The sequence below is a fragment of the Planococcus sp. SSTMD024 genome (genome assembly GCF_041320495.1).
Classification (GTDB): domain Bacteria; phylum Bacillota; class Bacilli; order Bacillales_A; family Planococcaceae; genus Planococcus.
The window spans coordinates 1-56,424 of record NZ_JBGGNS010000004.1; the positions used below are offsets into that span (position 1 = coordinate 1).

Here is a 56,424-nt window from a genome sequence, read left to right on the forward strand (position 1 = left end):
CGCGCGCCAAGGCGCTCGTGACGTCTTTCGTTGACGTTTTGCTGTTCAGTTTTCAAGGTTCATGTTTGCTGTCGTTCCTGACGACTTTTATTATATTAAAGCATGTTTAAATATATGTCAACGCATTTACTAAACTTTTTTCAAAAGAACTTTCACCTTTATTTAAATCACTCCACAAGAGGGCCCAAACCCTATAGGTAAAGCGTTTCTGACGATTCACGAAAACGCGGTGCTAAACAAAAAATCCCGCTCCCTGCCCTAAAGGCAGAAAGCGGAACTTTTCTGAAAAATCATTTCTTGCTTTCAGCAGCCTGTGCTTTTCTGGCAGCCCGGCGCGCTTCAAGTTTCAACCGGTCTTCCTCAGACTTCTCGTTATACTTCGGCAAGACGAGAAGTTGGTAAGCGTTCACTGCAAGCAATGGGAACAACAACAAAGTCACCCAGCTGTCTACATTGCCCGCTCTTACCATTAAAGCCGGCAGCCATTCCAGTGTCGTGACGACAACCATGAAGAACAACGCTGAAATGAATGCTGATTTCGCGGTCCATTTCGCCTTGAAATAAGCTGTTGTGAGTGATACCGCCAACAGGATGAACAGGAGTGTTCCATAAAGGAATCCTTGCCCGCCCGTCTCGACGTTTGGCAGGAAACGGAACACAATCAAATCGAAGATGACGATGGCGATGATCAAGAGCTGTACCCAATTCCACAGCCGCAGCGAGCGGAACATATTATGGCCGAACTGGTGAATCGTCAAATAGGCAAAGAAGCCCATCTGCGCAATCAAGCTCATTGTGAGTCCAACGACGATCATCCATACAAAGCCAGCGATGAATTCTCCCCATTGCCCGTTTTGCGCAGCTTCGGCGAAGACATCGTTCCAGCGGATGAAAATGCCGAGCAAGCCAGTAATCCCTCCGCCTATTAGTAATGCAGTTAATGCAAATTTAACCCAATTTCGTATAGTCACGTATATTGCCTCCGTTAATTTGAAGTTCCTTTCGATTGTATCAACAAACCCCTCAATCTGCAGGAGGAGTTGTGAACAAACCTTGAAAGTCTTTTTCGCCTATATAAAAATCCGGAAACCGAAAGCCGGTTTCCGGATTATGTGTCTTACTGCTTGTTCTCTTTATTCGCAAATTGCTGGAGGACTTGGTTGGCAATTTCTCCATAAATCTTTCCGGTTGGGTGATCTTCTGCATAAACAGACGGTGCGAAATCTTCTTCGTTCCAATCTGGCTGGCCAAGTGGGATCTGGCCGAGCAGCGGCACTTGCAATTCTTCTGCAAGTTTTGGGCCGCCGCCTTTTCCGAAGACGTATTCTTTTTTGCCGGATGCTTGGCTTTCGAACCAAGACATGTTCTCGATGACACCGAGTACTTCGTGATCGGTCTGCAACGCCATCGCTCCTGCGCGGGCTGCAACGAATGCGGCTGTTGGATGCGGTGTTGTGACGACGATTTCCTTAGAGGCAGGTAGCATTTGGTGAATATCGAGTGCGACGTCGCCTGTACCTGGCGGCAAGTCCAATAGCAGATAGTCAAGATCGCCCCACTCCACGTCGCGGAAGAATTGATCCAAGACTTTCCCGAGCATCGGGCCACGCCAGACAACAGGCATATTGTCTTCGACGAAGAAGCCCATGGAAATGACTTTGACGCCGAAACGCTCGACAGGGATGATCGTATCGCCGCGAACAACCGGTGCTTTATCGATGCCCATCATGTCCGGCACACTGAAGCCGTAGATATCTGCATCGACGAGGCCGACTTTTTTGCCTGCACGCGCAAGCGCGATCGCCAAGTTAACGGAGACGGTCGATTTCCCGACGCCGCCTTTACCGCTGGCGATGGAAATGAATTCAACTTTGTTCAATGGCGACAATAAATCCTGCGCTTCAGACTCATTCGCGGTTCCGCGGAACTGTGCCAATGCTTCCGGCGGCAATTCCTCAAACCGGATGCCGACAGAATCAGCGCCGACTCCTTTGATGGCGTCCACGACTTTCATCTGAAGCTGCATTTGTTCCGGTGTGTTCGTTTTGGCAATCGCCAGTTTGACGCTGACGTATTTTTTCTCTTCTTTGATTTTTACCGACACGATGCCGTTGGTTTCCGAAAGGGTTCTATGTAAAAACGGATCTTCTAGAGCTCCGACTGCTTCTCGCACTTGTGTTTCACTTAACATTCCACTACACTCCTTATCACTTTTGCTACAGTCCAGTATAACATAGTGAAAGCGTTTTTAAATCCATTCCGGCTTTTCGCTGGACTGCCTCTTTCGGAGGGCTACTCTCTCGTCCCGAAGTCGAGCATATCCTGGCTGTCGAACTTGAAGCCCGGCCCGTAAGCAACTTCCCAGTGATAGCCGTCAGGGTCCTCGAAATAACCCGAATAGCCGCCCCAAAAGACATCAACTGGTTGTTTCACGATCACCGCTCCCGCTTTTTTGGCCAATTGCATGACTTGGTCCACTTCGTTGCGGGATTTGGCGTTATAGGCCAAGGTGATTCCTGAGAAGCCGGTTTTTACGGGCGGATTTTTTGCGTCGATGTCTTTTGCCAACTCCTCTAAAGGGTATAACTCCAATTTCGTGCCTGAAGTATTGAAGAAAATGATGCCCGGATTATCGCTTGTTTCATCCGTTTGGAAGCCCAGGTGATCCCGGTAGAACTTTACCGACCTTTCCATGTCCCGAACGCCCAGGCAGATCAAATTGATGCGGTTCATGCTATCCACTCCTTTTCACTTTGCTATAAAGTTCGCCAACACACAAAAAAGCACCTTCCGGAAAACCGGAAAGTGCTTTTGAAAGGTAAAATTAACGTTTTGAGAACTGAGGTGCGCGACGTGCCGCTTTAAGACCGTATTTTTTACGTTCTTTCATACGTGGGTCACGTGTTAGGAATCCAGCAGATTTAAGTGCTCCGCGGAATTCTGGGTCTACTGTAAGTAGAGCGCGTGCGATTCCGTGACGGATTGCGCCGGCTTGTCCAGTGAACCCGCCGCCTTTTACGTTAACCAATACATCGTAGCTACCAAGAGTTTCAGTAGTTACTAGTGGTTGTTTGATGATTTGCTCAAGCGTTTCGTATGGAACGTAGTCAGATACGTCACGGTTGTTGATTGTGATTGTACCATCTCCTGGTACCAAACGTACGCGAGCTGTTGAGTTTTTACGGCGACCTGTACCGATATATTGAACTTGTGCCAAAGGTGTATCCTCCTCTTATTTACTGATTATTATCCGCGAAGCGTGTAAGCTTCAGGCTGTTGTGCTTGGTGGTTGTGCTCTGGTCCAGCGTATACATGCAATTTCTTGAATGTTTGGCGGCCCAAAGAGTTCTTTGGAAGCATGCCTTTGATCGCTAGTTCAAGCATTTTTGTAGGGTATTTCGTGCGCATTTCAAGTGCTGTGCGCTGCTTAAGTCCGCCTGTGTATTGCGTGTGGCGGTAGTAGATTTTGTCGGTAAGTTTTTTACCAGTCAAGTGGATTTTGTCAGCATTGATGATGATGACGTGATCGCCAGTGTCGACGTTCGGTGTGAATGTTGGTTTGTATTTCCCGCGCAAGATTGAAGCGACTTCAGAAGCCAAACGTCCAAGAGTTTGCCCTTCTGCATCGACAACCAACCATTTACGCTCTACTTCGTGACCTTTAGCCATGAATGTTGTACGCATGTATATTGTCCTCCTAATGAATCGTCTCATTTTTTTAGAATTCAGTTCCAAGTGTTCCATGTTGGTTCCGTTGTTCCGTGTTTTCCTTATCCCTTAACACAAATAACCTTCCGGGGCATATCGTGGGGGTAATGAAAATACCATACATCATCATATAACGGATTGCGCTTTAAGTCAAGGATATTTAGAAAAACACCTGGAAAAGTTGCTTCACCCTCAGTAATGCACTTTTTCCAAGTACAAACCGTGTGCCGCCGCGGTTTTGCCGGCAGCGTCGCGATCACAGGCAGCGATGATTTCAGCCAATTGTTCCGGTTCTCTTCTATTCAATCCGACTTCCAGCAATGTGCCTGCAATGATGCGCACCATATTATAGAGAAAGCCGGACCCTTCGATGACCATATGCAATTCTTCGCCATGCTCTTCGAAATCAATTCGCCAGATCGTTCTTACTTTATCGACGACATTGGTATTTGCTGCACAGAAACTAGAAAAATCGTGCGTGCCGACAAACGCTTGCGCCGCTTTTTCCATGCGGGCCACATCGATTTGCTGCGGTACATGGACAAGGTGGTTGCGGCTGAACGGATTGATGAGTTTGCCGCGGTTCCACTTATAGCGGTAAACTTTCCCTTTTGCGTGGTAGCGGGCATGAAAATCCGGATCCGCTTGTTCAACATCAAAGACCTGGATGTCCTGGGGCAGGCGGACGTTGAGTGCACGCACCCAGGAATCTGTCGGCATGGAAAACGGGGTATCGAAATGGATCACTTGCCCGGTCGCATGCACACCCGAATCCGTCCTTCCGCTTGCCACCACTTCGACCGGTTCGCCTTTATGCAATTCTTTCAACGCGCGCAACAGCTCCAGTTGGACGGTACGGGTTTTCAGCTGAATTTGGTAGCCAGCGAATCCGCTGCCGTCATAGGCAATCGTCGCTTTCATTCGTTTCATGAGGTCTCTCCTTTTAATGCAGCTTTCATAATCAAGGCTCCAACGTATTACCGCATCTGTTGATCAACTACGGAAATACCAGAGCAGTCCGGCAAATCCAACGAGCAGCAATAGGCTCAGTGTATCGATAAAGCGCCAGTTGAGCTGGCGGTAGCGCGTCCGCCCTTCTCCCCCGCGGTAGCCCCTCACTTCCATGGCCGTCGCTAAATCTTCGGCCCGTTTAAAGGCACTGACAAACAACGGGATGAGTAGCGGCACGACCGCTTTAATGCGTTCTTTGATAGGGCCTGAGCCGATATCCGAGCCGCGTGCCATTTGCGCTTTCAAGATCTTTCCGGTTTCATCCATCAAGGTTGGAATGAACCGAAGTGAAATGGACATCATCAACGCCAGTTCGTGGACCGGCAGTTTGACGCGCTTGAACGGCCCAAGCAGCACCTCGATGCCATCCGTGATCGAAATTGGTGAAGTCGTCAAGGTCAGTATGCTCGTCATGAAGACCAAAACGAGGAAGCGGATCGAGATGAATATCCCTTGCCGCAGCCCCTCTTCATAGACGTCTACAAAACCGACACTGAAAAGCAATGCCCCGCCTTCAGTAAAGAATAAATGCAGGAAAAACGTAAAAGCCATTAAGATGAAGACAGGTTTTAAGCCGTTAATTAAGAAATACAGCCGAATTTTCGATAAAAACACCGAAAGCAAGGTGAATCCGAGTAAAATCGCATAGGTAATGACGTTATTCGCGATAAAAACGATTGCAATAAACAAAAAGACAAACAGGATCTTGGCTCTTGGGTCCAGCCGGTGGACAATCGAGTCTCCTGGAATAAAGCGCCCAAAAATCATTTTCTCCATCATTTCGGCTCACGCCCTTCCTGGAGCGCCTGCGCAATGGACCGCGCCAGCGCCTCTTCGGTCAGCGCAAGTTCATCGAGCGTCAAGCCGGTTTTCTCTTCAAACTCCCGCTGCATGCGCACGGTGCGCGGCGGTTCCAACCGGTAATCGCCGAGCTGTTCTTCATTGGCGAAGACTGCGCGCACATCGCCTGTCGCGACGCATTTGCCGCTATGCATAATGGCCACTGTATCCGCATAACGCGCCGCATCTTCCATGCTATGCGTCACGAGGACGGTCGTTAAGCCCTTTTCTTTATGCAGGCGGTAAAATAAATCCATGATTTCCCGGCGTCCGCGCGGGTCGAGTCCTGCTGTCGGTTCATCCAGCACCAGTACATCCGGCTCCATCGCCAAGACTCCCGCAATGGCGACGCGGCGCATTTGCCCGCCCGATAAGTCAAATGGCGATTTCTCAAGCACGTTATTCGGAAGCCCGAGCTGTTCGACCAAGGCGATGGCCCGTCTGCGTGCTTCTTCTTCCGGCACGCCGAAATTCAATGGGCCGAACATGATATCTTTCAAGACGGTTTCATCAAATAGCTGCTGTTCGGGGAACTGAAAGACGATGCCGACTTTTTTCCGCACATCGCGCAAGTTCTTTGCTTTTGTCCCCGCTTCAATTTTCCGTTCGCCGATCAATACGCTGCCTTCGGTCGGCTGCAATAAGGCATTTAAATGCTGCAGCACGGTCGATTTCCCCGAACCCGTATGCCCGATGATCGCTGTGTAAGAGCCGGAAGGTATGTGCAGCGTGACATCTGTCAGCGCCCGTTTTTCAAAAGGGGTATCTTTTGCGTAGCTGTAACCTACTTGCTTGAGTAATATGTCCATAATTCCTCCACCAGCTCATGTTCTGTCATAGATTCACCGGTCATTGGCACGCCTGCTTGTTTCAATAAGCCGGCCATCCGCATCGCAAACGGCAAGTCCAGCCCCATTTCCGTCAGTTCTTCGCCGGAAGAAAACACTTCATCGGGCGTGCCTTCCATTTGTTTGTGCCCGGCATTCATCACCAATACACGGTCAGCGAGCGCTGCCTCTTCCAGGTCATGGGTAATTGACAAGACGGTGAGGCCTGTCGCTTCCCGCAATTCGCGGATCGTCTCGATTACTTCCCGGCGGCCTTGCGGGTCGAGCATCGATGTGGCTTCATCTAAAATCAGGAGGCGCGGCCGCAAAGCCAGTGCCCCGGCAATCGCCACACGCTGCTTTTGCCCCCCGGATAGGTGATGCGGTTCATGGTCGAGGTAATCCGCCATCTTTACTTGCTGCAATGATTCACGGACACGCACGACCATTTCTTCGTGTGGGACGCCGTTGTTCTCGAGCGCGAACGCCACATCATCTTGCACCGTTGCCCCGACGAATTGATTGTCTGGATTCTGGAACACCATTCCCATCTGCGAGCGGATGTCCCACAAGCTTTCTTCAGACATTATCAGCCCCATCGCCTTGACTGTTCCTTGCTGCGGGAACAACAACCCGTTCATCAGTTTGGCGATCGTCGACTTGCCTGATCCGTTATGGCCGACAAGCGCCACCCATTCCCCTTCCCCAATCGAGAACGACAGATCCGAGACAGCCGGCTTGACCGATGCGTCTTCCGGCACGTATGTGAATGTCACTTGTTCAAATGACAAAATGCTTCCCTTCATGTGTTGAAGCCTCCTCTAAACTTTCTCTACTCTTCTCTTATGTGCTGTAAAACGGAACTTTTTAGCCACGCTTAACTTGCACTGCTCATATTCCCTTATATGGAATATCAACACTGAAAATTAATTCATCAATAAATAAAAAAAGCGCGCACCTCATTCAGAGTATGCGCTTTTCTGTCTCTATGGCTCCTGCGGGTGCTTAAGCCGCCGGTTGAATGAGGTGCGTAGAGCTAGACGAGACGCCGCCCGAAGGCTCGCTCATCATAACACTCAGCTTTTCATATTGTCGTATAAATCATGATGCTAAAAGAAGAGGGCTATGAACCCTCTTCAACTGATTAAACCAATTCAATAATTACGATTGGTGCGCCATCTCCGCGACGAGGCCCCATTTTCATGATGCGCGTGTAGCCGCCTTGACGGTCAGCGTAACGTGGTGCAACATCATCAAACAATTTTTGCAAAGCAAAGATTGTGTTTTCGTTGCCTTCTTCGTCAGTCGAAGTCACAAGTTCACGGCGAATGTATGCAGCAGCTTTACGGCGTGCGTGGATATCTCCGCGCTTACCAAGCGTGATCATTTTTTCTACAGTTGAACGGACTTCTTTTGCACGGGCTTCAGTTGTCTGAATGCGCTCGTGAACGATTAGGTCAGTCGTAAGGTCACGCAAAAGCGCTTTACGTTGAGAACTTGTACGTTGAAGTTTTCTCATTGAAGTTTCCCTCCTTTGTTGAATAGTTCAGAAAGAATCGGGCAATCAGTCTTCTTTACGAAGGCCAAGACCTAGATCTTCCAACTTCACTTTCACTTCTTCAAGTGATTTGCGTCCGAGGTTGCGAACTTTCATCATGTCGTCTTCCGACTTGTTGGCCAATTCGTGGACAGTGTTAATGCCGGCACGCTTCAGGCAGTTATAAGAACGAACCGAAAGATCAAGCTCTTCGATAGTCATCTCAAGCACTTTCTCTTTTTGGTCTTCTTCTTTTTCAACCATGATTTCAGCTGTTTGAGCCTCATCCGTCAATCCTACGAAGATGTTCAGATGTTCAGTGAAAATTTTCGCGCCAAGCGCAATTGCCTCTTTGGGACCGATGCTTCCATCTGTCCAGACATCGAGGGTTAATTTATCGAAATGAGCGAGTTGGCCCACACGGGTATTTTCCACTTGGAAATTGACGCGTGAAACTGGCGTGTAAATAGAGTCAATCGGGATAACGCCGATTGGAAGATCTTCACGTTTGTTCTGATCTGCACGGGCATATCCACGGCCGCGGTTTGCATACATGCGCATGCGCAAGTGGCCGTCTTTCGCGATTGTTGCAATATATAGATCCGGATTCAGAATTTCCACGTCACTATCGTGAGTGATATCTGCAGCCGTAACCGTTCCGTCACCTTTTACATCAATTTCAATGACTTTTTCTTCGTCAGAGTAAATTTTCAAAGCGAGCTTCTTGATGTTCAAAATGATAGAGGCTACATCTTCTTCTACACCTTCGACAGTGGAGAATTCATGCAAGACGCCATCAATTTGGATCGAAGTAACAGCTGCGCCAGGTAAAGATGAAAGTAAGATTCGACGTAAGGAGTTACCTAAAGTGGTACCATATCCACGCTCAAGGGGTTCAACAACAAATTTGCCGTATTTGGCATTGCTGTCGATCTCAACCGTTTCAATTTTTGGTTTTTCTATTTCGAGCATTCAGTTTACCCTCCTTCAAAACGTCGGTATTTTCGTTGCATAAGAATTCGATAGTCACAGACTTTCGCTACGATTCAGAACACATTTAGTAAGTCGTGATGTTCAAAAATCCTACTCAGACCAACGATTATACGCGACGGCGTTTTGGCGGGCGGCAGCCGTTGTGAGGAACTGGAGTTACGTCTCTAATTGCAGTAACTTCCAATCCAGCAGCTTGAAGCGCACGGATAGCAGCTTCGCGACCTGAACCAGGACCTTTAACAGTTACTTCCAAAGTTTTCAAACCATGTTCCATGGAAGTTTTTGCAGCAGTTTCAGCAGCCATTTGGGCAGCGAATGGAGTGGATTTACGTGAACCACGGAATCCTAGAGCACCAGCCGAAGACCATGATACTGCGTTACCTTGCATATCAGTGATCGTAACAATTGTGTTATTGAATGTTGAGCGGATGTGAGCAATACCGGATTCGATATTCTTTTTCACACGACGCTTACGAGTTTGTTGTTTACGTGCCATGTTAAGAAACAACCTCCTTTACTGATTATTTTTTCTTGTTAGCTACAGTTTTACGAGGACCTTTACGCGTACGCGCGTTGTTCTTCGTATTTTGACCACGAACCGGAAGACCGCGACGGTGGCGGATACCACGGAAGCTAGCGATTTCCATCAAACGTTTGATGTTCATGGAAACTTCACGGCGAAGGTCACCTTCGATTTTGTACTGATCCAATTGTTCACGGATATTGTTCAACTCGTCTTCTGTAAGATCGCGAACGCGAGTCTCTTCAGAAACACCAGCACCAGAAAGAACTTTCTGAGCAGTTGTTTTCCCAACACCGTAGATATAAGTCAATGAAATTACAACGCGTTTGTCGCGCGGAATGTCAACACCAGAAATACGTGCCATGTGTGCGATGCACCTCCTTCTTTATTAACCTTGTCTTTGTTTATGTTTCGGATTTTCACAGATTACCATTACTTTACCGTTTCTGCGAATAACTTTACATTTTTCGCAGATCGGTTTAACAGATGGTCTCACTTTCATCTAACCCAACCTCCTTAGTAGTCCGGAGTGCAAAAGATTATTTAAAACGGTATGTGATGCGACCGCGTGTTAAATCGTAAGGAGAAAGTTCCACTGTCACTTTATCTCCTGGCAGAATGCGGATGAAATGCATGCGAATCTTGCCTGATACGTGCGCAAGAATCGTATGGCCGTTTTCAAGCTCCACTTTAAACATCGCGTTAGGCAAAGTCTCAACGACTGTTCCTTCGATTTCAATTACATCGTCTTTCGCCATCGACCCAGTCTCCCTTCTGTATACAAATCAGGTACTCATCTTCAAACAGTATTTGCTGATTGAATAATTCTTATCCATTCACAAGGAATGCACGAGTGACATTTGAAAGACCTTCTCCGGGTTCCTCGCTCCACTTATGACAGCGGAGTTTGCGGGATCCGGTTGATCAGTCTGACCCACGTATCCTCGACTGCCCGGACTGCCTTGGATGAGTTCCAAACCCGTTACACAGATGCTTCCACGAAACCCATTATACTACCTCCGGTGCGGAATTGCACGGAGCAACGAGCCTCACCGGTTTCATATAATCAGGCCTTGTTTGCTTTTGCAGCTCACGAAAATTCATATCTCCGGTGCTCCTTAAAGCCACATGGAGGCAACTAACTGCGCCCGGCGCCGGGACTTAGCCTCGGTCGCCCTTTAGAAGAGCATCAATGTCAGCAAATACTTTATCAATGTCCTGCTGTCCATCTATATTGGTCAGCACGTTCTTTTCTTCATAGAAGTCGAGAAGTGGCTGAGTTTGTTGCATGTTAACTTCTAAACGCTTCGTGACGGTTTCAGGCTTGTCGTCTTCGCGTTGGTAGAGCTCTCCGCCATCTTTATCGCACACACCCGCAACAGCAGGTGGATTGAAGACAGTATGGTAAGCAGTTCCACAAACTTTGCAAATCCAACGGCCTGTTAAACGTGCAATCAATTCGTCTTGTTCAACTTGGATGTTTACGACATGCTCGATTCGTTTGCCAAGATCAGCCAGAAGAGATTCCAGCGCCTCAGCTTGAGGGACTGTGCGTGGAAAGCCGTCCAATAGGAAGCCTTTCTCACAATCCGCCTGGCTGAGTCGCTCTCGGACGATACCGATCGTCACTTCGTCAGGCACCAAGGCACCTTGATCCATGAACGACTTTGCTTCCAGGCCCAGTGCCGTGCCGCCTTTGATAGCTGCGCGGAACATATCGCCTGTCGAAATATGAGGGATGTCGTACTTCTTGACAATTTCGTCTGCTTGCGTGCCTTTGCCGGCACCTGGTAGACCCATCAACACAATATTCATACGTTTTGCCCCCTCAGACAAGTGGATAAGGAACGTTTTCACGTTCCTCTCCATTGATTATTTCATAAAGCCTTTGTAATGACGTTTCACAAGCTGCGATTCCAATTGCTTCATCGTCTCCAGGGCTACCCCGACGACAATCAGCAAACTGGTGCCGCCAATCTGTGCAGATTGAGGCAGGTTTGCGACATTGATGAAGAAAATCGGCAGAACCGAAATGACTGACAGGAAGATAGCTCCAACAAAAGTCAAACGGTAAAGCACACTTGTTAAATAATCTTGCGTATTTTTACCCGGACGGATTCCCGGAATGTATGCACCTTGCTTTTTCAAGTTGTCCGCCACGTTTTCAGGATTGACCTGAATGAATGCATAGAAATACGTGAATGCAATGATCAAGGCGACATAAATGATCATGCCGACAGGACGCGTGTAATCAAACGTATTCTGGATTGCCTCCGTAAACGCGTTGGCACCAAAGAAAGAAGCGATAGTTTGCGGCGTAATGATGAACGCCACTGCAAAGATTACCGGGATAACTCCGGCCGCGTTTACTTTCAAAGGTAAATGCGTTTGCTGCCCATTTGAGCTCTGGCCACGGCCAGCGACACGTTTGGCATACTGGATCGGGATTTTACGCAACGCTTGTTGAACGTAAATGACCAATACAGTAATTGCAACAACTGCGAGTGCGAGCAATGCCATGATGGCAATATTGATCGGCAGCTGATCGCCAGCTCCCTGGATCTGCTGCGCATAAAGTTGGTTAATTGCTCCTGGTACTGCAGCGACAATCCCTGCGAAGATGATAATCGAAATACCGTTCCCCACGCCTTTTGCCGTGATCTGCTCACCAAGCCACAATAGAAATGCTGTTCCTGCTGTCAGTACGATGGCGATTACCACATATGTCGCAATCGAGTCGTCTTGGATCAATGTACCTCCGTACATTTGGTTGAATCCATAAGACATGCCGATCGCCTGGATAAAGGCAAGAACGATTGTAAAGTAACGAGTGAATTGAGCAAGTTTCCGTCTTCCGACTTCGCCTTGTTTCGCCCACTCAGCAAATTTCGGCACAACATCCATTTGCAGAAGCTGCACGATGATCGATGCTGTGATGTAAGGCATGATTCCCATCGCCAAAATCGAGAAGTTGGCCAGGGCGCCTCCGCCGAAAGTATTCAAGAAACCGATCAGACCCATCTGATCCGTAGCTTGGAGTACTGACGCATCAACGTTCGGCACCGGAACGAATGTCCCGATACGGAAGATGATGAGCATTGCTAAAGTAAAGAAAATTTTATTTCGAATATCAGATACGCGCATAAGATTAGAGATTGTCTGAAACATTAAAGCACCTCGGTTTGACCGCCGGCAGCTTCAATAGCTTCTTTAGCTGATGCAGAGAATTTGTGGGCTTGTACAGACAATTTCTTGTCCAAGCTTCCGTTACCAAGGATCTTGATACCAGAACGCTCCTTGCTCACAACACCTGTTTCGATCAACAATGCAGGTGTAATTTCTGTGCCTTCTTCGAAACGGTTCAACACGTCAAGGTTTACAACAGAGTAGTCTTTACGGTTGATGTTCGTGAATCCACGCTTCGGCAAACGACGGAACAATGGGTTTTGACCACCCTCGAATCCTGGACGGACACCGCCGCCTGAACGGGCTTTTTGACCTTTGTGACCTTTACCGGCAGTTTTACCAGTACCTGAACCGATTCCGCGTCCGATACGCTTGCGTGAGCTGCGTGAACCTTCTGCTGGTTTTAATTCGTGAAGTTTCATGTGGTTGGCACCTCCTTCTATAGAAATCAGGGATTAAACTTCTTTAATAGTTACTAAGTGAGCGACTTTATCAAGCATTCCGCGAACTGCCGCGTTGTCTTGGTGCTCAACTGTTTGATGCATTTTGCGCAGGCCTAGTGACTGGACTGTTTTGCGTTGTGTCGGCTTTGAACCGATCACGGATTTAGTGAGGGTAATTTCTAGTTTAGTAGCCATGTAATTTCCCTCCCTTATTGGAATAACTCTTCTGTAGTTTTGCCGCGAAGTTTTGCAACTTCATCAGCGCTCTTCAGTTGAGTCAAACCGTTGATAGTAGCACGGACCATGTTGATCGGTGTGTTAGAACCAAGAGATTTAGACAAGATGTCTTGTACTCCTGCAAGCTCTAATACCGCACGAACAGGACCACCAGCAATAACACCAGTACCTGGTGAAGCAGGTTTGATAAGAATCGAGCCGGCACCGAAGCGCCCGGTCACTAGATGTGGAGTAGTACCTTTAACCATAGGTACTTCGATTAAGTTCTTCTTCGCATCTTCAATAGCTTTACGGATTGCTTCTGGAACTTCTTGTGCTTTCCCAGTACCAAAACCGACTTTACCATTTTTGTCGCCTACAACAACCAATGCGGAGAAACGGAAACGACGTCCACCTTTTACAACTTTCGCTACGCGGTTAATCGTAACTACGCGTTCTTCAAGTTCAAGTTTGTTTGGATCAATACGACGCATTATATGTGTCCCTCCTTCTTTTAGAATTCTAAGCCGTTTTCACGTGCGGATTCAGCCAAAGCTTTCACACGGCCATGATATAGATAACCACCGCGGTCAAAAACAACTGATTTCAAGCCGTTTTCCACTGCGCGTTTTGCAATCGTTTCGCCGACTTGAGCAGCCGCTTCGACGTTGCCTTTTGTTTCAAGAGAAAAATCTTTATCTGCAGATGATGCGCTAGCAAGCGTTACGCCGTTTACATCGTCGATCAATTGAGCGTAGATGTATTTGTTTGAACGGAAAACGTTCAAGCGCGGACGTTCAGCTGTTCCCGTGATTTTAGAACGTACGCGAGCGTGACGTTTTTTACGGGATGCGTTTTTATCGAGTTTCGTAATCACTGAGGTCACTCCTTTCAGCCTGCCTAAGCAGCATTATTTACCTGTTTTACCTTCTTTGCGGCGAACTTTTTCGTCTTCGTAACGGATCCCTTTGCCTTTATACGGCTCTGGCGGGCGAGTAGCACGGATGTTTGAAGCAAGTGCTCCGACCATCTCTTTGTTGATTCCTTTAACGACGACTTTCGTGTTGCCTTGTACTTCGATTTCGATTCCTTCTTCCGGAGTGAATTCCACCGGATGAGAGTATCCAACGTTCAAGACCAATTTCTTGCCTTGGAGCTGGGCACGGTAACCTACACCGACTAGTTCAAGTGAGCGGGAGAAGCCTTCAGATACTCCAGTAACCATGTTCGCGAGCAATGCACGGGTTGTGCCGTGGATTGTGCGGTGGTCTTTGGAATCTGATGGGCGTGACAATGTCAAAACATTGTCTTCCTGCGTGATTGTGATATCTGAGTTAAACGAGCGAGTAAGCTCGCCTTTAGGCCCTTTTACAGTTACGTTGTTGTCGTTTCCGACAGTAACGGTAACGTTAGCAGGAACCTCGATTGGTTTTTTACCTACACGTGACATTCTGTTGCACCTCCATTCGTTTGTTGCTTCTTACCAAACGTAAGCTATGATTTCGCCGCCGATTTTTTTCGCGCGGGCTTCTTTATCAGTTACCAAACCTTGTGATGTCGATACTAGAGCGATTCCAAGACCGTTTAGTACACGAGGCACCTCGTCAGTTTTAGCGTATACACGTAGTCCTGGTTTTGAAATGCGTTTCAAGCCAGTGATGACGCGTTCGTTGTTGGCACCGTATTTAAGGAAAATGCGGATCATGCCTTGTTTATCATCTTCAACATATTCTACGTCACGTACGAAACCTTCGCGCTTCAGGATTTCAGCGATGTCTTTTTTCACGTTGGAAGCCGGAAGCTCCAATTTCTCGTGACGAACCATGTTTGCATTACGAATGCGTGTCAGCATATCTGCAATCGGATCTGTCATTGTCATTACATTTACCTCCTTCCCAATTTAGGGGATTACCAGCTGGCTTTTTTGACGCCAGGAATTTGTCCCACATATGCAAGTTCACGGAAACAAATACGGCAAAGTTTGAATTTGCGCAGTACTGAATGCGGACGTCCGCATCGTTCACAGCGAGTGTACTCTTGTACTTTATACTTTGGCGTGCGTTTTTGTTTAGCAATCATTGATTTTTTAGCCACGTTTACGCCTCCCTCATCTTTACTTTTGGAACGGCATACCGAATTGTGTCAATAACTCACGAGCTTCTTCATCAGAGTTCGCAGTTGTCACAATTACGATATCCATACCGCGTACTTTAGAAACTTTATCATAATCGATTTCAGGGAAGATCAATTGTTCTTTCACACCAAGTGTGTAGTTGCCGCGTCCGTCGAAAGATTTTTTCGATACGCCGCGGAAGTCACGTACACGTGGTAGTGAGATCGCAATCAATTTGTCCAGGAAGTCATACATACGCTCACCGCGTAGTGTAACTTTACATCCGATTGGCATGCCTTCACGAAGACGGAAGCCAGCGATAGATTTCTTAGCTTTTGTGATGACTGGCTTTTGACCAGTGATCGTCTGCAATTCTTCAACAGCAGAATCAAGTGATTTTGTGTTCTGTACAGCTTCACCGACACCCATGTTGATAACGATCTTGTCAACTTTTGGTGCCTGCATTACTGATGAATATTCAAACTTGCTCACTAGAGCAGGTGTGATTTCGTTCACATATTTTTCTTGTAGGCGGTTCATGTTTGTACCTCCCCTCATTCAGGAATTTTATTTATCTAATTTTTCACCGGATTTTTTTGCAACACGAACTTTTTTGCCGTCTTCCATTTTGTATCCTACGCGAGTCGGCTCGCCGGATTTAGGGTCAACTACCATCACGTTGGAAACGTGGATCGCAGCTTCTTGGCTGACAATTCCGCCTTGCGGGCTTGCCTGGTTCGGTTTTGTATGCTTTTTGACGATGTTAACACCTTCAACGAGCACACGGTCTTTCTTAGGTAGAGCAGTCAAAACAACTCCTGTTTTGCCTTTGTCTTTCCCAGAGATGACCTTAACTGTATCGCCTTTTTTTACATGCATTCTGTCGCACCTCCTTGGTATCGCACGTTGGATGTTTTATAGAACTTCAGGAGCAAGTGAAACGATCTTCATGAAGTTGTTGTCACGAAGTTCACGTGCAACTGGTCCGAAGATACGTGTTCCGCGTGGACCTTTATCGTCGCGGATAATCACACATGCATTTTCATCAAATTTGATGTAAGTACCGTCTTTACGGCGAGCTCCGCTTTTCGTGCGAACGATGACAGCCTTAACGACTTCACCTTTCTTAACAACGCCACCTGGTGTTGCTTTTTTCACGGTACAAACGATTACGTCACCGATGTTTGCTGTCTTGCGACCAGAACCACCAAGCACTTTAATCGTAAGTACTTCACGAGCACCCGAGTTGTCTGCAACTTTTAAACGACTTTCCTGTTGGATCACTTAGGTAACCTCCCTCCGGAACTTTTAGGATTCCGAACTTATTTAAATTAGATGATGACAGCTTTTTCGACGACTTCCACTAAACGGAAACGTTTTGTAGCTGATAGTGGACGAGTTTCCATGATGCGAACGATGTCGCCCATTTTCGCTTCGTTGTTCTCATCATGAGTCTTGAATTTCTTAGAGTATTTTACACGTTTGCCATAAAGCGCGTGCTTTTTTTGAGTTTCAACCATTACTGTGATGGTTTTATCCATTTTGTCAGACACGACGCGGCCTGTGTATACTTTGCGTTGGTTACGCTCAGACATACTTGCAACCTCCTCTCGAATTATCAGTTGTTGCCACTGAGTTCTCTTTCATGAATCACAGTTTTCATACGGGCAATCGCTTTACGTACTTCGCGGATGCGAGCCGTGTTTTCTAATTGACCAGTAGCCAATTGGAAGCGAAGGTTGAAAAGCTCTTCTTTCAGTGATTTCACTTTTTGTTCGATTTCAGCAGTGGTTAGGTCACGGATTTCATTAGCTTTCATTCGATTCACCACCAATTTCTTCGCGTTTTACGAATTTCGTTTTCACTGGCAGTTTGTGAGAGGCAAGACGCAATGCTTCGCGTGCAACTTCTTCAGATACTCCAGCGATTTCGAACATAATTTTACCGGTTTTTACAACCGCTACCCAGCCTTCAGGTGAACCTTTACCGGAACCCATCCGTACTTCAAGAGGCTTTTTCGTGTATGGCTTGTGAGGGAAAATCTTGATCCAGACTTTACCGCCACGTTTCATGTAACGTGTCATAGCGATACGGGCAGATTCGATTTGGCGGTTAGTGATCCATGAAGACTCAAGAGCCTGCAGGCCATATTCGCCGAATGCGACTTCTTTGCCGCCTTTCGCTTCTCCGCGCATCTTGCCACGGTGTTCACGACGATATTTTACGCGTTTTGGCAATAACATATTATTTGCCTCCTTCCTCAGAATTCTTCTTGGTTGGAAGGACTTCACCGCGGTAGATCCATACTTTTACGCCAAGCTTACCATAAGTAGTGTCTGCTTCAGCGTGCGCATAGTCGATGTCTGCGCGCAATGTATGGAGCGGAACAGTTCCTTCGCTATAGGACTCAGCACGGGCAATGTCAGCTCCGCCTAGACGTCCAGATACTTGAGTTTTGATCCCTTTAGCGCCTGCACGCATAGTACGTTGGATCGTTTGTTTTTGAGCACGGCGGAAAGATGCACGGTTTTCTAGCTGGCGTGCGATTCCTTCAGCGACCAATTTCGCATCAAGATCAGCTCTTTTGATTTCTACGATGTTGATGTGGACACGCTTGCCAGTCATCGAGTTCAGTTGCGTACGAAGTACTTCTACTTCAGAGCCACCTTTACCGATTACCATACCTGGCTTAGCAGTGTGGATTGTTACGTTTACACGGTTTGCAGCGCGCTCGATTTCGATTTTCGAAACTGAAGCTTCTTTCAAACGTGTTTCGATGTATTCACGGATTTTCAAATCTTCGTGAAGGAGTGTCGCGTAGTCTTTTTCAGCGTACCATTTCGACTCCCAATCACGGATGATTCCGATTCGCATTCCAATTGGATGAATTTTTTGTCCCACGAATTATCCCTCCTTCTTCTCAGATACCACTAGTGTGATGTGGCTTGTGCGTTTGTTGATCGCGCTTGCGCGTCCCATTGCACGTGGACGGAAACGCTTCAAAGTCGGCCCTTCGTCAACGAATACTTCGCTGATGACAAGGTTCTCGATGTTCATTTCGTAATTGTGTTCAGCGTTAGCAGCTGCAGATTTCAACAACTTCTCAACAACAATGGATGCTGCTTTAGGAGTGTGGTTCAAAATTGCGACCGCTTCACCGATTTGCTTGCCTCGGATTAAATCTACTACTAAACGGACTTTACGAGGAGCAATACGTACTGTTCTAGCAACAGCTTTTGCTTGCATGGGGAAATCCTCCTCTCAATTAACGTCTTGTTTTCTTATCGTCTGCACCATGGCTTGCGTATTTGCGCGTTGGGGCAAATTCACCAAGTTTATGGCCTACCATATCTTCAGTCACGTATACAGGGATGTGTTTGTGGCCATCGTATACTGCAATTGTTAGTCCGATGAATGTCGGGAAAATTGTAGAACGGCGAGACCAAGTTTTGATCACTTGTTTTTTCTCAGATTCCTTTTGCGCTTCGACTTTCTTCATAAGATGATCGTCTACAAAAGGTCCTTTTTTCAAGCTGCGACCCATTTGGGATCCTCCCTTCGTGATTGCACCACGGTTCGTATCGAGAACCGCAGCGAAATCAAATTATTTTTTGCGGCGACGTACGATGAATTTATCGGATTTGTTCGTTTTCTTACGTGTTTTGTATCCAAGAGTTGGTTTGCCCCATGGAGACATTGGAGATTTACGTCCGATTGGCGAACGTCCTTCACCACCACCGTGTGGGTGATCGTTCGGGTTCATGACAGATCCGCGGACAGTTGGGCGATTGCCTTTCCAGCGGTTACGTCCTGCTTTACCGATGTTGATCAATTCGTGCTGCTCGTTTCCGACAGCGCCGATAGTTGCGCGGCAAGTTGCAAGGATCATGCGAACTTCGCCTGATTGCAAGCGAACTGTTACGTATTTTCCTTCTTTACCAAGCACCTGTGCTGAAGCTCCTGCAGAACGTACCAATTGGCCGCCTCCGCCTGGTTTCAACTCGATGTTGTGGATAGTAGAACCCATTGGGATGTTGAGCAACGGCAAAGCATTACCTGCTTTGATGTCTGCTTCAGCCCCTGACATGATTTGCGTGCCAACCTGAACACCTTTAGGTGCAAGGATGTAACGTTTTTCTCCGTCAGCGTAATGGATAAGTGCGATGTTTGCAGAACGGTTCGGATCGTATTCGATCGTAGCAACGCGACCTGGAATGCCATCTTTGTTACGTTTGAAATCGATCACGCGGTATTGGCGCTTATGTCCGCCCCCGTGGTGGCGTACAGTGATTTTACCTTGGTTATTACGGCCGCCTTTACGCTTCGTCGGTTGCAAAAGCGACTTTTCAGGCTTGTTCGTTGTGATTTCAGCGAAATCCGAACTAGTCATGTTACGACGACCGTTAGTGGTAGGTTTATATTTTCTAATCCCCACGTTGTTTCCCTCCTTCTTTGATTAGTTCTTGTTCAGAACTTATGCAATTACATTTCGAATAGTTCGATGTCTTTTGAATCAGCAGTCAATTTCACGATCGCTTTACGGCGTTTGTTCGTGTAGCCTGCGTGTTTGCCCATGCGTTTGAATTTGCCTTTGTAGTTCATGATGTTGACTTTCTCAACTTGAACGCCGAAGACTTCCTGAACTGCATGTTTAACTTGAGTTTTGTTAGCGCGAACGTCCACTTCGAAAGTGTACTTCTTCTCCGCCATTACCTCAGAAGAACGCTCGGTAATGACTGGACGCTTTAGAATGTCACGTGCTTCCATTAACCAAGCACCTCCTCGATTTTTTCTACGGCTCCTTTAGTCATGACAACTTTGTCATGGCCAAGCAAGTCCAATACGTTGATTCCGTTTGCCGGAACAACTGTCATGCCTTTGATGTTGCGTGCAGATAGTGCCACGTTCTCATCAAGGTCAGCTGTTACGAACAACGCTTTCTTGCCCACAGACAAATCATTCACGAGTTTCGTGAATTCTTTTGTTTTTGGTGCTTCGAAAGCCAACCCTTCAAGTACCATCAGGTTCTCGTTTGCTACTGCCGAAGACAATGCAGAACGAAGAGCCAAGCGACGGACTTTTTTCGGAAGTTTGTAGCTATAGCTGCGTGGTGTCGGGCCGAATACGACACCGCCTCCACGCCATTGTGGTGAGCGGATCGAACCTTGGCGGGCACGTCCAGTTCCTTTTTGCTTCCATGGCTTTCTTCCGCCACCAGCTACTTCAGAACGGTTTTTAACTTTATGGTTACCTTGACGCAATGAAGCACGTTGTGCAACGACTGCATCAAAAAGTACAGATTCATTTGGTTCAATGCCGAAGACAAGATCGTTCAATTCGATATCGCCAACTTGTGAACCGGTTTGGTTTAGTAAAGCTACTTTAGGCATTCTTGTTTCCTCCTTTCTTCAAATGTGATTAGTTAGCTTTGATAGCCGACTTAACACGGATTAGTGATTTGCGTGCGCCAGGAACATTCCCTTTAATAAGAAGCAAGTTGCGCTCAGCATCCACTTTCACGATGTGAAGGTTTTGGATAGTGACCGTGTTGCCGCCCATTTGACCAGGCAATTTCTTCTGTTTGAATACGCGGTTCGGAGCAACAGGCCCCATTGAACCAGGACGACGGTGGTAGCGTGAACCGTGAGTCATCGGTCCGCGTGATTGTCCGTGGCGTTTGATAACACCTTGGAAACCTTTACCTTTCGTAGTTCCTGTTACATCTACTACATCGCCTTCTGCGAATACATCTACTTTGACTTCCTGACCAATCTCGTAATCAGCTAAGTTTACATTGCGAAGTTCGCGAATGAAGCGCTTAGGAGCAGTGTTTGCTTTTGCTACGTGGCCTTTCTCTGGTTTGTTCGAAAGCTTTTCGCGTTTGTCATCAAAACCAAGTTGTACCGATTCGTAGCCATCCACTTCAACTGTTTTTTTCTGAAGCACTACGTTTGGAGCAGCTTCGATTACAGTTACAGGGATCAAATCACCGTTCTCAGCAAAAACTTGCGTCATACCGATTTTTCTACCTAAGATTCCTTTGGTCATGTCGTCACACCTCCTGCAAAATTTTATGTTTTTTATTTTCGTTTACCAATTATAGTTTGATTTCAATATCAACGCCGGATGGTAGATCCAGTTTCATTAGCGCGTCAACAGTCTGTGGTGTCGGGTTAACGATATCGATCAGACGTTTGTGTGTGCGCATTTCGAATTGTTCGCGAGCATCTTTATATTTGTGGACAGCTCGCAAGATTGTGTAAACAGACTTTTCTGTCGGCAACGGTATCGGACCTGATACGCTAGCACCTGAACGTTTAGCAGTTTCAACAATCTTTTCAGCAGACTGATCCAGGATTCTGTGATCATATGCTTTCAAACGGATACGAATTTTTTGTTTTGCCATTATTTTCCCTCCCTTTTCGCCTATTTTTGGGATAGACTTCTCCACGAAAATTTTCCTCACACTCGCCATGGCAAAGCGGCCGGGTGTGTCGGTAACCTCTCGCTTCTTCGCAGTCAAAGACCAACATTCACCATTATACAAAATAAAAAAGAATTCCGCAAGACTTTGCACGAAATTCTTTTTCATTCGCTTTTACTAGTATAGCAGGATTCTTTTCAGTTTCAACCGATACGATAATAGTCGAAATCTTTCGGACTCATCCTAAAAACATGACGGCAATCCAGCCGAACAGGACGAGCGGGATATTGTAATGGATGAATGTCGGGACCACTGTATCCCAGATGTGATTGTGCTGTCCGTCGACATTAAGTCCCGCGGTCGGCCCAAGCGTCGAATCCGAAGCTGGCGACCCGGCATCGCCAAGTGCGCCCGCTGTCCCGATCAAAGCGATGATGGCCATCGTCGAGAATCCGAACTCGATACTGAGCGGAACGAAGATCGCGGCGATGATCGGGATCGTCGAGAACGACGAACCGATGCCCATCGTGACGAACAAGCCGACGATCAGCATGGCGAGTGCCGCCAGGCCTTTGTTGTCGCCGAAGATGGCCGCCGCATTCTCGACCAATGTGTCGATGGCACCGGTCGCTTGGATGACCGAAGCGAATCCGTTCGCTGAAATCATGACAAAACCGATGAAGGCCATCATGCGCATGCCTGCCGTCAGCACGTCGTCCGCTTCTTTCCATTTCATTGCCCCGAAGACGTAGAGGATGAGGATGCCGGCGAGTGCGCCGATGATCATCGAATCGCTTTGGATCTGCGCATAGAGCGCGGCGATCAACGCAATCACGGTCACGATGATGTCTTTGACAGAAGCGGTCCGTTTTGGAGTTTCTTCTATAGTACTGGCTGCTCTTACTTCGCGGTAGTCACGCGGCTTGCGGTAAGAAATGAAAACTGCGACGACTAAACCGAGGAACAAGCCGGCGACCGGCAGCGCCATCGCTTTCGGGATATCCGCCATATCGATCGGCATGCCCGCGAGTTCCATCTGCGTGGCGAGAATCTCGTGGAAGATCAACCCAAAGCCATACGGCAATAAGATATACGGCGCCGTCAGGCCGAATGTCAGGACGGAGGCGATAAGCCGGCGGTCGATGCGCAATTCATTCAGGATGTGCAGAATCGGCGGCACCAAGAGCGGGATAAAGGCGATGTGGATCGGGATCAAGTTTTGCGAGAAGATGGCCATCGCGAACAGCGCAAAGATGATAAGCGCCTTCGCCAAATTCTCGCGCGTCGCCTCCCCTTCTTTATTGACCAGTTTCAATACACCGGCAACGAGCAATTCCGGTATGCCGGTGCGCGAAATGGCGACGGCGAATCCGCCGAGCATGGCGTAGCTTAGTGCGATGGTTGCCCCCGCACCGAGACCGTCTGTATAGGAAGTCAAAGTTTCAGTGAAGCTGAGCCCCCCGCTTAGCCCACCGGCGAGTGCGCCGATCAATAAGGCAAAGACGACGTTGACACGAAGCAAGCTCAATATGAGCATCACTAAAACAGCGATAATAACTGCATTCATTGTTCATTTCTCCTTTAGTTTGCTAAAGCGTTAAAGCACTTTACTAAAGTAACAAATCTGCCCAATGATGTCAACACAGCGAAACGGCGATTTTATTCCACTAAAAAAACCACTCCCTGCCTCGTTATCCGAACAAGGGCAAAGAGCGGCGGTGCTTTATTGGGTTTGCTGCGTTTTTTCTTCGTATGCCTGGATGTAGGAATCGTATTGAATCGTCAAGGCGATTTCATCCCAGCCGTTCAACAGCATTTCTTTCCAGTACGGGTCGATATCGAATGAATAGCTGGCGCCGTCTTCCGCTGTCACCGTTTGGTGTTTCAGGTCGACGTCAAGGCGGTATGGTTCCTGTTTGCCTTTTTCCAACAAGGCCGTCACTTCCGCTTCATTGAGGCGGATCGGCAAGATGCCGTTTTTCACGCAGTTATTATAGAAGATATCCGCATAGCTTGGTGCAATGACGACACGGAAGCCATAGTCCAGAATGGCCCACGGCGCATGTTCACGGGAGGAACCACAGCCGAAGTTTTCCTGTGCCACAAGAATCTCGGAATCTCGGAAGCGCGGGTCGTTCAAGACAAAGTCTTGATTCGGTGTACCGTCAGCGTTAAAACGCCAATGATAGAACAAATACTTGCCGAACCCCGTGCGCTCGATGCGTTTGAGGAATTCCTTTGAAATGATTTGGTCGGTATCGACGTTTTTGCGGTCGAGCGGCGTCAAGACGCTCGAAATTTCATTGATGGGTTTCACATTCAGTTCCTCCTTCCGTTATGCCGAGGGCACAGGTTCTTTCATATAGTTGCGGACATCCGTCAAATGCCCCTCAATTGCAGCCGCTGCCGCCATTACGGGTGAGACCAAATGCGTCATGGAGCCTGCGCCTTGGCGCCCTTCAAAGTTGCGGTTGGAAGTAGATGCGCAACGTTCTCCTGCCGGTACGGCATCTTCGTTCATTGCGAGGCACATGCTGCAGCCTGTTTCGCGCCATTCAAAGCCTGCCTGCAAGAACACTTGGTCGAGCCCTTCCGCTTCAGCTGCACGCTTGACGGTTTCAGATCCCGGCACCACAATCGCCGTGACCGCCGGATGCACCGTTCTGCCTTTGACGATTTCGCTCGCTGCCCGCAAATCGCTGAGGCGCGCATTCGTGCATGAGCCGATAAAGACGTGCTGAATGGCGATGGAAGAGAGCGGGGCGCCTTCTTCTAACTGCATATAAGCAAGCGCTTGGCGCAAAGCGTCTCGGTCTTCCTGCTTGTCGTAATGCGCCGCTGTCGGCACGCGTTCGGCGATGCCTGAGCCCATCGACGGGTTGGTGCCCCATGTGACGAACGGGGAAATATCGTCCGCATGGATCGTGTGCGATATGTCGTAGCTTGCGCCTTCGTCTGTCGCCAGAGACAACCAACGTTCGGCTTCACGCTCAAACGCTTCGCCTTCTGGCACGTTTCTTCTACCGCGCAAATATTCGACTGTTGTTTCGTCTGGGCTGACAAGACCGGCGCGTGCCCCCGCTTCGATGGACATATTGCAGATCGTCATGCGTTCTTCCATCGACAAATTGCGGATCGCTTCTCCGGTGTATTCAATGATATGCCCGGTTCCCATATCGACACCGTATTTTGAGATGATCGCAAGGATCACGTCTTTTGCGGAAACGCCGAAACCCAGTTCGCCGTCGATGCGGATTTCCATCGTTTTCGGCTTGGACTGCCAAAGCGTTTGCGTCGACAAGACATGTTCCACTTCACTCGTCCCGATGCCAAACGCCAAAGCGCCGAACGCTCCGTGCGTGGACGTATGGCTATCGCCGCAGACGATCGTCTTGCCTGGCTGCGTGAGGCCGAGTTCCGGCCCGATGACGTGGACGATGCCTTGGTCGGGATGGTTGATCCCAGCGAGCGGAACGCCGAACTCGTCGCAGTTTTCCTGAAGCGTCTTGATCTGCTTGCGGGAAATCGGATCTTTGATCACGGAGCGGTTGCGCGTCGGCACGTTATGGTCCATAGTCGCAAAGCATAGGTCCGGGCGCCTTACTTTCCGGCCGTTCAAGCGCAAGCCTTCAAATGCCTGCGGAGAAGTGACTTCATGCAAGAGGTGAAGGTCGATATACAACAGGTCGGGTTTTCCCGGCTCTTCGAATACAATATGCTGCTCCCAGATTTTTTCAATAATCGTTTTTGCCATAGCAGAGTGCCCCTTCCATTTACACGTAGGAAAACATGATGTGTTCCGACACGAATTCCCGTTCCAATTCTTCGATCACTTTTTCCACGAATCGTTCTGTCGAGATGACTTTATTGCCGCAAGCCGACAAATCGCCTGTGCAATAGCCATCTTCCAAGACGCTCATGACCGCATCTTCAATTGCCGATGCTTCTGAATCCATGCCGAACGATTGGCGCAGCATCATCGCTGCCGACAACATCGCTGCCGATGGATTCGCTTTGTTTTGCCCTGCGATGTCCGGTGCCGAACCGTGTACCGGTTCGTACAAGCCGAAACCGTCTGAACGGATACTCGCGGACGGCAGCATGCCAAGCGAGCCGGTGATCACCGATGCTTCATCGCTCAAGATGTCGCCAAACATGTTCTCCGTTACCACGACGTCAAACGCCCGTGGGTTGGTAATCAATTTCATGGCCGCCGAATCGACCAGCATATGTTCGACTTCCACGTCCGGATAACCCGCCTTGCGTTCTTCGACGACTTTTCTCCATAGCTTGCTCGACTCCAAGACGTTCGCTTTATCGACTGAAGCCAATTTGCCGCGCCGCGAACGGGCCATTTCAAATGCCTGGTCGACGATGCGCTCGATTTCCGCCCGCGTGTAGACAAGTGTATCGACCGCGGAAGTTTCGTTATGGCGTTTCGGTTCTCCGAAATACAAGCCGCCGGTCAGTTCACGGACGATGACCATGTCCACTTCTCGCGCGATTTCTTCTTTTAGAGGAGAAGATCCGAGAAGTGCCGGTACCGCCTTGACCGGGCGGACGTTGGCAAATAAGCCGAAGTGTTTGCGGATATTCAACAGCCCTTTTTCCGGGCGCTGATCTGCCGGGTTGTTGTCCCATTTCGGGCCGCCCACCGCACCGAGGAGGATGGCATCGCTCGCTTCACACGCATCAACGGTTTCTTTTGGCAGCGGGTTGCCGAACTCATCGACTGCCGCTCCCCCGATGGCCGCGAATTTCCAATGGAATGTGTGCCCATAGCGCATCGCAATGGATTTCAGCACCTTTACTGCCGCCTCTGTTACTTCTGGTCCGATGCCGTCTCCTGGCAATACTGCGATTGTCTTTTCCATAGTAATTCCTCCTCTGTGGGTTTGCTTTTTTATACTGCTTGGATCTTTGTTTTATTTCCCTGTTTCACGAGCTGGCGGTTCACTGCGTTGAAATAAGCTTTCGCCGTCGCTTCCAAAACGTCTTGCGCGACGTCGCGGCCTGTCACGGTCTCTCCGTCATAGCTCATATTGATGACGGCTTCACCGAGTGCATCGCGGCCTTTGCCGATCGATGTCACGCGGTAGTCGAGTATATGCACTTTGCCTTCGACGATGCGTTCAAGCGTATTGAATATCGCTTCGACTGAACCGGAGCCGGTTGCCGCTTCGTGGATCATAGTGCCGTCCGGGCCGATTGCCGAGGCTGTCGCTGTCGGGATATTCGCTGTGCCGTATTGGACTTGCACGCTTTCAAGTTCGTAGACCGGTGTTTCGCTGTCATTGATTTGCTGGTCCGTCAGCAAGACAAACAAATCGTCTTCCGTAATCTGCTTTTTGCGGTCGGCGAGTTTCTTGAACTCGATGAATGCTTCGTTCAATTTAGCATCAGGCAACTCGAAGCCCATCTTCACTGCGCGGTCGCGGAATGCGTGCCTGCCGGAATGTTTGCCAAGCACCAACTCAGTTGCCGCATCGCCGATCAGTTCCGGCGTGATGATTTCATAGGTCAGCGGGTTTTTCAGCATGCCGTCCTGGTGGATGCCTGATTCATGCGCAAAGGCGTTCTTCCCGACGACTGCTTTATTCGGCTGGATGATGCTGCCCGTCAATTGGCTGACCAATTGGCTCGAGCGCTTGATTTCGTTCAAGTTAATGCCGGTTTCGATTTCATAGAATTGCTTGCGGATGTGGAGCGCTACCGCAATCTCTTCCAACGCCACGTTTCCTGCGCGTTCACCGATGCCGTTGATCGTGCCTTCGACTTGTGTCGCGCCGTTTTCAATCGCGGCGAGCGTATTCGCTGTCGCCATGCCAAGGTCGTTGTGGCAATGCGCGGACAGCTTGACGTTCTCGATGCCCGGTACGTTTTCCGTCATGTAACGGAACATCGCCCCGTATTCTTCCGGTGTCGCATAACCGACCGTATCCGGCAAATTGACGGTCGTGGCGCCCGCTTCGATGACTTTCTTGATGATGTGCGCCAAGAATTCCGGATCGGATCTTGAAGCATCTTCCGCCGACCACTGGACGAGCGGGAAGAATTTTTTCGCATAACGGACAGATTCGACAGCGATATCGACGACCTGTTCCGGTGTTTTCATCAATTTATGTTCCATATGGATGGGCGATGTCGCCAGGAAGATGTGGATATGTGGTTGTTCCGCACCCTTCAAGGCATCCCATGTCCGGTCGATATCCGCTTTCATGGAGCGGGACAGTCCCGTTACGATAGAGTTCTTCACCGTACCGGCTATCCGCTGCACTGCGTCGAAGTCTCCTGGCGATGAAGCCGGGAACCCCGATTCGATAATCGTCACGCCTAGACGTTCGAGCTGGCGGGCGATTTCGATTTTCTCAGCTGTATTCAAGTTGATCCCGGCCGACTGTTCTCCGTCCCGTAGTGTCGTATCGAAAATATCAATTTGAGACATTAGCAGCCACCTCTTTTGGTTTTTTGTTTTCATTGACAAATGGCATCATGGCACGCAATTCACGCCCGACTTGTTCGATTTGGTGTTCCGCTTCGGCGTTTTCGATCGCCGTGAATTCCGGGCGGTTCAATTGGTTCTCAAGCAACCAGCCTTTGGCGAATTTGCCGGTTTGGATATCCGTCAAGACGTCTTTCATGCGGGCTTTTGTATCGGCATCGACAATGCGCGGGCCGGATACGAAGTCTCCCCACTGCGCCGTATCGGAGATCGAGTAGCGCATGCCGGACATGCCGCCTTCATACATTAGGTCAACAATCAATTTCAGTTCGTGCAAGCATTCGAAGTATGCCAGTTCCGGCTGATAGCCCGCTTCCACCAATGTCTCGAATCCGGCTTTGACGAGCGACGTCACCCCGCCGCATAGTACCGCTTGTTCACCGAATAAGTCCGTTTCCGTTTCTTCTTTAAATGTCGTCTCGAGGATTCCGGCACGTGCAGCGCCGACGCCTTTTGCATAAGCCAAAGCGGTATCTTTCGCATTACCGGATACATCTTGATGTACCGCGAATAATGCCGGTACGCCTGCTCCTGCTTCGAACGTTCTGCGGACAAGATGTCCCGGTCCTTTCGGGGCGACAAGGAACACGTCCACATCTTTCGGCGGCACGATTTGGTTGAAATGAACGTTGAATCCATGTGCGAAGACCAGTGATTTGCCTGCCGTTAGATGCGGCTTGATCGACTCTTCGTAGATTTGTGTCTGGCGCTCATCCGGCACGAGGACCATGATGACGTCGCCCGCTTGCGCCGCTTCCGCTACTGTCGCCACTTCCAGGCCGTCTTGCTTTGCCTGGTCGAATGATTTGCCGGGTCTCACGCCGACCACTACTTTGAAGCCTGAATCGTTTAAGTTCTGCGCGTGTGCATGCCCTTGTGAACCGTAGCCGATCACCGCGATTGTTTGTCCTTTTAGAGCCTGATCGTTTACGTCTTGGTTATAATACATTTTTGCCATTTTTAATTTCCTCCTCGGGTTTTGGGTTTTTAGTTTAAAGGATGTTCAATTGCGGTGTATGGGCTTTTTGTGTTTCCCTGACAAAAGCGGATACGCCGGTTCTCGTTAATTCTTTGATGCCGTATGGCTTCATCAAATCGATGAAGGCTTCGATCTTCTCAGGGTCGCCTGTCACTTGGAACGTGGTGACGTTTTTGCTCATATCGACCACAGTCGCGCGGAACGGTTCCACGATGCTGTAAATCTCGCTGCGCGCAGCGGGCGGTGCGACTACTTTGATCAAGGCGAGCTCTCTCATGACCATCGCCTTATCGGTAATGTCATTGACTTTCAAGACGTCGATTTGCTTTTGCAGCTGTTTGAGCAATTGCTCAAGCTTCCCTTCATCTTCCACATTGACGACGAAGGTCATTTTGGAAATGCCTGCTTGCTCGGTATGCCCGACCGAAATGCTTTCTATATTGAATTGGCGTTTCATCAACAGCCCGGTGACTCGGTTCAAGACGCCGCTCTGGTTGATGACCGTCGTTGTGATTACTCGCTTCATTCGCCCTTCACCCCGATCATTTCGTTGAGCCCTTTGCCTGGCGCGACCATCGGGTACACGCATTCGAGTTGGATTACCCGGCAATCGATGAGCGCTGGGCCATCTGATTCAAACGCTTTTTGGAACACTTCTTCCGCTTCTTCCATCGTTTCGACTTTATAACCGTCGAGATCGTAAGCAGCTGCCAGTTTCACGAAATCCGGCTGCACCGGCATCATCGATTGGGAATAACGCTCCTCATAGAAGGTTTCCTGCCACTGGCGAACCATCCCAAGGCTTTGGTTGTTCAAGATGACAATTTTCACCGGCAACCGGTATTCCTGCAATAGCGATAATTCCTGCATCGTCATTTGGAAACCGGCATCGCCGACGACGGCAACCACCGTTTCTTCCGGTCTTGCGAATTTCGCCCCGATCGCTGCCGGAAAGCCGAAGCCCATCGTTCCAAGGCCGCCGGATGTCACCCAGTTATGCGGGTTGTTGAAGCGGTAGTACTGAGCCGTCCACATTTGGTGCTGGCCGACATCCGTCGTGACGATCGCGTCGCCACCGGTCAAACGATGGATCAATTCGACCGCTTGTTGCGGCATGATGCCAACACGTTCTTTTTGATGATACTGAAGCGGGTAGGCTTCTTGGTATGCATTCAGCTTGATGCGCCATTCTGTTGTATCCGGGCTCTCAAAATTGCTTTTCAATAGTTCCATCAGCGCTGCCTTGGCGTCCGATACAATTGGGATCGCTGTCGGGACGTTTTTCCCGATTTCCGCAGGATCGATATCGATATGGATGACTTCCGCATTCGGCGCAAACGATGCCAAGTTCCCCGTGAGCCTGTCATCAAAACGGGCACCGATATTAAGCAAGACATCACATTCGCAAATCGCCGTGTTCGCTGCATACGTTCCGTGCATGCCCCCCATGCCGAGGAACAATTCGTGATCGCCGCCGACTGTTCCGAGTCCAAGCAAGGTATTCACGATCGGGATTTGATGATGTTCCGCAAAAGCTTGAAGCTCTTCGGACGCTCTCGCTGCCAACACCCCGGCTCCTGCTAGAATCACCGGTTTTTTCGCTTTGGACAATAATTGCACTGCTTTTTGGATCTGCAGATAATTCGGCGAAATCGTCGGTTGATAGCCCGGCAAGTAAACATCTGCATCCGCTTGTTCTTCACTGCCGGCGAATAGCATCGTCGACACGTCTTTCGGGATATCGACGACAACCGGCCCCGGGCGCCCTGTCGATGCGATAAAGAATGCCTCTTTGATGATCCGCGGCAAGTCTTCCGCTTTTTTCACCTGGTAATTATGTTTCGTGATCGGTTGGGTGATGCTGACAATATCCGCTTCCTGGAAAGCATCGGTTCCGATGACCGATGTAGCCACTTGCCCGGTAAAGACGACGAGCGGCAATGAATCGAGCATGGCATCTGCAATCCCGGTGACGAGGTTCGTCGCCCCAGGCCCGGATGTGGCAATGACCACTCCTGCTTTTCCGGAAACTCTGGCGTAGCCTTCCGCTGCATGGATCGCGCCTTGTTCGTGCCTCGCTAATATGTGGCGGATCGGGTTTCGATGCAAAGCATCGTAGATTGGCAGAACCGCGCCTCCCGGGTAGCCAAAAATGATCTCAACACCCTGCTGTTTCAATGATTGAATTAATACGTCCGCCCCGCTGCCGGATAATCCTTGTTTGAGTTCTTCTCTGACCTTTACGTTTACTCCCAATCTTTCCGCCTCCTTCTTCTTAAGTCTTCGGAAGTAGCAAATGAAAAAGCTTTTCCATCCCTACACAAAGAAGACATCTTCTTTGCATAGGGATGAAAAAGCTTCATGGTACCACCCTATTTCACTGCGATTTGCAGCCTCTTGGATAATTGCTTATCCGCTGATAACGATAACCCGTCGCTTGCAGTCACCGGGAACACCTAGAAGGCCGAAGCCGTTCAGCATTCCACTCAGAGGGGATGTCGCATTTGGCAGCATTGCCGGCTTCCACCACCCCGGCTCTCTGTAAATGCTGTATTCCATTTGCTTTAACCTCGTCATTGAATTGATCATATGAATTTATACTACGTTTAGATGTTCTTCGTTATACACTTTGACGCCATCTTGCTGCACGAGCTCACGGAATGCTTCGAGAAGGTCATTCGTGACAGGTCCTGGCTTGCCGTCGCCGATTACGCGTCCATCGACTTTGATGACGGCGATGACTTCTGCTGCCGTCCCCGTCAGGAACACTTCGTCTGCAACGTAAACATCGTGTCTGGTAAAGACGCCTTCTTCCATTTGGTAGCCTTTTTCAGCTGCCACTTCCATGATCGCGTTGCGCGTGATTCCTTCTAGCGCCCCTACATATCCGGGAGGCGTCAGTAATTTGTTTTTGCGGACGATGAAGATATTATCGGCCGACCCTTCAGCCACGTAACCTTGATCGTTCAGCATAAGCGCTTCAGAAACACCAGCCAGGCTTGCTTCAATCTTCACTAGAATGTTGTTCATATAGTTCAGCGATTTTACTTTCGGGCTCAAGACATCTGAACGGCTTCTTCTGGAAGCAACTGAGACGATTTCAATGCCGCTGTCGTACAAGGCTTTCGGAAATAAAGAAAGCGGCTCTGCGATCACGATGACATTCGGCTTTGCACAGCTGAATGGATCGAGCCCCAAATTTCCGACCCCGCGTGAGACGACTAAGCGGATATACGCATCCTTCAATTTATTTTGCCGGAGCGTTTCCACGACCAGCTGCGTCATTTCTTCGAAAGTGTGCGGAATTTCAAGCATCACTGATTTAGCCGAATCGTAAAGGCGCTCCAGGTGTTCTTCTAAGCGAAAGACATTTCCGTTGTAAGAACGAATGCCTTCGAAGACTCCGTCGCCATATAGGAAGCCATGATCGTAAACCGAAACCTTGGCATCTTCCTTTTTTACAAATTCACCATTCATATAGATTACTTGTTCAGTCATGATGTCCACTTCTTTCTCCGAAATTTTTTATAAGGATTGGCGCTGCAAATGCTTTGTTCTGTTAAATTGTTGCTATCATATCGCCTATTCCAAAGGGTGTCAACAAACAAAATGCGATTTTTTCGCTAATTCTGAACATTGAAATCATTTGTATCCGTTTACATTGCTTTAGTGGCGCGGTTTCAAATGTTTTTAAAAAAGTTTGAATATTTTATAGAAATGCGATATATTGCGTATAAAAAATAGGCGCCTGCCTTCTAACCGTTAGCTTATAATGAAAATGCCCCCGCAAGCACGTAGATCTGTCGAGCCTGTAAACTCCATCGTCCTGTCACACAATGTTCGTTTTTATTTTAGAAAAACGCAAAAAAATCCCCTAACTCATAATGAGTTAGGGGATTAAAACACAAGCGAATTACTTCTGGATAGAAGCTACAACGCCAGCGCCTACAGTACGTCCACCCTCACGGATAGAGAACTTAGTACCTTCTTCAAGAGCGATTGGTGAGATAAGCTCAACATCCATTTCGATGTTGTCGCCAGGCATAACCATTTCTACTCCTTCAGGAAGGTTACAAACGCCAGTTACGTCAGTTGTACGGAAGTAGAACTGCGGACGGTAGTTTGTGAAGAATGGAGTGTGACGTCCACCCTCTTCTTTTGAAAGAACATAAACTTCAGCTTTGAAGTTTGTGTGTGGCGTGATTGTGCCTGGTTTAGCAAGAACTTGTCCACGCTGAACGTCGTCACGGGAGATTCCGCGAAGAAGTGCGCCGATGTTGTCGCCAGCTTCAGCATAGTCAAGCAATTTGCGGAACATTTCTACGCCTGTAACAGTTGTAGATTTTGGCTCTTCAGTAAGACCGATGATGTCAACGTTATCGCCGACTTTGATTTGTCCACGCTCAACACGGCCAGTTGCAACTGTACCACGGCCAGTGATTGAGAATACGTCCTCAACTGGCATCATGAATGGCTTGTCAGTGTCGCGTTCTGGAGTTGGGATGTACTCATCAACAGCAGCCATCAACTCAAGAATTTTTTCTTCCCATTCTGGCTCGCCTTCAAGGGCTTTAAGCGCAGAACCTTTGATGACTGGGATGTCATCGCCAGGGAAGTCATATTCAGACAATAGGTCGCGAACTTCCATTTCAACTAGTTCAAGAAGCTCTTCGTCGTCTACCATGTCGCATTTGTTCATGAATACTACAAGGTAAGGTACGCCTACTTGACGTGAAAGCAAGATGTGCTCACGAGTTTGTGGCATTGGGCCGTCAGCAGCAGATACTACTAGGATCCCGCCGTCCATTTGTGCAGCGCCAGTGATCATGTTTTTGACATAGTCAGCGTGACCTGGGCAGTCAACGTGTGCATAGTGGCGTGTTTCAGTTTCGTACTCAACGTGAGAAGTGTTGATTGTGATACCGCGCTCTTTTTCTTCAGGTGCGTTATCGATTTGGTCGTAAGAACGAGCTTCCCCGCCTGATGCTCTAGCAAGAACTGTAGCGATTGCTGCAGTCAAAGTTGTTTTACCATGGTCAACGTGTCCGATTGTACCAATGTTAGCGTGTGTTTTAGAACGGTCAAATTTAGCTTTACCCATTAGAAAAATCCTCCTCAGAATGTAAGTTAATAATAGTCGTTTGAGTACCCAAACTGCAGCGGACTGCAGATTGGGCGTACAAACTATTTATACTTGATTAAAGGTCAAAATTCAATTATTGGCCTTTATTTTTCTTGATAATTTCTTCAGCGATGGATTTCGGCACTTCTTCGTAGTGGTCGAAGTGCATAGAGAACACACCGCGGCCTTGCGTGTTAGAACGCAAGTTTGTTGCATAACCGAACATTTCAGAAAGTGGAACCATTGAACGGACAACTTGTGCGTTTCCGCGAGCGTCCATACCTTCTACGCGTCCACGGCGAGACGTAACGTCACCCATGATATCGCCAAGGTATTCCTCAGGGATTACAATTTCAACTTTCATGATCGGCTCAAGGATTACCGGGTTAACTTTTGATACAGCGTTTTTCAGTGCCATAGAAGCAGCAACTTTAAACGCCATCTCGTTGGAGTCAACATCATGGTAAGATCCGTCGAACAAACGAGCTTTAATGTCGATCAATGGATAACCGGCAACTACACCGTTATCAAGTGAGTCGCGAAGACCCGCTTCAACTGCTGGGATGTATTCACGTGGAACAACACCACCGACAATTCCATTTTCGAACTCAAAGCCAGCGCCTTCTTCGTTTGGAGAGAATTCGATCCAAACGTGTCCGAACTGACCACGTCCACCGGATTGACGTACGAATTTCCCTTCAACTTTTGCAGACTGGCGGAATGTCTCACGGTAAGATACCTGAGGAGCTCCGACGTTTGCTTCAACGTTGAATTCACGTTTCATACGGTCAACTAGGATATCAAGGTGAAGTTCACCCATACCAGCGATGATCGTTTGGCCAGTTTCCTGGTCTGTATGCGCACGGAAAGTTGGGTCTTCTTCTTGCAATTTCGCAAGGGCTTGGCCCATCTTGTCTTGGTCCGCTTTGGATTTCGGCTCTACTGAAAGTGAGATAACCGGTTCCGGGAAGACCATGCGCTCAAGGATTACTTGGTCTTTCTCGTCGCATAGCGTATCGCCTGTTGAAGTATCTTTCAGGCCGATCGCAGCAGCGATATCCCCGCAGTATACTTCAGCGATCTCTTCACGGGAGTTTGCGTGCATTTGCAGGATACGTCCCACGCGCTCACGCTTGCCTTTAGAAGAGTTTTGAACGTATGAACCAGATTTCAAAGTACCGGAGTAAACACGGAAGAACGTCAATTTCCCTACATACGGGTCTGTCATTACTTTAAATGCCAGAGCAGAGAAAGGCTCGTCTTCAGATGCTTTACGCAATACTTCTTCGTCTGAATCCGGACGCACCGCTGTCATTGGCGGTACATCTAGTGGAGATGGCAGGTAATCAATTACTGCATCAAGCATCAATTGAACACCTTTGTTTTTGAAAGCAGTTCCGCAAACTACTGGGTAGAACTCAACGTCAAGCGTTCCTTTACGGATTGCAGCTTTAAGTTCGTCAACAGTAAGTTCTTCACCGCCAAGGTATTTTTCCATCAAGTCTTCATCAAGCTCAGCGACTGCTTCTACCAATTTCGTGTGGTATTCTTCCGCTTGCTCTTTGTACTCTTCAGGAATTTCCCCTTCAGTGATTTCAGTTCCCAAATCGTTAGCGTAGAAACGCGCATTCATGTTTACAAGGTCAATGATCCCTGAGAACTCGTCTTCTGCGCCGATTGGCAATTGAATCGGGTGTGCGTTAGCTTGCAGGCGATCGTGAAGAGTGCCTACTGAATACAGGAAGTCAGCGCCGATTTTATCCATTTTGTTAATGAATACCAAACGCGGGACTCCGTATGTTGTCGCTTGGCGCCATACAGTTTCTGTTTGCGGCTCAACGCCTGATTGGGCATCAAGAACCGTTACAGCACCATCAAGTACACGCAATGAACGTTCAACTTCAACCGTGAAGTCTACGTGTCCAGGAGTATCGATGATGTTAACACGGTGGCCTTCCCATGAAGCTGTTGTCGCAGCAGATGTGATCGTGATTCCACGCTCTTGCTCCTGCTCCATCCAGTCCATTTGAGAAGCACCTTCGTGCGTTTCGCCGATTTTATGGATACGGCCTGTGTAATACAAAATACGCTCCGTAGTAGTCGTTTTACCGGCATCGATGTGAGCCATGATTCCGATATTACGTGTATGGTCTAAGGAGAACTCTCTAGGCATATGGTCTTTCTCCTTCCGTCTCGAAATAAGATTTTAAGTGTCGCAAGAATTTACCAGCGGTAATGAGCAAATGCTTTGTTGGCTTCTGCCATTTTGTGGATATCTTCACGTTTTTTGACGGAAGCACCAGTATTGTTGGCAGCATCTAGGATTTCGTTAGCTAGACGCTCTTCCATAGTTTTTTCCCCACGAAGACGTGAGTAGTTTACTAGGTAGCGAAGTCCAAGAGTCGTACGGCGTTCTGGACGAACTTCAACTGGTACTTGGTAGTTGGCACCACCAACACGGCGAGCGCGAACTTCAAGAACCGGCATGATGTTTTCCAAAGCTTGTTCGAATACTTCGATCGGATCTTTCCCGCTGCGTTCTTTAATTAGTTCGAACGCACCGTAGAGGATCTTTTGTGAAGTACCTCTTTTTCCGTCAACCATCAATTTGTTAATTAGACGAGTTACCAATTTCGAACTATAAATCGGATCTGGCAACACGTCACGTTTAGCTACAGGACCTTTACGAGGCATGTATGTTCCTCCTTTCAACGAAAACTATCGTTAATTCATTGTTATTATTTTTTTGCTTTAGGGCGTTTTGTTCCATATTTAGAGCGTCCTTGCATACGGCCGTTTACTCCAGCAGTATCAAGTGCGCCGCGTACAACATGGTAACGTACACCCGGAAGGTCTTTTACGCGTCCTCCGCGGATAAGAACAACACTGTGCTCTTGAAGGTTGTGGCCTTCGCCGCCGATATATGCATTGACCTCAATTTGGTTTGTCAAACGTACACGCGCGTATTTACGCAATGCGGAGTTTGGTTTTTTAGGTGTCATCGTTCCAACACGTGTGCAGACGCCGCGTTTTTGCGGAGAGCTCAAGTTAGTCTGTGACTTTTTGAAGCTGTTATACCCCTTGTTCAACGCTGGTGAGTCTGATTTAGTGCTTTTCGGTTTACGAGGCTTGTTAACCAATTGGTTAATAGTAGGCATCGATTTTTCCTCCTCTCAAAAGGTGTTCTAATACCACATATCCAGGTGGTTCATTTTTGGGTAAAAAACAAAGTCTTTGTGATTTCACACAAAAACCGGTATCCAGTAATGCCATAATGGCTACATCCAGCAAAGCTGAACGCTTTTACTGTTTTTGCTTCGTACCTGATGATCATATTCCTGACATGCAAAGATCGATAATCATCAACCCTTAATATACTATCATTCCTGTATCGCAACTGTCAACCTAAACTTATAAAAAAATCCCGGAGAGCGTATAGCCCTCCAGGATTCGTTTTTCTACCTTATGATTCGCTTCCGACGATCTCTTCTTGCTGGGCTTTTTCGCTTTGCTCGATTTCGATCTGGCGGTAGCGTTGCATGCCAGTTCCTGCTGGAACCAGTTTTCCGATGATGACATTCTCTTTAAGTCCGAGAAGCTCATCGCGTTTTCCTTTGATCGCCGCATCGGTAAGGACGCGAGTCGTTTCTTGGAAGGACGCAGCAGACAAGAACGATTCTGTCTCAAGGGAAGCTTTCGTGATCCCGAGGATGACAGGTCGGCTAGTTGCTGGCATATTGCCGGCAAGCACTGCTTTTTCGTTTGCTTCTGTAAACTGGTGAATATCAAGAAGGGAACCTGGCAGCAAGTCAGTATCTCCAGCTTCAATGACGCGGACTTTACGGAACATTTGACGAACCATAACTTCTACGTGCTTATCGCCGATTTCTACCCCTTGCATGCGGTAAACTTTCTGAACTTCTTTCAATAGATACAATTGAACAGATTGAACTTCTTTCACTTGAAGCAATTGCTTCGGATCGATGGAACCATCTGTCAGCACTTCGCCGCGCTTGATCGTATCATCTACTTGAACTTTCAAACGCGCATTGTAAGGCGCCAAGTATTTGCGTGTTTCCACGTCGCCTTGAATCGTGATTTCCTTCTGGCCTTCACGGATTTCATCAATCTCGGTAATCGTACCGGTGATTTCGGAAATGACTGCTTGGCCTTTCGGGTTTCTGGATTCGAAGATCTCTTGGATACGCGGCAAACCTTGTGTGATATCGTCTCCTGCTACACCGCCTGTGTGGAACGTACGCATCGTAAGCTGTGTACCTGGCTCACCGATGGACTGGGCAGCGATGATACCGACTGCTTCGCCGACTTCCACTTCGTCGCCTGTCGCAAGGTTCGTACCATAACATTTTTTGCAAATGCCGTGTTTCGTATTGCAAGTAAAGGCAGAACGGATCGTCACTTCTTTGATGCCAGCTTCGATTACGAGGCGAGCCAAGTCTTGCGTAATAAGTGCGTCTCTTTCTACAATTACTTCTTTTGTTTCCGGGTGACGGACCGTTTTCTTAGCGTGACGGCCGACAATACGTTCTTCAAGCTCTTCGATGACTTCTGTGCCTTCCATGAGGGCACCAACCAACAAACCACGGTCAGTTCCGCAATCATTTTCGCGCACGATTGCATCTTGTGCAACATCGACCAAACGGCGAGTCAAGTAACCGGAGTCAGCTGTTTTCAGTGCTGTATCGGCAAGACCTTTACGTGCACCGTGAGTCGAGATGAAGTATTCAAGTACCGTCAGACCTTCACGGAAGGAAGATTTGATCGGAAGTTCGATGATGCGGCCGGCCGGGTTGGCCATGAGTCCGCGCATACCCGCAAGCTGCGTGAAGTTGGACGCGTTACCACGCGCTCCGGAATCACTCATCATGTAAATCGGGTTCAGCGTATCAAGGGATGCCATCAGTTTTTCCTGGATGATATCCTTTGCGTTGCTCCAATATGAGATAACGCGTGTGTAGCGCTCTTCTTCCGTAATCAAACCACGGCGGAATTGCTTCATCACTTTATCTACATTGTTTTGGGCTTCAACTAGAATTTCACCTTTGTCAGGCAAGACGACGATATCCGCCACACCAACCGTGATGCCGGCTTGTGTAGAATATTTGAATCCAAGGCTCTTCATGCGGTCAAGCATCCGTGAAGTTTCCGTAATATGGAAACGTTTGAATACTTCTGCAATGATTTCCCCAAGAATTTTCTTCTTGAACGGCGTTACAAGCTCTGATTCTTGGATATGCTTACGAACATCCGTCGTTGTTGGGACGAAGTATTTCGCTGGCGTTTCCACTTGCAGGTTGTAATCGGTAGGTTCATTGATATAAGGGAACGATTTCGGAAGAATTTCATTGAAAATGACTTTCCCGACTGTAGTCAGTAGAAGCATTTTATTTTGTTCTTCCGTAAATGTTGGGTTGCTTACTGATCCAGCTTGAACCGCGATGCGCGTGTGCAAGTGCACATGGCCAGTTTGGTATGCAATCAGCACTTCTTCTGGCCCGGAGAACGTAGCCCCTTCGCCTGTTGCGGCTTTGCGCTCAAGCGTCAAGTAGTAGTTTCCTAAAACCATATCCTGAGAAGGCGTTACGACCGGTTTTCCATCTTTCGGGTTCAAGATGTTCTGTGCTGCAAGCATAAGAAGACGGGCTTCCGCTTGTGCTTCAGATGAAAGCGGTACGTGAACAGCCATTTGGTCACCATCAAAGTCAGCGTTATAAGCTGTACACACTAGCGGGTGAAGGCGAATTGCCTTACCTTCAACAAGTGTCGGCTCAAATGCTTGGATACCGAGTCTGTGAAGCGTCGGTGCACGGTTCAAGAGAACCGGATGCTCCTTGATGACATCTTCAAGTACGTCCCAAACTTCCGAATGGAGACGCTCGATTTTGCGTTTCGCGCTCTTAATGTTATGAGCAAGCCCACGTTCAACCAATTCTTTCATAACGAACGGCTTGAAGAGTTCAATCGCCATGCCTTTAGGCAAGCCACACTGATACATTTTCAAGTTCGGGCCGACGACGATTACAGAACGGCCGGAATAATCGACACGTTTTCCGAGCAAGTTCTGGCGGAAGCGCCCTTGTTTTCCTTTCAACATATGAGAAAGAGATTTCAATGGACGGTTACCAGGCCCTGTAACAGGACGGCCGCGACGGCCATTGTCGATCAACGCATCGACCGCTTCTTGAAGCATGCGTTTTTCGTTCTGGACGATGATGCTTGGTGCACCAAGGTCAAGCAAACGCTTGAGGCGGTTGTTGCGGTTGATGACACGGCGGTAAAGGTCGTTCAAATCAGAAGTCGCAAAACGGCCGCCGTCAAGCTGGACCATCGGACGCAATTCCGGCGGGATAACAGGAAGGACATCCAAGATCATCCAGTCCGGGTTGTTTCCAGAGTTGCGGAAAGACTCAACTACTTCAAGGCGTTTGATCGCACGTGTGCGGCGCTGGCCTTGCGCAGATTTAAGTTCTTCTTTCAACGCATCTGTTTCGCGTTCCAAGTCAATTTCCTGAAGCAAACGTTTGATTGCTTCAGCACCCATTGCTGCTTGGAATTTCTTGCCGAATTTATCGCGGTATGCGCGGTATTCTTTTTCGGAAAGCAATTGCTTTTTCTCGAGCGGCGTATCTGCCGGGTCGATTACTACGTAAGAAGCAAAGTAGATGACTTCTTCCAAAGAACGCGGGGACATATCCAAGATAAGGCCCATGCGGCTTGGGATTCCTTTGAAATACCAAATATGGGAAACCGGTGCTGCAAGCTCGATATGGCCCATGCGCTCACGGCGCACTTTTGAACGGGTTACTTCGACTCCACAGCGGTCACAGACGACGCCTTTATAACGGACGCGTTTGTATTTTCCGCAATGGCATTCCCAGTCTTTTGTAGGACCGAAAATACGTTCACAGAACAAACCGTCTTTTTCGGGCTTTAACGTACGGTAGTTGATTGTTTCTGGTTTCTTGACTTCCCCATAGGACCATGAGCGAATTTTATCGGGTGATGCCAATCCGATTTTCATATACTCAAAATTATTTACATCTATCAAGGAGCCTACCTCCCTTTTGTCTCGAGTTTCTGTACGGCTCTTCCTCGTTTATGGCTAAATCGATAAGTTTCCGCCCGGCGCTGTGCCGGACGGTTTCTTCTATATATACGTTATTCAATCGTGCCTACTGGTGATTCTTCGTCAGCGATTGGCAAGATATTAAGTGAATCTGCAGGTTGAAGATCGTCTTCTTCATCCAAATCGCGCAATTCGATTTCTTCATCATCGATTGTGAGCATTTTGACGTCCATACCCAAACTTTGAAGCTCTTTGATCAATACTTTGAATGATTCCGGAACGCTTGGTTCTGGAACACTTTCACCTTTGACAATTGCTTCATACGTTTTCACACGGCCGACCACGTCATCTGACTTAACTGTCAAGATTTCCTGGAGGGTATGCGCAGCACCGTATGCTTCAAGTGCCCAAACTTCCATCTCCCCGAAACGCTGACCGCCAAATTGCGCTTTACCGCCGAGTGGCTGCTGTGTAACGAGTGAATATGGTCCAGTTGAACGTGCATGGAGTTTATCGTCAACCATGTGTGCCAGTTTGATCATGTACATGATCCCGACAGATACGCGGTTGTCGAATGGCTCACCGGAGCGGCCATCATAAAGGATGGTTTTTCCGTCGCGCGGCATTCCGGCTTCTTCCATCGTTTCCCAAACATCTTCTTCGTTCGCGCCATCAAATACTGATGAAGCCATGTGAAGGCCTAGAGAACGGGAAGCCATACCAAGGTGAAGTTCAAGCACCTGTCCGATATTCATACGGGACGGAACACCAAGCGGGTTCAACATGATATCGATCGGCGTGCCATCCGGCATGAATGGCATGTCTTCTTCTGGCAAGATGCGGGAGATAACACCTTTGTTACCGTGGCGTCCGGCCATTTTGTCGCCGACGGAGATTTTCCGTTTTTGGACAATATAAGCGCGCACCAATTGGTTAACGCCCGGCGGCAATTCGTCGCCGTCTTCGCGGTTGAAGATTTTCACATCAAGCACGATCCCGCCTGCACCGTGAGGCACACGCAAGGAAGTATCACGTACTTCACGCGCTTTTTCACCGAATATCGCATGAAGCAGGCGCTCTTCTGCTGTCAGTTCTGTAACCCCTTTAGGCGTTACTTTACCGACTAGAATGTCGCCATCTTTCACTTCAGCACCGACACGGATAATGCCGCGGTCGTCCAAGTTGCGAAGAGCATCTTCGCCGACGTTTGGAATATCACGCGTGATTTCTTCAGGCCCGAGCTTTGTATCACGGGAATCTGATTCGTATTCTTCGATATGAATCGACGTATAGACATCATCTTTAACGAGGCGCTCACTCATGATGATCGCATCCTCATAGTTAAAGCCGTCCCAAGTCATGAATCCGACAAGCACGTTACGGCCAAGCGCCATTTCACCACGTTCCATCGAAGGTCCATCAGCCAGGATATCGCGTTTTTCTACGCGGTCGCCGACTTTAACGATCGGGCGCTGGTTATAGCTGGTACCTTGGTTTGAACGGATGAACTTCTGCAGGCGGTACGTATCCACATCGCCTTTAACTTCATTGCCTTCTACGTTTTCGATGCGGCGAACACGGATTTCTTTCGCTTCAACGAATTCGACAATTCCGCCATGCTTCGCGATAACGGCAGCGCCTGAATCGCGCGCGGCAAGATGCTCCATGCCAGTTCCGACAAACGGTGCTTCTGGATTCAATAGAGGCACAGCTTGACGCTGCATGTTCGCTCCCATCAACGCACGGTTGGAGTCATCGTTTTCAAGGAACGGAATACAAGCTGTTGCAACGGACACGACTTGTTTCGGGGAAACGTCCATATAATCGATGCTAGAGCGGCTGTAAACAGTGTTCTCACCGCGGAAGCGGGCAACGACTTCTTCTTCGACAAACGATCCGTCTTCATTCAAGCGCGAATTTGCCTGAGCAACGACATAGTTGTCTTCTTCATCGGCTGTTAAATAATCGATCTGGTCGGTGACTTTGTTTGTCTCCGGATCGACACGGCGATAAGGTGTTTCGATGAAACCAAATTTATTCACTTTCGCAAACGTTGAAAGCGTGTTGATCAAGCCGATGTTCGGGCCCTCAGGCGTTTCGATCGGGCACATGCGGCCATAGTGAGAGTAGTGAACGTCACGGACTTCAAAGCCAGCGCGCTCACGCGTCAAACCACCGGGCCCAAGCGCAGAAAGACGGCGTTTGTGCGTCAATTCAGCAAGCGGGTTCGTTTGGTCCATGAACTGGGACAATTGGGAGCTGCCGAAGAACTCTTTAATCGATGCAATAACCGGGCGGATATTGATCAATTGCTGCGGTACGATCGATTGCGTGTCATTAATTGACATACGCTCGCGCACTACACGCTCCATACGGGACAAGCCGATACGAAATTGGTTCTGCAAAAGTTCGCCAACTGAACGCAGACGGCGGTTACCAAGGTGGTCAATATCATCTGTATTGCCGACGCCATGCAGCAAGTTGAAGAAGTAGCTGATAGACGAAATGATATCTGCAGGCGTTACGTTTTTGATCTTGTCTTCGATATATGCATTGCTGATGACGGTGATTTCTTTTTGCTCATCGTCATTCGGCGCATAGATTTTAATGGATTGGAGTGTCACGTCGTCTTCAAGCACGCCCCCAGCTTGGGAAACGGTATGGAAACCGACGCCATTCTCCAAATTAGGGATCAAGCGGTCAAGGACACGGCGGTCAATAACAGTTCCAGCTTCTACTAAAATTTCGCCCGTTTCAGGATCGACAAGTGTTTCTGCAATCGTCTGATTGAACAAGCGATTTTTAATATGAAGCTTTTTGTTCATCTTGTAGCGGCCGACATTCGCCAAATCGTAGCGTTTTGGGTCGAAGAAACGCGAGTATAGTAAGCTCTTAGCGCTTTCTACTGTCGGCGGCTCTCCAGGGCGTAGTCGCTCATAAATTTCAAGAAGCGCTTTTTCCGTATTTTCGGTATTGTCTTTTTCCAATGTGTTCTGCAAGTATTCGTTATCGCCGAGCAATTCAATGATTTCCTGATCGGAACCAAAGCCTAGTGCACGCAAAAGAACCGTTACAGGCAATTTGCGCGTGCGGTCGATGCGTACGTATACGACATCTTTTGCATCGGTTTCATATTCAAGCCATGCGCCACGGTTTGGAATGACAGTAGCGCCAAAACCACGTTTGCCGTTTTTATCTGTCTTGTCGTGGAAATAAACACTCGGTGAGCGTACTAATTGCGAAACGATAACGCGCTCTGCGCCGTTGATGACGAAAGTACCAGTTTCTGTCATCAATGGGAAATCACCCATGAAGACGTCCTGTTCTTTCACTTCATCCGTTTCTTTGTTGTGAAGGCGCACTTTTACGCGGAGTGGCGCTGCGTAAGTAACGTCCCGTTCTTTCGATTCATCAACCGGGTACTTAGGATCCGCTAGGCTGTAGTCGACAAATTCCAAGGAAAGGTTTCCTGTGAAATCTTCGATTGGTGAAATGTCGCGGAACATTTCACGAAGCCCCTCTTCTAAGAACCATTCGTAAGAAGACGATTGGATCTCGATCAGATTCGGGAGATCTAGAACTTCACTAATTCTCGAAAAACTTCTGCGTTGACGATGCTGACCGTACTGAACTAGTTGACCTGTCAACTTATTCACCCCTCAATAAAACGATTATAGGACTTTGCGATATCTGTAAAATAGTGTATGATATCGAAAAGACAAAAAGAAAACGAGACCAGATATGAGCTCATTTTCGGTTTACACATGTTAGAACTGGCCGCCATGCTCTGCCCGAAAAAGGGCAAACGACCTCAAAATAATATTTTTTGCATTTTATTATAATATCACAGGCGTTTTGTCAAGTCAAACTTTTCTGGCCTCGAAAATAAAGTAACCTTTCTTCCTATCAGCGACGCGGACGTCGCCGAACAACTCCTGCAATTTCTCCTGAGTCGAAGGGGCTCCCTGCTTTTTCTGGATGACTACCCATAATGATCCGGAAGCTGCGAGTTTCTCGTACGCTTCCTCATAAAACCGAAAAATCGTTTCTTTTCCCGCACGGATCGGCGGGTTGGTTAAAATGGCGGCGAACCCTCGCTGTTCAACACCTGACAAGCCGTCACTTTCATAGACTGAAACATTTTCAACACCGTTTAATGCGGTGTTTTTTTGTGCGAGCTCAAGGGCCCTGGCATTGATGTCCACCATGTGCACATGTCTTTGTGGCAATGCTTTGGCGATAGCCATTCCGATCGGTCCATACCCGCAGCCAACATCAAGGATCGGCCCTTCTATAGCTGGTTCATCAAACGCCTCGATCAATAGCCGTGAACCGAAGTCGACTTCATTTTTGCTGAAAACGCCTGAGTCCGTTTGAAACCGGAACGCCTCGCCCCGCAATGTGTAGGTCCACTCTTGGGGTTTGCTTTTAGTTTGGGGGGTTTTGGAATAATAATGTTGGGACATACGGAGCCCTCCTTCCTTCATACAATCTCAAGTGCTTCCCGGATTGGATTTAAAAAGAAGAAAAAGCCCGTCGGTAAACACTGACGAGCTTTCTTTCTTATTGTGAAATTGTCTTACTTGAATTCTACAGAAGCGCCAACTTCTTCAAGTTTAGCTTTGATTTCTTCAGCTTCTTCTTTAGTAGCGCCTTCTTTAAGAGCTTTAGGAGCTTCGTCAACAAGACCTTTCGCTTCTTTCAAGCCTAGGCCTGTCACTTCGCGAACAACTTTGATGACTTTGATTTTTTGGTCGCCAGCAGAGTTAAGGATTACGTCGAATTCAGTTTGCTCTGCTTCAGCAGCGCCACCAGCAGCAGCTGCAGCAACTGGAGCAGCAGCAGTTACGCCGAACTCGTCTTCGATTGCTTTTACTAGGTCGTTAAGTTGAAGAACTGTCATTTCTTTGATTGCGTCTAGAATTTGTTCTTGTGTCATTATAATTTCCTCCTATGATAGGTAATTTTTTGGTGGTGCTCAGGATGCTAAGAGATTAAGCGCCCTGTTCTTCTTTTTGGTCTGCAACTGCTTTTGTTGTAGCAGCGAAGTTGCGGACTGGAGCCTGTAGTACGCTGAGTAGCATAGACAATAGGCCATCGCGTGATGGAAGTTCAGCAAGAGCTTTCATTTCATCTGCAGATGCAACATTGCCTTCGATGATACCGGCTTTGATTTCTAGTGCTTCGTTGTCTTTTGCGAAGTTGTTGATGATTCGCGCAGGAGCAACGACGTCTTCGTTCGAGAATGCGATAGCGTTCGGTCCTGTGAAGTGTTCGTTGATCGCTTCAAGGCCGTGAACTTCTGTCGCGCGGCGAGTCATGGAGTTTTTGTAAACTTTAAACTCGATGCCTTCCTCACGAAGCTGTTTACGAAGTTCTGTAAGTTGGGCAACGTTCAAACCGCGGTAGTCAACAACAACAACAGATGCTGCAGCGTCGAACTTGTCAGCGATTGTTTGCACAACAACTTTTTTCGTTTCAATTGCTTTGCTCATGTGGGCACCTCCTATAGATTTGTCATTCATACCGTCCGTCCATAAGAAAAGCCCCTGGTCCAGTACAGACACAGAGGCATAAAATCAGCATCAATTAAGATGGAATCTGAATTCATCATGTCCTCGGCAGGGATTCATTAAGCGGCAAGCCGCCCCTACTGTCTGCGGTACAAATGGTTATTTCACAACTTCGCCAGTATAGCGAAGTTGTGAAAGAATGTCAATATTTTATTTAACTGCTACTTTTGCAGGGTCTACTTTGACAGCAGGTCCCATAGTAGTCGTTACGTTTAGTGATTTCATATACGTTCCTTTAGCAGCAGATGGCTTAGCTTTCAGGATCACGTCATAGATTGCTTGCAAGTTCTCAGCAAGTTTGTCGTCTTCGAAAGACACTTTGCCGATTGGCGCGTGAATGATACCTGATTTTTCTGCACGGTATTCCACTTTACCAGCTTTGATTTCCTGAACAGCTTTCGCTACATCGAATGTAACAGTTCCTGTTTTCGGGTTCGGCATCAAGCCTTTTGGTCCAAGAACGCGTCCAAGTTTACCAACTTCGCCCATCATGTCCGGAGTAGCGACGATAACGTCGAATTCGAACCAGCCTTGTTGGATTTTTTGGATGTACTCAGCATCGCCAACGTAGTCAGCGCCTGCTTCTTGAGCTTCTTTTAGTTTGTCGCCTTTAGCGAAAACCAAAACGCTTTGGGTTTTACCAGTACCGTTTGGAAGCACGACTGCCCCACGGATTTGCTGGTCGTTTTTACGCGTGTCGATTCCTAGGCGGAAAGCGACTTCTACAGTAGCGTCGAAGTTGACTGTGCTTGCTTTTTTCGCAAGTTCAATCGCTTCTTTTGCTTCGTAGAGCTTAGAACGGTCGATCAGTTTTGCTGCTTCTTGCAGCTTTTTGCCTGTTTTAGCCATTTTAAACGTCCTCCTTGTTGTGGTCTAACGGATTGAACCTCCCACGATTAAGGGCTGCGCTGTTCGCGTTGAACTGCGCAACCCATCCAAAAACAACTTCTTGAAATTAGTCTTCGATTGTAATGCCCATGCTGCGAGCAGTACCTTCAACCATCAACATTGCAGCTTCAACTGAAGCGGCATTTAGATCTGGCATTTTAGTTTCTGCGATTTCGCGAACTTGGTCGCGTTTCACAGTCGCTACTTTATTGCGGTTCGGTTCGCCTGAACCTGATTCAATACCTGCTGCTTTCTTCAATAGAACTGCAGCTGGCGGAGTTTTCGTAATGAAAGTAAATGAACGGTCTTCAAATACCGAAATCTCAACCGGAATAATAAGTCCTGCTTGTTCAGCAGTACGCGCGTTAAATTCTTTACAGAAGCCCATGATGTTGACGCCTGCTTGACCTAGTGCTGGTCCTACTGGCGGCGCTGGGTTAGCTTTTGCTGCAGGAATCTGCAATTTTACGACTTTAACTACTTTTTTAGCCACGAAACACACCTCCTTAAGTCCGTGATGTGGTAATAGGGTTGCCCCTCCCACTCATATCTGTCCGTCAACTTGATTTTCGTTGATAGAATTAATTGGTTTGTACAGATGCTGCTCTTTGGCAGTCTGACCTATGAAATGATACCACCATTGCAAAAAAATAGCAAGGGGCGTTGTTATACTTTTTGGACCTGCTCGAAATCGAGCTCCATTTTCGTTTCGCGCCCGAAGATGTCGATCGATACTTTGACTTTGCCTTTCGTATCGTCGATTTCTTCGACTTTCCCCTGGAAGTTGGCGAATGGCCCTTCCATGACTTCGACTGTATCCGCGACTGCAAAATCGATATCCACTTTGCGTTCGGTCATGCCCATTTGCTTGAGGATGAAATCGACTTCCTCTTCTAGAAGAGGTGTCGGTTTTGCTCCTCCGCCTGATGAACCGATAAATCCGGTCACACCCGGCGTATTGCGGACGACATACCACGACTCATCCGTCATGACCAATTCGACTAGCACGTAACCCGGGAAGGTTTTGCGCATGACTGTGCGTTTTTTGCCGTCTTTGAAATCTGTTTCCTGTTCTTCAGGGATGATGACGCGGAAGATCAAATCTTCCATTCCCATTGTTTCTACGCGTTTTTCCAGGTTTGCTTTCACCTTGTTTTCGTAACCGGAATACGTATGGACTACATACCAATTTTTCTCCATATTCGAGCGGACTAAGCGTCCATCCCTCCTTTTTTACAAATGAAAAAACCCGTTCCATGGAATGACGGGCTATTTTTCGTTATTCTTATGACTGTGTTACAGTGCCAGGAACCAACGGAATACTTCCGATATGCCAGTGTCGATCAATGCGAAGAAAAGAGCCATGAAGATGACCGTTGACAGGACGACGATTGTATAACGCGTCAATTCCTTGCGTTTTGGCCAGCTGACTTTTCTCATTTCCGAAACGACATTTTTAAAGAAATCGCCAATGTTACCCATTATCGTAAAAACCTCCGAATTTCAAAATCACTCTATATCGTCCGGCATTCAAAGCAATATTATTTCGTTTGTTTATGCACGGTATGCTCGTTGCAATGAGCACAGAATTTTTTGAGTTCCAAACGTATGCTTGAATCCGCTTTCGCAGGTACCGCATAATTGCGGGAAGCACATTTCGAGCAGCTCAACACGATTTTTTTAGCCATTATTCTCACCTTGCTCTATTTTACAGCTTTTTCAAGAGTATCATCATAAAAACTTGCTGTCAATAGTACTTACGAGGACCGGCTTTCACTCGCCTGCAGATGCCGCTCAAGTTTCCGCTTGACCCGCTGCAAGGCATTGTCGATTGATTTTACATGCCGTTCCAGCTTTTCAGAGATTTCCTGATAAGACTGCCCATCGAGATATAGCGTCAGCACTTCGCGTTCCAGCTCACTTAGCACTTCATCCATTTTGCCTTCCATGTAACGGAATTCTTCGTTATGGATCATCAGTTCTTCCGGGTCGTCCGCGCCGCTTCCGGCGAGCACATCCATCAATGTGCGGTCCGACTCTTCATCGTAAATTGGCTTGTCGAGAGAGACATAGGAATTTAGCGGGATATGCTTTTGGCGGGTGGCTGTCTTGATCGCCGTGATGATCTGGCGGACGATGCACAGTTCCGCAAATGCGCGGAATGAAGACAGCTTGTCACGCCTGAAGTCACGGATCGCTTTATACAAACCGATCATTCCTTCTTGGATGATGTCTTCTTTATCTGCGCCAATGAGAAAATAGGAACGGGCTTTCATCCGCACAAACGGACGGAACTTGGTGATGAGAAAATCCAAGGCTTCCGTGTTGCCGCTATGGACCAGACCGACAAGTTCTTCATCTGCCAATTCAGTAAAGTTACGGTTGCGAACTTGCTCAAAATTTTCCACGGGTGATCCCTCCGATTGGGTGAGCCTCGATATTTCCAGTATACAGGAAGAAAAATTTGAGCGTCAACAGTTCATTTGAGGCCTCGTCGCCATTTTTCGAAAATTTCTGCCACTTCTCCTTCGAGCGGAATCTTGGAAATGGAGCGTTGCTCTTGGATCTCCCGCACTTTCTTCGCAATGCGCTTGTCGATTTCTTCCATCTCAATTTCCAGTTCACGCGCAGAGATGCGCAACGCCCCTTTAGCGAAAATCACCCATTGTTCGGTGGAATCGGATGTCGCGACGTAAATTTGATCGCGCCGGGTATTCAAGCTGATCGCCAGCTTTTCAATCCGCTCATCGGCCGTCTCACTGGAACGGGTGAAGATCACTTCCACGTCGCTGTGCAGGTTCTTTGCTTCGATGCCCGGCACCAGGTGGGCATCGAACACAATGATGACGCGCCATCCTTTAAACCCTTGATACTCAGCCATTCGCTCGATTAACCGATCGCGCGCGTCCGCCAAGCGTTCTTTCTTCAGCGCTTGCAGTTCTGCCCAATCGCCAATGATGTTATAGCCATCCACCAGCAGGATATTCATGGCATCACCCGAGTGGATGGCGCTTGCGATAGACCTCATACATCAATAGGCTCGCCGCCACCGAAGCATTCAATGAAGTGACATGACCGACCATCGGCAATTGATAAAGAAAGTCGCATTTGTCGCGCAAGATGCGGCTCATGCCTTTTCCTTCACTGCCGATGATGACAGCAAGTGGCAGCGTGGCATCCATGCGCCGGTAGTCGACCGATTCTTTAGCATCGGTGCCCGCGATCCACACGCCGCGTTTCTTCAATTCATCGACCGTCTGCGACAAATTATTGACGCGCACAACCGGTACGTGTTCAATCGCCCCGGTCGATGATTTCGCGACGACGCCAGTCAAGCCGACTGCTCGGCGCTGCGGGATAATCAAGCCGTGAGCACCGACCGCATCCGCTGTCCGCATGATCGATCCGAGATTATGCGGGTCTTCCAGTTCGTCCAGGATGAGGAAGAACGGATCTTCCTGCTTGTCCTGGGCTTTCGCAAACAATTCTTCCAGATCCGCATAGCGATAGGCTGCGACTGCTGCGGCAATTCCTTGATGATTCGTGTCGGTCAGCCCATCAACTTTCTTTTTCGGCACGAACTGTACCAGTACTTTCTGCTCTTTTGCCAATTGCAGAAGTTCTGCAATGCCTTTTTTCTGGACGCCTTCTGCGATCCAGATTTTATTGATGTCGCGCTTGGCGCGCAGCGCTTCTAGCACCGGATTTTTGCCTCCGATGATTTCTGGCGTTTCCTCTGTCATTTGACCACTCCTCTCGGCTCTTCGGCAATGCTGATGGCATAATTGATCAATTCATCCAGCCGCTCCTGCTCTTCTTTTAAATACAACCAGCCGAGCACCGCTTCAAAAGCAGTGCTGAAATTATAGGTCTGGACATCGGTATTTTTTGGCACCGAACCCGATTTCGCATTGCGTCCGCGGCGCATGATGGCCAGCTCCGTTTCAGTCAAGACCCCTTCATCTACAAAGCGCTTCAAGATGAGTGCCTGGGACTTTGCCGAGACGAATGCCGTCGATGACCGGTGAAGGATGTTTGGCTTGACGCGGCCTGCGTGGAGTAAATGTGCACGCACCGCTGTTTCGTAAACGGCATCTCCCATATAAGCGAGCGCCAAGGCATTTAATTGATCAACGTCTTGTTTTCTCAATACCATGCCGATTAGCCTCTCTTCCAGCGTGTACCTTGTGCCGTGTCTTCCAAAATGATGTTTTGTTCTTTTAATTGGTCGCGGATTTCATCCGATCTTGCGAAATTACGGTTCTTGCGTGCTTCGATGCGCTCTTCCAATAACGCTTCGACCTCTGCATCCAAAAGCTCCGACTGTGCAAACGGCAAGCCAAGAACTCCCGCCAGCTCATCAAACACATCAACGAAGGTTTGAAGGACCGGTTCAGCCGTCTGTTTTTCGAGCAAGTAGGTATTCGCCAGTTTCGACAGGTCGAACAACTTCGAGATGGCATTCGCCGTGTTGAAGTCATCGTCCATCGTTTCGATGAATTCCTTTTTGATCGCTTCGATTTTCGACAGCCAAATATCATTATGGTCGCCAAGGCCAGCCGAATTCTCCAAGCGGTGTTTGACGTTGCCATAAGCCGTACGGATCCGCTCCATCCCTGCTTGTGCGTCTTCTACCAATCCTTTCGAATAATTGATCGGATGGCGGTAATGAACCGACAGCATAAAGAGGCGCAGCACTTGCGGGTCGAGTTCTTTTAAAATGTCATTGACGAGCACGAAGTTATTCAATGACTTGGACATTTTTTCATTTTCAATATTAATATACCCGTTATGCATCCAATAACGCGCAAACGGCTTGCCCGTATAAGCTTCTGATTGGGCAATTTCATTTTCGTGGTGCGGGAACGTCAAATCCTGCCCGCCGGCATGGATGTCGATCGTGTCGCCGAGGTGTTCTCTTGCCATCACCGAGCATTCGATATGCCAGCCCGGGCGTCCCTTGCCCCATGGGCTTTCCCAAGAAATTTCGCCAGGTTTTGCCGCTTTCCATAAGACGAAATCCAAGGCATCCTGCTTTTTATCTCCCGCTTCGATACGGGCGCCAATCTTCAATTCATCTACTGATTGATGGGACAATTTCCCATATCCGTCGAATTTACGCGTATGGTAATAAACGTCGCCTTGTGATTCATAAGCATAGCCTTTTTCGATGAGCGCTTCGATAAAATCAACGATTTGCGGCATATGTCCTGTGACGCGAGGGTGAACATCCGCTTCTGCGCAGCCGAGCGCTTTCGTATTGTCGAAATATGCATTGATAAAGCGTTCGGCAATTTCCGGCACTTCCTCGCCAAGTTCATTTGCCGCTTTGATCAATTTATCGTCGACATCCGTGAAATTCGATACGTATTTCACGTCGTACCCGCGGTATTCCAAGTATCGGCGCACGGTGTCATACACGATGACCGGGCGGGCGTTTCCGATATGGATGTAATTGTAAACAGTCGGCCCGCACACATACATTTTCACTTTGCCTTCTTCAAGCGGCACAAATGCTTCTTTTTGGCGCGTCAATGAATTAAAAATCTGGATACTCATAATAACTTCCCTTCTTCCTGCCGCTTATTGTTTTCCCGCTTTAATTGTTCCACTTCACGCTGCAAGGCGGTGATCTTCATTTCCATGCCATCACATTTATCCATTACGGGATCGGGCATATTCTGGTGATTCAAATCCGGTTTTTTCACTTTGACACCGTCCTGGATGACGACTTTTCCCGGAATGCCGACGACCGTCGAATTCGGGGGCACGTCTTTCAAGACAACAGAACCCGCTCCGACTTTGGAGTTTTCGCCGACCGTAATCGAGCCGAGCACTTTGGCGCCTGTGGCGACCAGCACGTTATCTGCGAGTGTCGGATGGCGCTTCCCGCGCTCTTTGCCGGTCCCGCCAAGCGTCACGCCTTGATAGAGCGTCACATCATTGCCGATTTCACACGTCTCCCCGACGACGACACCCATGCCGTGGTCGATAAACAAACGCCGGCCGATGACGGCGCCAGGGTGGATTTCAATTCCTGTGAAAAAGCGGCTGATTTGGGAAATCGCCCGCGCGACGAAAAATAATTTCTTCTTGAAGAAGAAATGCGCCAAACGATGGGCCCAGATGGCATGCAGTCCGGCATACGTCAGCACCACTTCAAAATAACTGCGGGCAGCAGGGTCTTGTTCAAAAATAACATCGATATCTTCTTTCAATAATTTCCACATTGGGCTTTCTCCTTTCTGTTCCAATATAAAAAGCGCCCCTGTCAATTGCTTGACAGAGACGCTTTCCCGCGCGGTTCCACTCTGATTAAAAGGACATGTCCTTTTCTCTCGAAGCCTTTAACGCAGGCAAACGTCTGGTCTACTCGTTTCGACTCAGCACTCGGGGAGGCATTTCAGGAACACAGTGGCACAGGTCACTTACAGCCGGTGATGACCCTCTCTTTGGAGCATGCTTTCCTTACTTCTTCCCGTCAACGTTTTGATAATTGGTAAATTCATTGTACACGCTTATGCGCATAAGTCAAAACTTTATGCCCCTGCGTATTGGCCGACGCGCGCAATCGCTTTGTCCTTGCCAAGAAGCGCAATCGCATCCGGCAATTCCGGCCCGTGCGTTTGGCCTGTCGTCACGACACGGATCGGCATAAAGAGGTTTTTCCCTTTATGGCCAGTCGCTTTTTGCACCGCTTTGATCGCGGATTTGATTTCAGCCGGCTCGAATGCATCAAGTGACGCCAATTGCTCTTTGAAAGCAGCCATGACTTCCGGTACCTGCTCGCCGCTCAAGACTTCTTTTTCGGCTTCGCCGTACTGAAGATCATCCGTAAAGAACAGCTCGGACAATTCGACGATTTCTGCGCCGAAGCTCAATTGGTCATGGTACAACGCGATCAATTTCTCAGCCCACTGTGTTTGCTCAACAGATAGTTCCTCCGGCAGCTTGCCCGCTTTTTGAAGATGCGGCAACGCCAGCCCGACGACTTCTTCAAGCGACATTTGCTTGATGTATTGGTTGTTCATCCACGTCAATTTTTGCTTATCGAACATCGATGGCGATTTCGACAAACGCTCGGTGTCGAAAATGCGGATCAATTCTTCTTTCGAGAAGATCTCCTCTTCGCCTTCCGGGGACCAGCCGAGCAGTGCAAAGAAGTTGAACAGCGCTTCCGGAATATAGCCGAGATCTTTGTACTGGGAAATGAACTGGATGATCGACTCATCGCGCTTCGACAGCTTCTTGCGGTCTTCGTTGACGATCAAGGTCATATGCCCATAGGTCGGATGCTCCCAACCGAACGAATCGTAGACCATTTGCTGTTTCGGCGTGTTCGACAAATGCTCTTCGCCGCGGAACACGTGGGTGATCTTCATCAAATGGTCATCGATGACCACCGCGAAGTTATATGTCGGAATGCCGTTTGTCTTCACCACAACCCAGTCGCCGACATCTTTTGATTCGAATGAAATATCGCCGCGCACCATATCATCGAATTTATACGTGATATCCGCCGGCACTTTCATGCGCAGGGAATACGTCTCGCCGGCCGCTTCTTTGTCAGCGACTTCTTCGGCTGTCAAGTTGCGGCAAGTGCCGCTGTACTGAGGTGCCGCAACGCCAGAGGCACGTTGGGCTTCGCGTTCTTTCTCAAGCGTATCCGGCGTACAGAAACATTTATAGATATCGCCTTTTGCCAATAGCTCATCGGCGTATTCTTTGTAAATATCCAAGCGCTCCATCTGGCGATACGGTCCGTATTCCCCGCCCACGTCAATCGACTCGTCGTGCTCGATGCCGAGCCATTTCAAGTTGTCGATCTGGGACATGACGCCCGTTTCGATATTGCGGGCAGTATCCGTGTCTTCGATGCGAATAATAAATTTGCCATCCATATGGCGAGCATACAAATAATTAAATAGCGCTGTGCGGGCTCCCCCGATATGTAAGTGTCCAGTCGGGCTCGGTGCATAGCGTACGCGTACTTCTTGTGTCATTTGGTTTCCTCCTATAGTTGCCTTAATCCTTTAGTTAGTTTATCACTCCGGGACGTCCAGCGAAAGCGGGCGTTGGTTGAGTAGAATCACCGCGAGCGCCGCAATTCCTTCTTCCCGGCCGGTAAAGCCGAGATGTTCGGACGTCGTCGCTTTGACGTTTACTTGTGAAATATCCGCTTCCAACAACTCCGCAATCGACTCGCGCATTTGCTCGATGTATGGGGCAAGCTTCGGTTTTTGAGCAATGACCGTACAATCGACATTGCCGAGTTCATAGCCCTGCTCTTTGACATATTCCCAAATATGCGTCAGCAATTTCTTGGAATCGGCATCTTTAAATTCCGGATCGGTGTCTGGAAAATGCTTGCCGATATCTCCCCCGCCGATCGCGCCGAGTGCTGCGTCCGTGATCGTATGCAATAACACATCCGCGTCCGAATGGCCGAGAA

At 48.4% G+C, this 56,424-nt stretch carries 69 protein-coding genes and 2 other annotated features (1 of these 71 only partly in view); all 69 genes read right to left on the reverse strand.

Annotation, left to right across the window (positions count from 1 at the left end):
- Positions 1-290: 290 nt before the first annotated feature.
- Positions 291-971, reverse strand: a complete 681-nt coding sequence (locus tag AB9R92_RS00305) for a KinB-signaling pathway activation protein (protein ID WP_370667598.1) — start codon at positions 969-971, stop codon at positions 291-293.
- Between the two features lie 146 nt (positions 972-1,117).
- Complete coding sequence (locus tag AB9R92_RS00310; RefSeq protein ID WP_370667599.1) at positions 1,118-2,191, reverse strand: Mrp/NBP35 family ATP-binding protein; 1,074 nt, start codon at positions 2,189-2,191, stop codon at positions 1,118-1,120.
- Positions 2,192-2,292: 101 nt separating this feature from the next.
- Positions 2,293-2,733 carry a VOC family protein gene (locus tag AB9R92_RS00315; protein WP_370667600.1) on the reverse strand — a complete coding sequence of 147 codons (441 nt, stop codon included), beginning with the start codon at positions 2,731-2,733 and terminating at the stop codon, positions 2,293-2,295.
- 91 nt (positions 2,734-2,824) lie between these two features.
- The gene (gene rpsI / locus AB9R92_RS00320) at positions 2,825-3,217 is read right to left on the reverse strand and encodes a 30S ribosomal protein S9 (RefSeq protein ID WP_058382135.1); all 393 of its coding nucleotides are present in this window, start codon (positions 3,215-3,217) and stop codon (positions 2,825-2,827) included.
- A gap of 29 nt (positions 3,218-3,246) precedes the next feature.
- The gene (gene rplM / locus AB9R92_RS00325; RefSeq protein ID WP_058382136.1) at positions 3,247-3,684 is read right to left on the reverse strand and encodes a 50S ribosomal protein L13; all 438 of its coding nucleotides are present in this window, start codon (positions 3,682-3,684) and stop codon (positions 3,247-3,249) included.
- Between the two features lie 216 nt (positions 3,685-3,900).
- A complete protein-coding gene (gene truA / locus AB9R92_RS00330) occupies positions 3,901-4,638 on the reverse strand; it encodes a tRNA pseudouridine(38-40) synthase TruA (RefSeq protein ID WP_370667601.1) in 738 nt (245 codons plus the stop codon).
- 63 nt (positions 4,639-4,701) lie between these two features.
- Positions 4,702-5,499: an energy-coupling factor transporter transmembrane component T family protein gene (locus tag AB9R92_RS00335; protein ID WP_370667602.1), complete on the reverse strand. Its 798-nt coding sequence runs from the start codon at positions 5,497-5,499 to the stop codon at positions 4,702-4,704.
- The gene (locus tag AB9R92_RS00340) at positions 5,496-6,368 is read right to left on the reverse strand and encodes an energy-coupling factor ABC transporter ATP-binding protein (RefSeq protein WP_370667603.1); all 873 of its coding nucleotides are present in this window, start codon (positions 6,366-6,368) and stop codon (positions 5,496-5,498) included. The genes AB9R92_RS00335 and AB9R92_RS00340 overlap by 4 nt, the downstream gene beginning before the upstream one ends.
- Positions 6,344-7,192 carry an energy-coupling factor ABC transporter ATP-binding protein gene (locus AB9R92_RS00345; protein ID WP_370667604.1) on the reverse strand — a complete coding sequence of 283 codons (849 nt, stop codon included), beginning with the start codon at positions 7,190-7,192 and terminating at the stop codon, positions 6,344-6,346. Before AB9R92_RS00345 ends, AB9R92_RS00340 begins: the two co-directional genes overlap by 25 nt.
- A 338-nt stretch (positions 7,193-7,530) precedes the next feature.
- Positions 7,531-7,905, reverse strand: a complete 375-nt coding sequence (gene rplQ, locus AB9R92_RS00350) for a 50S ribosomal protein L17 (protein ID WP_058382141.1) — start codon at positions 7,903-7,905, stop codon at positions 7,531-7,533.
- Between the two features lie 45 nt (positions 7,906-7,950).
- A complete protein-coding gene (locus AB9R92_RS00355) occupies positions 7,951-8,895 on the reverse strand; it encodes a DNA-directed RNA polymerase subunit alpha (protein WP_058382142.1) in 945 nt (314 codons plus the stop codon).
- 127 nt (positions 8,896-9,022) lie between these two features.
- A complete protein-coding gene (rpsK, locus tag AB9R92_RS00360) occupies positions 9,023-9,412 on the reverse strand; it encodes a 30S ribosomal protein S11 (RefSeq protein ID WP_058382143.1) in 390 nt (129 codons plus the stop codon).
- A 25-nt stretch (positions 9,413-9,437) separates the two neighbouring features.
- The gene (gene rpsM, locus AB9R92_RS00365) at positions 9,438-9,803 is read right to left on the reverse strand and encodes a 30S ribosomal protein S13 (RefSeq protein ID WP_058382144.1); all 366 of its coding nucleotides are present in this window, start codon (positions 9,801-9,803) and stop codon (positions 9,438-9,440) included.
- A gap of 24 nt (positions 9,804-9,827) precedes the next feature.
- A complete protein-coding gene (rpmJ, locus tag AB9R92_RS00370) occupies positions 9,828-9,941 on the reverse strand; it encodes a 50S ribosomal protein L36 (protein WP_006828951.1) in 114 nt (37 codons plus the stop codon).
- A gap of 37 nt (positions 9,942-9,978) precedes the next feature.
- Positions 9,979-10,197, reverse strand: coding sequence for a translation initiation factor IF-1 (gene infA, locus AB9R92_RS00375; RefSeq protein ID WP_006828950.1), 219 nt, complete (start codon positions 10,195-10,197; stop codon positions 9,979-9,981).
- A 403-nt stretch (positions 10,198-10,600) separates the two neighbouring features.
- Entirely contained in the window at positions 10,601-11,254 is a 654-nt protein-coding gene (locus AB9R92_RS00380) for an adenylate kinase (protein WP_370667605.1), read from the reverse strand.
- A gap of 57 nt (positions 11,255-11,311) precedes the next feature.
- The gene (gene secY, locus AB9R92_RS00385) at positions 11,312-12,607 is read right to left on the reverse strand and encodes a preprotein translocase subunit SecY (RefSeq protein WP_370667606.1); all 1,296 of its coding nucleotides are present in this window, start codon (positions 12,605-12,607) and stop codon (positions 11,312-11,314) included.
- Positions 12,607-13,047, reverse strand: coding sequence for a 50S ribosomal protein L15 (rplO, locus tag AB9R92_RS00390; protein WP_370667607.1), 441 nt, complete (start codon positions 13,045-13,047; stop codon positions 12,607-12,609). The genes secY and rplO overlap by 1 nt, the downstream gene beginning before the upstream one ends.
- A 33-nt stretch (positions 13,048-13,080) precedes the next feature.
- Positions 13,081-13,263, reverse strand: coding sequence for a 50S ribosomal protein L30 (gene rpmD / locus AB9R92_RS00395; protein ID WP_058382148.1), 183 nt, complete (start codon positions 13,261-13,263; stop codon positions 13,081-13,083).
- A gap of 14 nt (positions 13,264-13,277) precedes the next feature.
- On the reverse strand, positions 13,278-13,778 hold the full coding sequence (gene rpsE, locus AB9R92_RS00400) for a 30S ribosomal protein S5 (RefSeq protein ID WP_058382149.1): 501 nt from the start codon (positions 13,776-13,778) through the stop codon (positions 13,278-13,280).
- Positions 13,779-13,798: 20 nt separating this feature from the next.
- A complete protein-coding gene (gene rplR / locus AB9R92_RS00405; protein ID WP_058382150.1) occupies positions 13,799-14,161 on the reverse strand; it encodes a 50S ribosomal protein L18 in 363 nt (120 codons plus the stop codon).
- A gap of 33 nt (positions 14,162-14,194) precedes the next feature.
- Entirely contained in the window at positions 14,195-14,734 is a 540-nt protein-coding gene (rplF, locus tag AB9R92_RS00410) for a 50S ribosomal protein L6 (protein WP_370667608.1), read from the reverse strand.
- 30 nt (positions 14,735-14,764) lie between these two features.
- Positions 14,765-15,163, reverse strand: coding sequence for a 30S ribosomal protein S8 (gene rpsH, locus AB9R92_RS00415; RefSeq protein WP_068459709.1), 399 nt, complete (start codon positions 15,161-15,163; stop codon positions 14,765-14,767).
- Positions 15,164-15,192: 29 nt separating this feature from the next.
- Positions 15,193-15,378, reverse strand: a complete 186-nt coding sequence (locus tag AB9R92_RS00420; RefSeq protein ID WP_068489164.1) for a type Z 30S ribosomal protein S14 — start codon at positions 15,376-15,378, stop codon at positions 15,193-15,195.
- 19 nt (positions 15,379-15,397) lie between these two features.
- Positions 15,398-15,937: a 50S ribosomal protein L5 gene (rplE, locus tag AB9R92_RS00425; RefSeq protein ID WP_058382153.1), complete on the reverse strand. Its 540-nt coding sequence runs from the start codon at positions 15,935-15,937 to the stop codon at positions 15,398-15,400.
- A gap of 27 nt (positions 15,938-15,964) precedes the next feature.
- Positions 15,965-16,276 (reverse strand): 50S ribosomal protein L24, encoded by a 312-nt coding sequence (rplX, locus tag AB9R92_RS00430; protein ID WP_058382154.1) that lies wholly within the window; start codon positions 16,274-16,276, stop codon positions 15,965-15,967.
- Positions 16,277-16,312: 36 nt separating this feature from the next.
- The gene (rplN, locus tag AB9R92_RS00435; RefSeq protein ID WP_033542790.1) at positions 16,313-16,681 is read right to left on the reverse strand and encodes a 50S ribosomal protein L14; all 369 of its coding nucleotides are present in this window, start codon (positions 16,679-16,681) and stop codon (positions 16,313-16,315) included.
- A 47-nt stretch (positions 16,682-16,728) separates the two neighbouring features.
- Positions 16,729-16,992, reverse strand: coding sequence for a 30S ribosomal protein S17 (rpsQ, locus tag AB9R92_RS00440; protein WP_058382155.1), 264 nt, complete (start codon positions 16,990-16,992; stop codon positions 16,729-16,731).
- Between the two features lie 23 nt (positions 16,993-17,015).
- Complete coding sequence (rpmC, locus tag AB9R92_RS00445; protein ID WP_058382156.1) at positions 17,016-17,216, reverse strand: 50S ribosomal protein L29; 201 nt, start codon at positions 17,214-17,216, stop codon at positions 17,016-17,018.
- On the reverse strand, positions 17,206-17,640 hold the full coding sequence (gene rplP, locus AB9R92_RS00450) for a 50S ribosomal protein L16 (protein ID WP_058382157.1): 435 nt from the start codon (positions 17,638-17,640) through the stop codon (positions 17,206-17,208). The genes rpmC and rplP overlap by 11 nt, the downstream gene beginning before the upstream one ends.
- A 1-nt stretch (position 17,641) precedes the next feature.
- On the reverse strand, positions 17,642-18,298 hold the full coding sequence (gene rpsC / locus AB9R92_RS00455) for a 30S ribosomal protein S3 (protein WP_370667609.1): 657 nt from the start codon (positions 18,296-18,298) through the stop codon (positions 17,642-17,644).
- 3 nt (positions 18,299-18,301) lie between these two features.
- Positions 18,302-18,643: a 50S ribosomal protein L22 gene (gene rplV, locus AB9R92_RS00460; protein ID WP_058382159.1), complete on the reverse strand. Its 342-nt coding sequence runs from the start codon at positions 18,641-18,643 to the stop codon at positions 18,302-18,304.
- Positions 18,644-18,662: 19 nt separating this feature from the next.
- Positions 18,663-18,941, reverse strand: coding sequence for a 30S ribosomal protein S19 (gene rpsS, locus AB9R92_RS00465; protein ID WP_058382160.1), 279 nt, complete (start codon positions 18,939-18,941; stop codon positions 18,663-18,665).
- A 60-nt stretch (positions 18,942-19,001) separates the two neighbouring features.
- Entirely contained in the window at positions 19,002-19,832 is an 831-nt protein-coding gene (rplB, locus tag AB9R92_RS00470; RefSeq protein WP_370667610.1) for a 50S ribosomal protein L2, read from the reverse strand.
- 47 nt (positions 19,833-19,879) lie between these two features.
- The gene (rplW, locus tag AB9R92_RS00475) at positions 19,880-20,164 is read right to left on the reverse strand and encodes a 50S ribosomal protein L23 (RefSeq protein WP_058382162.1); all 285 of its coding nucleotides are present in this window, start codon (positions 20,162-20,164) and stop codon (positions 19,880-19,882) included.
- Positions 20,164-20,787 (reverse strand): 50S ribosomal protein L4, encoded by a 624-nt coding sequence (rplD, locus tag AB9R92_RS00480; RefSeq protein WP_370667611.1) that lies wholly within the window; start codon positions 20,785-20,787, stop codon positions 20,164-20,166. Before rplD ends, rplW begins: the two co-directional genes overlap by 1 nt.
- 28 nt (positions 20,788-20,815) lie before the next feature.
- A complete protein-coding gene (rplC, locus tag AB9R92_RS00485) occupies positions 20,816-21,445 on the reverse strand; it encodes a 50S ribosomal protein L3 (RefSeq protein ID WP_058382164.1) in 630 nt (209 codons plus the stop codon).
- A gap of 49 nt (positions 21,446-21,494) precedes the next feature.
- Positions 21,495-21,803: a 30S ribosomal protein S10 gene (gene rpsJ, locus AB9R92_RS00490; protein WP_068459695.1), complete on the reverse strand. Its 309-nt coding sequence runs from the start codon at positions 21,801-21,803 to the stop codon at positions 21,495-21,497.
- A 256-nt stretch (positions 21,804-22,059) separates the two neighbouring features.
- On the reverse strand, positions 22,060-23,388 hold the full coding sequence (locus AB9R92_RS00495) for a Na+/H+ antiporter family protein (RefSeq protein ID WP_370667612.1): 1,329 nt from the start codon (positions 23,386-23,388) through the stop codon (positions 22,060-22,062).
- A 156-nt stretch (positions 23,389-23,544) separates the two neighbouring features.
- A complete protein-coding gene (gene leuD / locus AB9R92_RS00500; protein WP_370667613.1) occupies positions 23,545-24,138 on the reverse strand; it encodes a 3-isopropylmalate dehydratase small subunit in 594 nt (197 codons plus the stop codon).
- Positions 24,139-24,156: 18 nt separating this feature from the next.
- Positions 24,157-25,575, reverse strand: coding sequence for a 3-isopropylmalate dehydratase large subunit (leuC, locus tag AB9R92_RS00505; RefSeq protein ID WP_370667614.1), 1,419 nt, complete (start codon positions 25,573-25,575; stop codon positions 24,157-24,159).
- A 19-nt stretch (positions 25,576-25,594) separates the two neighbouring features.
- On the reverse strand, positions 25,595-26,695 hold the full coding sequence (leuB, locus tag AB9R92_RS00510) for a 3-isopropylmalate dehydrogenase (protein WP_370667615.1): 1,101 nt from the start codon (positions 26,693-26,695) through the stop codon (positions 25,595-25,597).
- A gap of 29 nt (positions 26,696-26,724) precedes the next feature.
- Complete coding sequence (locus AB9R92_RS00515; RefSeq protein ID WP_370667616.1) at positions 26,725-28,266, reverse strand: 2-isopropylmalate synthase; 1,542 nt, start codon at positions 28,264-28,266, stop codon at positions 26,725-26,727.
- A complete protein-coding gene (gene ilvC / locus AB9R92_RS00520) occupies positions 28,253-29,281 on the reverse strand; it encodes a ketol-acid reductoisomerase (protein WP_068871342.1) in 1,029 nt (342 codons plus the stop codon). The genes AB9R92_RS00515 and ilvC overlap by 14 nt, the downstream gene beginning before the upstream one ends.
- A gap of 34 nt (positions 29,282-29,315) precedes the next feature.
- A complete protein-coding gene (gene ilvN / locus AB9R92_RS00525; RefSeq protein ID WP_068871340.1) occupies positions 29,316-29,828 on the reverse strand; it encodes an acetolactate synthase small subunit in 513 nt (170 codons plus the stop codon).
- Entirely contained in the window at positions 29,825-31,558 is a 1,734-nt protein-coding gene (gene ilvB, locus AB9R92_RS00530) for a biosynthetic-type acetolactate synthase large subunit (protein ID WP_370667617.1), read from the reverse strand. Before ilvB ends, ilvN begins: the two co-directional genes overlap by 4 nt.
- A gap of 339 nt (positions 31,559-31,897) precedes the next feature.
- On the reverse strand, positions 31,898-32,800 hold the full coding sequence (gene ilvE / locus AB9R92_RS00535) for a branched-chain-amino-acid transaminase (protein WP_058382173.1): 903 nt from the start codon (positions 32,798-32,800) through the stop codon (positions 31,898-31,900).
- 415 nt (positions 32,801-33,215) lie between these two features.
- The gene (tuf, locus tag AB9R92_RS00540) at positions 33,216-34,403 is read right to left on the reverse strand and encodes an elongation factor Tu (protein ID WP_370667618.1); all 1,188 of its coding nucleotides are present in this window, start codon (positions 34,401-34,403) and stop codon (positions 33,216-33,218) included.
- A gap of 115 nt (positions 34,404-34,518) precedes the next feature.
- A complete protein-coding gene (fusA, locus tag AB9R92_RS00545; protein WP_370667619.1) occupies positions 34,519-36,597 on the reverse strand; it encodes an elongation factor G in 2,079 nt (692 codons plus the stop codon).
- 50 nt (positions 36,598-36,647) lie between these two features.
- On the reverse strand, positions 36,648-37,118 hold the full coding sequence (rpsG, locus tag AB9R92_RS00550; protein WP_058382176.1) for a 30S ribosomal protein S7: 471 nt from the start codon (positions 37,116-37,118) through the stop codon (positions 36,648-36,650).
- Positions 37,119-37,162: 44 nt separating this feature from the next.
- On the reverse strand, positions 37,163-37,582 hold the full coding sequence (gene rpsL, locus AB9R92_RS00555; protein WP_058382177.1) for a 30S ribosomal protein S12: 420 nt from the start codon (positions 37,580-37,582) through the stop codon (positions 37,163-37,165).
- Positions 37,583-37,887: 305 nt separating this feature from the next.
- Positions 37,888-41,493: a DNA-directed RNA polymerase subunit beta' gene (gene rpoC, locus AB9R92_RS00560; protein WP_370667620.1), complete on the reverse strand. Its 3,606-nt coding sequence runs from the start codon at positions 41,491-41,493 to the stop codon at positions 37,888-37,890.
- Between the two features lie 110 nt (positions 41,494-41,603).
- Positions 41,604-45,158: a DNA-directed RNA polymerase subunit beta gene (gene rpoB / locus AB9R92_RS00565; protein ID WP_058382179.1), complete on the reverse strand. Its 3,555-nt coding sequence runs from the start codon at positions 45,156-45,158 to the stop codon at positions 41,604-41,606.
- 216 nt (positions 45,159-45,374) lie between these two features.
- Positions 45,375-45,977: a class I SAM-dependent methyltransferase gene (locus tag AB9R92_RS00570; protein ID WP_370667621.1), complete on the reverse strand. Its 603-nt coding sequence runs from the start codon at positions 45,975-45,977 to the stop codon at positions 45,375-45,377.
- Between the two features lie 113 nt (positions 45,978-46,090).
- A complete protein-coding gene (rplL, locus tag AB9R92_RS00575; protein WP_370667622.1) occupies positions 46,091-46,450 on the reverse strand; it encodes a 50S ribosomal protein L7/L12 in 360 nt (119 codons plus the stop codon).
- 55 nt (positions 46,451-46,505) lie between these two features.
- Positions 46,506-47,006 (reverse strand): 50S ribosomal protein L10, encoded by a 501-nt coding sequence (gene rplJ / locus AB9R92_RS00580; RefSeq protein WP_068871323.1) that lies wholly within the window; start codon positions 47,004-47,006, stop codon positions 46,506-46,508.
- Positions 47,007-47,041: 35 nt separating this feature from the next.
- Positions 47,042-47,192: a sequence feature (ribosomal protein L10 leader region), on the reverse strand.
- A 42-nt stretch (positions 47,193-47,234) separates the two neighbouring features.
- Complete coding sequence (gene rplA / locus AB9R92_RS00585) at positions 47,235-47,933, reverse strand: 50S ribosomal protein L1 (RefSeq protein WP_370667623.1); 699 nt, start codon at positions 47,931-47,933, stop codon at positions 47,235-47,237.
- Positions 47,934-48,039: 106 nt separating this feature from the next.
- Positions 48,040-48,465, reverse strand: coding sequence for a 50S ribosomal protein L11 (gene rplK, locus AB9R92_RS00590; protein WP_058382184.1), 426 nt, complete (start codon positions 48,463-48,465; stop codon positions 48,040-48,042).
- A 173-nt stretch (positions 48,466-48,638) separates the two neighbouring features.
- Positions 48,639-49,172, reverse strand: a complete 534-nt coding sequence (gene nusG / locus AB9R92_RS00595; protein WP_058382185.1) for a transcription termination/antitermination protein NusG — start codon at positions 49,170-49,172, stop codon at positions 48,639-48,641.
- A 96-nt stretch (positions 49,173-49,268) separates the two neighbouring features.
- Positions 49,269-49,454 carry a preprotein translocase subunit SecE gene (gene secE, locus AB9R92_RS00600; protein WP_370667624.1) on the reverse strand — a complete coding sequence of 62 codons (186 nt, stop codon included), beginning with the start codon at positions 49,452-49,454 and terminating at the stop codon, positions 49,269-49,271.
- A 59-nt stretch (positions 49,455-49,513) separates the two neighbouring features.
- Positions 49,514-49,660 carry a 50S ribosomal protein L33 gene (rpmG, locus tag AB9R92_RS00605; RefSeq protein ID WP_370667625.1) on the reverse strand — a complete coding sequence of 49 codons (147 nt, stop codon included), beginning with the start codon at positions 49,658-49,660 and terminating at the stop codon, positions 49,514-49,516.
- A gap of 69 nt (positions 49,661-49,729) precedes the next feature.
- Positions 49,730-50,380 (reverse strand): RNA polymerase sporulation sigma factor SigH, encoded by a 651-nt coding sequence (gene sigH / locus AB9R92_RS00610; protein ID WP_370667626.1) that lies wholly within the window; start codon positions 50,378-50,380, stop codon positions 49,730-49,732.
- Positions 50,381-50,451: 71 nt separating this feature from the next.
- Positions 50,452-50,961: an NYN domain-containing protein gene (locus AB9R92_RS00615; RefSeq protein WP_370667640.1), complete on the reverse strand. Its 510-nt coding sequence runs from the start codon at positions 50,959-50,961 to the stop codon at positions 50,452-50,454.
- Positions 50,962-50,965: 4 nt separating this feature from the next.
- Positions 50,966-51,715, reverse strand: coding sequence for a 23S rRNA (guanosine(2251)-2'-O)-methyltransferase RlmB (rlmB, locus tag AB9R92_RS00620; protein WP_370667627.1), 750 nt, complete (start codon positions 51,713-51,715; stop codon positions 50,966-50,968).
- A complete protein-coding gene (locus AB9R92_RS00625; protein ID WP_370667628.1) occupies positions 51,712-52,128 on the reverse strand; it encodes a Mini-ribonuclease 3 in 417 nt (138 codons plus the stop codon). Before AB9R92_RS00625 ends, rlmB begins: the two co-directional genes overlap by 4 nt.
- Positions 52,129-52,133: 5 nt before the next feature.
- On the reverse strand, positions 52,134-53,531 hold the full coding sequence (cysS, locus tag AB9R92_RS00630; protein WP_370667629.1) for a cysteine--tRNA ligase: 1,398 nt from the start codon (positions 53,529-53,531) through the stop codon (positions 52,134-52,136).
- Positions 53,528-54,202, reverse strand: a complete 675-nt coding sequence (gene cysE, locus AB9R92_RS00635; protein ID WP_370667630.1) for a serine O-acetyltransferase — start codon at positions 54,200-54,202, stop codon at positions 53,528-53,530. The genes cysS and cysE overlap by 4 nt, the downstream gene beginning before the upstream one ends.
- Positions 54,203-54,253: 51 nt before the next feature.
- Positions 54,254-54,466: a binding site (T-box leader), on the reverse strand.
- Positions 54,467-54,511: 45 nt separating this feature from the next.
- A complete protein-coding gene (gene gltX, locus AB9R92_RS00640) occupies positions 54,512-55,975 on the reverse strand; it encodes a glutamate--tRNA ligase (protein ID WP_370667631.1) in 1,464 nt (487 codons plus the stop codon).
- A 42-nt stretch (positions 55,976-56,017) separates the two neighbouring features.
- Positions 56,018-56,424: the 3' portion of a 2-C-methyl-D-erythritol 2,4-cyclodiphosphate synthase gene (gene ispF / locus AB9R92_RS00645; protein WP_068871302.1), read on the reverse strand. It continues 94 nt past the right edge of the window; the window shows 407 of its 501 coding nt (coding positions 95-501); its start codon lies off the right edge, out of view; its stop codon occupies positions 56,018-56,020.

Coding starts and splice junctions, on each gene's coding strand:
- AB9R92_RS00310 (WP_370667599.1), bottom strand. CDS start 2,191: ATGTTAAGTGAAACACAAGTGCGAGAAGCAGTCGGAGCTCTAGAAGAT.
- AB9R92_RS00315 (WP_370667600.1), bottom strand. CDS start 2,733: ATGAACCGCATCAATTTGATCTGCCTGGGCGTTCGGGACATGGAAAGG.
- rplM (WP_058382136.1), bottom strand. CDS start 3,684: ATGCGTACAACATTCATGGCTAAAGGTCACGAAGTAGAGCGTAAATGG.
- truA (WP_370667601.1), bottom strand. CDS start 4,638: ATGAAACGAATGAAAGCGACGATTGCCTATGACGGCAGCGGATTCGCT.
- AB9R92_RS00335 (WP_370667602.1), bottom strand. CDS start 5,499: ATGATGGAGAAAATGATTTTTGGGCGCTTTATTCCAGGAGACTCGATT.
- AB9R92_RS00340 (WP_370667603.1), bottom strand. CDS start 6,368: ATGGACATATTACTCAAGCAAGTAGGTTACAGCTACGCAAAAGATACC.
- AB9R92_RS00345 (WP_370667604.1), bottom strand. CDS start 7,192: ATGAAGGGAAGCATTTTGTCATTTGAACAAGTGACATTCACATACGTG.
- rplQ (WP_058382141.1), bottom strand. CDS start 7,905: ATGAGAAAACTTCAACGTACAAGTTCTCAACGTAAAGCGCTTTTGCGT.
- AB9R92_RS00355 (WP_058382142.1), bottom strand. CDS start 8,895: ATGCTCGAAATAGAAAAACCAAAAATTGAAACGGTTGAGATCGACAGC.
- rpsK (WP_058382143.1), bottom strand. CDS start 9,412: ATGGCACGTAAACAACAAACTCGTAAGCGTCGTGTGAAAAAGAATATC.
- rpsM (WP_058382144.1), bottom strand. CDS start 9,803: ATGGCACGTATTTCTGGTGTTGACATTCCGCGCGACAAACGCGTTGTA.
- rpmJ (WP_006828951.1), bottom strand. CDS start 9,941: ATGAAAGTGAGACCATCTGTTAAACCGATCTGCGAAAAATGTAAAGTT.
- infA (WP_006828950.1), bottom strand. CDS start 10,197: ATGGCGAAAGACGATGTAATTGAAATCGAAGGAACAGTCGTTGAGACT.
- AB9R92_RS00380 (WP_370667605.1), bottom strand. CDS start 11,254: ATGAATATTGTGTTGATGGGTCTACCAGGTGCCGGCAAAGGCACGCAA.
- secY (WP_370667606.1), bottom strand. CDS start 12,607: ATGTTTCAGACAATCTCTAATCTTATGCGCGTATCTGATATTCGAAAT.
- rplO (WP_370667607.1), bottom strand. CDS start 13,047: ATGAAACTTCACGAATTAAAACCAGCAGAAGGTTCACGCAGCTCACGC.
- rpmD (WP_058382148.1), bottom strand. CDS start 13,263: ATGGCTACTAAACTAGAAATTACCCTCACTAAATCCGTGATCGGTTCA.
- rpsE (WP_058382149.1), bottom strand. CDS start 13,778: ATGCGTCGTATTGATCCAAACAAACTTGAACTTGAAGAACGCGTAGTT.
- rplF (WP_370667608.1), bottom strand. CDS start 14,734: ATGTCACGTGTAGGTAAAAAACCAATCGAGGTTCCTGCTAACGTTACC.
- rpsH (WP_068459709.1), bottom strand. CDS start 15,163: ATGACAATGACAGATCCGATTGCAGATATGCTGACACGCATTCGTAAT.
- rplE (WP_058382153.1), bottom strand. CDS start 15,937: ATGAACCGCCTACAAGAAAAATATGTGAACGAAATCACACCTGCTCTA.
- rplX (WP_058382154.1), bottom strand. CDS start 16,276: ATGCATGTAAAAAAAGGCGATACAGTTAAGGTCATCTCTGGGAAAGAC.
- rpsQ (WP_058382155.1), bottom strand. CDS start 16,992: ATGTCTGAGCGTAACCAACGCAAAGTATACACAGGCCGCGTCGTGTCT.
- rpmC (WP_058382156.1), bottom strand. CDS start 17,216: ATGAAAGCTAATGAAATCCGTGACCTAACCACTGCTGAAATCGAACAA.
- rplP (WP_058382157.1), bottom strand. CDS start 17,640: ATGTTATTGCCAAAACGCGTAAAATATCGTCGTGAACACCGTGGCAAG.
- rplV (WP_058382159.1), bottom strand. CDS start 18,643: ATGCAAGCAAAAGCTGTTGCTAGAACAGTACGTATTGCTCCTCGTAAA.
- rpsS (WP_058382160.1), bottom strand. CDS start 18,941: ATGGGTCGCAGCTTGAAAAAAGGACCTTTTGTAGACGATCATCTTATG.
- rplW (WP_058382162.1), bottom strand. CDS start 20,164: ATGGAAGCACGTGACATTCTAAAGCGTCCAGTCATTACCGAGCGTTCT.
- rplD (WP_370667611.1), bottom strand. CDS start 20,787: ATGCCTAAAGTAGCTTTACTAAACCAAACCGGTTCACAAGTTGGCGAT.
- rplC (WP_058382164.1), bottom strand. CDS start 21,445: ATGACCAAAGGAATCTTAGGTAGAAAAATCGGTATGACGCAAGTTTTT.
- rpsJ (WP_068459695.1), bottom strand. CDS start 21,803: ATGGCAAAACAAAAAATTCGTATCCGTTTGAAAGCATATGATCACAGA.
- AB9R92_RS00495 (WP_370667612.1), bottom strand. CDS start 23,388: ATGAATGCAGTTATTATCGCTGTTTTAGTGATGCTCATATTGAGCTTG.
- leuC (WP_370667614.1), bottom strand. CDS start 25,575: ATGGCAAAAACGATTATTGAAAAAATCTGGGAGCAGCATATTGTATTC.
- leuB (WP_370667615.1), bottom strand. CDS start 26,695: ATGGAAAAGACAATCGCAGTATTGCCAGGAGACGGCATCGGACCAGAA.
- AB9R92_RS00515 (WP_370667616.1), bottom strand. CDS start 28,266: ATGTCTCAAATTGATATTTTCGATACGACACTACGGGACGGAGAACAG.
- ilvC (WP_068871342.1), bottom strand. CDS start 29,281: ATGGCAAAAATGTATTATAACCAAGACGTAAACGATCAGGCTCTAAAA.
- ilvN (WP_068871340.1), bottom strand. CDS start 29,828: ATGAAGCGAGTAATCACAACGACGGTCATCAACCAGAGCGGCGTCTTG.
- ilvE (WP_058382173.1), bottom strand. CDS start 32,800: ATGACTGAACAAGTAATCTATATGAATGGTGAATTTGTAAAAAAGGAA.
- tuf (WP_370667618.1), bottom strand. CDS start 34,403: ATGGGTAAAGCTAAATTTGACCGTTCTAAAACACACGCTAACATTGGT.
- fusA (WP_370667619.1), bottom strand. CDS start 36,597: ATGCCTAGAGAGTTCTCCTTAGACCATACACGTAATATCGGAATCATG.
- rpsG (WP_058382176.1), bottom strand. CDS start 37,118: ATGCCTCGTAAAGGTCCTGTAGCTAAACGTGACGTGTTGCCAGATCCG.
- rpsL (WP_058382177.1), bottom strand. CDS start 37,582: ATGCCTACTATTAACCAATTGGTTAACAAGCCTCGTAAACCGAAAAGC.
- AB9R92_RS00570 (WP_370667621.1), bottom strand. CDS start 45,977: ATGTCCCAACATTATTATTCCAAAACCCCCCAAACTAAAAGCAAACCC.
- rplL (WP_370667622.1), bottom strand. CDS start 46,450: ATGACACAAGAACAAATTCTAGACGCAATCAAAGAAATGACAGTTCTT.
- rplJ (WP_068871323.1), bottom strand. CDS start 47,006: ATGAGCAAAGCAATTGAAACGAAAAAAGTTGTTGTGCAAACAATCGCT.
- rplA (WP_370667623.1), bottom strand. CDS start 47,933: ATGGCTAAAACAGGCAAAAAGCTGCAAGAAGCAGCAAAACTGATCGAC.
- nusG (WP_058382185.1), bottom strand. CDS start 49,172: ATGGAGAAAAATTGGTATGTAGTCCATACGTATTCCGGTTACGAAAAC.
- secE (WP_370667624.1), bottom strand. CDS start 49,454: ATGGGTAACATTGGCGATTTCTTTAAAAATGTCGTTTCGGAAATGAGA.
- rpmG (WP_370667625.1), bottom strand. CDS start 49,660: ATGGCTAAAAAAATCGTGTTGAGCTGCTCGAAATGTGCTTCCCGCAAT.
- AB9R92_RS00615 (WP_370667640.1), bottom strand. CDS start 50,961: ATGAATATCCTGCTGGTGGATGGCTATAACATCATTGGCGATTGGGCA.
- rlmB (WP_370667627.1), bottom strand. CDS start 51,715: ATGACAGAGGAAACGCCAGAAATCATCGGAGGCAAAAATCCGGTGCTA.
- AB9R92_RS00625 (WP_370667628.1), bottom strand. CDS start 52,128: ATGGTATTGAGAAAACAAGACGTTGATCAATTAAATGCCTTGGCGCTC.
- cysS (WP_370667629.1), bottom strand. CDS start 53,531: ATGAGTATCCAGATTTTTAATTCATTGACGCGCCAAAAAGAAGCATTT.
- cysE (WP_370667630.1), bottom strand. CDS start 54,202: ATGTGGAAATTATTGAAAGAAGATATCGATGTTATTTTTGAACAAGAC.
- gltX (WP_370667631.1), bottom strand. CDS start 55,975: ATGACACAAGAAGTACGCGTACGCTATGCACCGAGCCCGACTGGACAC.